Source organism: Lactobacillus sp. ESL0261, from assembly GCF_003693025.1.
In the GTDB taxonomy this organism is placed as follows: Bacteria; Bacillota; Bacilli; order Lactobacillales; family Lactobacillaceae; genus Lactobacillus; species Lactobacillus kullabergensis.
Genome location: NZ_REHN01000005.1, coordinates 1 through 57178 on the forward strand (window position 1 = coordinate 1; position 57178 = coordinate 57178).

General features: G+C 36.0%; 53 protein-coding genes, 27 tRNA genes, 1 rRNA gene, 1 pseudogene and 1 riboswitch (1 of these 83 cut by a window edge). Of the genes and pseudogenes, 74 read left to right on the plus strand and 8 right to left on the minus strand.

What is annotated here, in order from left to right; all coding sequences use genetic code 11:
- Window positions 1–8: 8 nt before the first annotated feature.
- The 37 genes from rrf (at window position 9) to F5ESL0261_RS02585 (ending at window position 14054) form a co-directional block, all read left to right on the plus strand.
- Window positions 9–125: ribosomal RNA gene (rrf, locus tag F5ESL0261_RS02405) — 5S ribosomal RNA — on the plus strand.
- Window positions 126–129: 4 nt separating this feature from the next.
- Window positions 130–202: transfer RNA gene (locus F5ESL0261_RS02410), tRNA-Val, on the plus strand.
- Between the two features lie 4 nt (window positions 203–206).
- Window positions 207–279 (plus strand) — tRNA-Lys (locus F5ESL0261_RS02415).
- A 12-nt stretch (window positions 280–291) separates the two neighbouring features.
- A tRNA-Leu gene (locus tag F5ESL0261_RS02420) sits at window positions 292–373 on the plus strand.
- Between the two features lie 32 nt (window positions 374–405).
- Window positions 406–478, plus strand: a tRNA-Thr gene (locus F5ESL0261_RS02425).
- Window positions 479–489: 11 nt separating this feature from the next.
- Window positions 490–561, plus strand: a tRNA-Gly gene (locus F5ESL0261_RS02430).
- A gap of 10 nt (window positions 562–571) precedes the next feature.
- A tRNA-Leu gene (locus F5ESL0261_RS02435) sits at window positions 572–657 on the plus strand.
- A gap of 9 nt (window positions 658–666) precedes the next feature.
- A tRNA-Arg gene (locus F5ESL0261_RS02440) sits at window positions 667–740 on the plus strand.
- A gap of 6 nt (window positions 741–746) precedes the next feature.
- Window positions 747–820 (plus strand) — tRNA-Pro (locus tag F5ESL0261_RS02445).
- 30 nt (window positions 821–850) lie between these two features.
- Window positions 851–924 (plus strand) — tRNA-Met (locus F5ESL0261_RS02450).
- A gap of 13 nt (window positions 925–937) precedes the next feature.
- Window positions 938–1011, plus strand: a tRNA-Ile gene (locus tag F5ESL0261_RS02455).
- Window positions 1012–1050: 39 nt separating this feature from the next.
- Window positions 1051–1124, plus strand: a tRNA-Met gene (locus tag F5ESL0261_RS02460).
- Between the two features lie 3 nt (window positions 1125–1127).
- Window positions 1128–1201: transfer RNA gene (locus F5ESL0261_RS02465), tRNA-Asp, on the plus strand.
- Between the two features lie 6 nt (window positions 1202–1207).
- Window positions 1208–1280, plus strand: a tRNA-Phe gene (locus F5ESL0261_RS02470).
- A gap of 11 nt (window positions 1281–1291) precedes the next feature.
- A tRNA-Gly gene (locus F5ESL0261_RS02475) sits at window positions 1292–1362 on the plus strand.
- 5 nt (window positions 1363–1367) lie between these two features.
- Window positions 1368–1441: transfer RNA gene (locus F5ESL0261_RS02480), tRNA-Ile, on the plus strand.
- Window positions 1442–1445: 4 nt separating this feature from the next.
- A tRNA-Ser gene (locus F5ESL0261_RS02485) sits at window positions 1446–1535 on the plus strand.
- A gap of 356 nt (window positions 1536–1891) precedes the next feature.
- Window positions 1892–1963 (plus strand) — tRNA-Glu (locus F5ESL0261_RS02490).
- A gap of 26 nt (window positions 1964–1989) precedes the next feature.
- Window positions 1990–2076: transfer RNA gene (locus tag F5ESL0261_RS02495), tRNA-Ser, on the plus strand.
- A 10-nt stretch (window positions 2077–2086) separates the two neighbouring features.
- Window positions 2087–2160, plus strand: a tRNA-Met gene (locus tag F5ESL0261_RS02500).
- Window positions 2161–2163: 3 nt separating this feature from the next.
- Window positions 2164–2237, plus strand: a tRNA-Asp gene (locus F5ESL0261_RS02505).
- A gap of 6 nt (window positions 2238–2243) precedes the next feature.
- Window positions 2244–2316 (plus strand) — tRNA-Phe (locus tag F5ESL0261_RS02510).
- 7 nt (window positions 2317–2323) lie between these two features.
- Window positions 2324–2405 (plus strand) — tRNA-Tyr (locus tag F5ESL0261_RS02515).
- Window positions 2406–2409: 4 nt separating this feature from the next.
- Window positions 2410–2480 (plus strand) — tRNA-Trp (locus tag F5ESL0261_RS02520).
- A gap of 12 nt (window positions 2481–2492) precedes the next feature.
- A tRNA-His gene (locus F5ESL0261_RS02525) sits at window positions 2493–2565 on the plus strand.
- A gap of 7 nt (window positions 2566–2572) precedes the next feature.
- A tRNA-Gln gene (locus tag F5ESL0261_RS02530) sits at window positions 2573–2644 on the plus strand.
- 23 nt (window positions 2645–2667) lie between these two features.
- Window positions 2668–2738, plus strand: a tRNA-Cys gene (locus F5ESL0261_RS02535).
- Between the two features lie 44 nt (window positions 2739–2782).
- A tRNA-Leu gene (locus F5ESL0261_RS02540) sits at window positions 2783–2867 on the plus strand.
- Window positions 2868–2977: 110 nt separating this feature from the next.
- Window positions 2978–4150, plus strand: a complete 1173-nt coding sequence (locus F5ESL0261_RS02545) for a glycosyltransferase family 4 protein (protein ID WP_045927669.1) — start codon at window positions 2978–2980, stop codon at window positions 4148–4150.
- Window positions 4143–5186, plus strand: a complete 1044-nt coding sequence (locus tag F5ESL0261_RS02550; RefSeq protein ID WP_122052047.1) for a glycosyltransferase family 4 protein — start codon at window positions 4143–4145, stop codon at window positions 5184–5186. The genes F5ESL0261_RS02545 and F5ESL0261_RS02550 overlap by 8 nt, the downstream gene beginning before the upstream one ends.
- Complete coding sequence (locus F5ESL0261_RS02555; RefSeq protein WP_122052048.1) at window positions 5186–6211, plus strand: lysylphosphatidylglycerol synthase transmembrane domain-containing protein; 1026 nt, start codon at window positions 5186–5188, stop codon at window positions 6209–6211. Before F5ESL0261_RS02550 ends, F5ESL0261_RS02555 begins: the two co-directional genes overlap by 1 nt.
- Window positions 6212–6280: 69 nt before the next feature.
- On the plus strand, window positions 6281–8341 hold the full coding sequence (locus tag F5ESL0261_RS02560) for an LTA synthase family protein (RefSeq protein WP_122052049.1): 2061 nt from the start codon (window positions 6281–6283) through the stop codon (window positions 8339–8341).
- A gap of 68 nt (window positions 8342–8409) precedes the next feature.
- Window positions 8410–8643, plus strand: coding sequence for a preprotein translocase subunit SecG (secG, locus tag F5ESL0261_RS02565; protein WP_034977075.1), 234 nt, complete (start codon window positions 8410–8412; stop codon window positions 8641–8643).
- Between the two features lie 72 nt (window positions 8644–8715).
- Entirely contained in the window at window positions 8716–11040 is a 2325-nt protein-coding gene (rnr, locus tag F5ESL0261_RS02570; RefSeq protein ID WP_122052050.1) for a ribonuclease R, read from the plus strand.
- A 9-nt stretch (window positions 11041–11049) separates the two neighbouring features.
- Window positions 11050–11508: an SsrA-binding protein SmpB gene (smpB, locus tag F5ESL0261_RS02575; RefSeq protein ID WP_045927674.1), complete on the plus strand. Its 459-nt coding sequence runs from the start codon at window positions 11050–11052 to the stop codon at window positions 11506–11508.
- A 447-nt stretch (window positions 11509–11955) separates the two neighbouring features.
- On the plus strand, window positions 11956–12612 hold the full coding sequence (locus tag F5ESL0261_RS02580; RefSeq protein WP_045927675.1) for a nitroreductase: 657 nt from the start codon (window positions 11956–11958) through the stop codon (window positions 12610–12612).
- A 95-nt stretch (window positions 12613–12707) separates the two neighbouring features.
- Window positions 12708–14054 (plus strand): hemolysin family protein, encoded by a 1347-nt coding sequence (locus F5ESL0261_RS02585; protein ID WP_122052051.1) that lies wholly within the window; start codon window positions 12708–12710, stop codon window positions 14052–14054.
- 36 nt (window positions 14055–14090) lie between these two features.
- Here the strand turns inward: F5ESL0261_RS02585 and hpt are convergent, their stop codons facing one another.
- A complete protein-coding gene (gene hpt, locus F5ESL0261_RS02590; protein WP_122052052.1) occupies window positions 14091–14660 on the minus strand; it encodes a hypoxanthine phosphoribosyltransferase in 570 nt (189 codons plus the stop codon).
- Between the two features lie 241 nt (window positions 14661–14901).
- On the opposite strand from hpt, the gene F5ESL0261_RS02595 reads away from it, so the two are divergent.
- Entirely contained in the window at window positions 14902–15984 is a 1083-nt protein-coding gene (locus tag F5ESL0261_RS02595) for a M42 family metallopeptidase (protein ID WP_122052053.1), read from the plus strand.
- Window positions 15985–16050: 66 nt separating this feature from the next.
- Window positions 16051–16140: riboswitch (TPP riboswitch) on the plus strand.
- A 42-nt stretch (window positions 16141–16182) separates the two neighbouring features.
- Window positions 16183–16761 (plus strand): ECF transporter S component, encoded by a 579-nt coding sequence (locus F5ESL0261_RS02600; protein ID WP_122052054.1) that lies wholly within the window; start codon window positions 16183–16185, stop codon window positions 16759–16761.
- A gap of 92 nt (window positions 16762–16853) precedes the next feature.
- On the opposite strand, the gene udk is transcribed toward F5ESL0261_RS02600, so the two are convergent.
- Window positions 16854–17495: a uridine kinase gene (gene udk / locus F5ESL0261_RS02605; protein WP_122052055.1), complete on the minus strand. Its 642-nt coding sequence runs from the start codon at window positions 17493–17495 to the stop codon at window positions 16854–16856.
- A gap of 288 nt (window positions 17496–17783) precedes the next feature.
- Between udk and F5ESL0261_RS02610 the strand changes: the two genes are divergently transcribed.
- From F5ESL0261_RS02610 to F5ESL0261_RS02670, 12 genes are all read left to right on the plus strand, one after another.
- The gene (locus tag F5ESL0261_RS02610) at window positions 17784–18500 is read left to right on the plus strand and encodes a GntR family transcriptional regulator (RefSeq protein ID WP_122052056.1); all 717 of its coding nucleotides are present in this window, start codon (window positions 17784–17786) and stop codon (window positions 18498–18500) included.
- A gap of 2 nt (window positions 18501–18502) precedes the next feature.
- Complete coding sequence (locus F5ESL0261_RS02615) at window positions 18503–19192, plus strand: GntR family transcriptional regulator (protein WP_233560887.1); 690 nt, start codon at window positions 18503–18505, stop codon at window positions 19190–19192.
- Between the two features lie 14 nt (window positions 19193–19206).
- Window positions 19207–19677, plus strand: a complete 471-nt coding sequence (locus tag F5ESL0261_RS02620) for a PTS sugar transporter subunit IIB (protein ID WP_122052058.1) — start codon at window positions 19207–19209, stop codon at window positions 19675–19677.
- Between the two features lie 13 nt (window positions 19678–19690).
- Window positions 19691–20521: a PTS sugar transporter subunit IIC gene (locus tag F5ESL0261_RS02625; RefSeq protein WP_045927682.1), complete on the plus strand. Its 831-nt coding sequence runs from the start codon at window positions 19691–19693 to the stop codon at window positions 20519–20521.
- Window positions 20502–21326: a PTS system mannose/fructose/sorbose family transporter subunit IID gene (locus F5ESL0261_RS02630; RefSeq protein WP_046331716.1), complete on the plus strand. Its 825-nt coding sequence runs from the start codon at window positions 20502–20504 to the stop codon at window positions 21324–21326. Before F5ESL0261_RS02625 ends, F5ESL0261_RS02630 begins: the two co-directional genes overlap by 20 nt.
- Before the next feature lie 15 nt (window positions 21327–21341).
- Window positions 21342–22409 (plus strand): SIS domain-containing protein, encoded by a 1068-nt coding sequence (locus F5ESL0261_RS02635; RefSeq protein WP_122052059.1) that lies wholly within the window; start codon window positions 21342–21344, stop codon window positions 22407–22409.
- Between the two features lie 27 nt (window positions 22410–22436).
- The gene (locus F5ESL0261_RS02640) at window positions 22437–23432 is read left to right on the plus strand and encodes an SIS domain-containing protein (RefSeq protein ID WP_122052060.1); all 996 of its coding nucleotides are present in this window, start codon (window positions 22437–22439) and stop codon (window positions 23430–23432) included.
- 15 nt (window positions 23433–23447) lie between these two features.
- Window positions 23448–23861: a PTS sugar transporter subunit IIA gene (locus F5ESL0261_RS02645; protein WP_122052061.1), complete on the plus strand. Its 414-nt coding sequence runs from the start codon at window positions 23448–23450 to the stop codon at window positions 23859–23861.
- A 424-nt stretch (window positions 23862–24285) separates the two neighbouring features.
- Window positions 24286–24513 (plus strand): hypothetical protein, encoded by a 228-nt coding sequence (locus tag F5ESL0261_RS02655; protein ID WP_109585978.1) that lies wholly within the window; start codon window positions 24286–24288, stop codon window positions 24511–24513.
- 254 nt (window positions 24514–24767) lie between these two features.
- Window positions 24768–25103: a PTS sugar transporter subunit IIB gene (locus F5ESL0261_RS02660; protein ID WP_122052062.1), complete on the plus strand. Its 336-nt coding sequence runs from the start codon at window positions 24768–24770 to the stop codon at window positions 25101–25103.
- 10 nt (window positions 25104–25113) lie between these two features.
- Window positions 25114–25488, plus strand: a complete 375-nt coding sequence (locus tag F5ESL0261_RS02665; protein WP_122052063.1) for a PTS lactose/cellobiose transporter subunit IIA — start codon at window positions 25114–25116, stop codon at window positions 25486–25488.
- Between the two features lie 192 nt (window positions 25489–25680).
- Complete coding sequence (locus F5ESL0261_RS02670; RefSeq protein WP_122052064.1) at window positions 25681–26622, plus strand: aldo/keto reductase; 942 nt, start codon at window positions 25681–25683, stop codon at window positions 26620–26622.
- A 164-nt stretch (window positions 26623–26786) separates the two neighbouring features.
- On the opposite strand, the gene F5ESL0261_RS02675 is transcribed toward F5ESL0261_RS02670, so the two are convergent.
- Entirely contained in the window at window positions 26787–28232 is a 1446-nt protein-coding gene (locus F5ESL0261_RS02675) for a 6-phospho-beta-glucosidase (protein WP_122052065.1), read from the minus strand.
- A 303-nt stretch (window positions 28233–28535) separates the two neighbouring features.
- On the opposite strand from F5ESL0261_RS02675, the pseudogene F5ESL0261_RS02680 reads away from it, so the two are divergent.
- The 5 genes and pseudogenes from F5ESL0261_RS02680 to F5ESL0261_RS02700 form a co-directional block, all read left to right on the plus strand.
- Window positions 28536–29291: pseudogene (locus F5ESL0261_RS02680) on the plus strand (PTS transporter subunit EIIC); the annotation flags it as partial.
- Window positions 29292–29442: 151 nt separating this feature from the next.
- Entirely contained in the window at window positions 29443–29913 is a 471-nt protein-coding gene (locus tag F5ESL0261_RS02685) for a DNA starvation/stationary phase protection protein (RefSeq protein WP_045927693.1), read from the plus strand.
- 114 nt (window positions 29914–30027) lie between these two features.
- A complete protein-coding gene (gene rpiA, locus F5ESL0261_RS02690; RefSeq protein WP_109585982.1) occupies window positions 30028–30720 on the plus strand; it encodes a ribose-5-phosphate isomerase RpiA in 693 nt (230 codons plus the stop codon).
- A gap of 113 nt (window positions 30721–30833) precedes the next feature.
- On the plus strand, window positions 30834–31757 hold the full coding sequence (locus tag F5ESL0261_RS02695) for a nucleoside hydrolase (protein WP_109585983.1): 924 nt from the start codon (window positions 30834–30836) through the stop codon (window positions 31755–31757).
- A gap of 8 nt (window positions 31758–31765) precedes the next feature.
- The gene (locus F5ESL0261_RS02700) at window positions 31766–32491 is read left to right on the plus strand and encodes a GntR family transcriptional regulator (protein WP_045927696.1); all 726 of its coding nucleotides are present in this window, start codon (window positions 31766–31768) and stop codon (window positions 32489–32491) included.
- 53 nt (window positions 32492–32544) lie between these two features.
- On the opposite strand, the gene F5ESL0261_RS02705 is transcribed toward F5ESL0261_RS02700, so the two are convergent.
- Together F5ESL0261_RS02705 and F5ESL0261_RS02710 are read right to left on the minus strand one after the other, a co-directional pair.
- Window positions 32545–32916 carry a bacteriocin immunity protein gene (locus F5ESL0261_RS02705; protein ID WP_045927697.1) on the minus strand — a complete coding sequence of 124 codons (372 nt, stop codon included), beginning with the start codon at window positions 32914–32916 and terminating at the stop codon, window positions 32545–32547.
- 4 nt (window positions 32917–32920) lie between these two features.
- Window positions 32921–33685: a DeoR/GlpR family DNA-binding transcription regulator gene (locus tag F5ESL0261_RS02710; protein ID WP_109585986.1), complete on the minus strand. Its 765-nt coding sequence runs from the start codon at window positions 33683–33685 to the stop codon at window positions 32921–32923.
- 287 nt (window positions 33686–33972) lie between these two features.
- Between F5ESL0261_RS02710 and F5ESL0261_RS02715 the strand changes: the two genes are divergently transcribed.
- Both F5ESL0261_RS02715 and F5ESL0261_RS02720 read left to right on the plus strand, forming a co-directional pair.
- A complete protein-coding gene (locus tag F5ESL0261_RS02715; protein WP_122052067.1) occupies window positions 33973–36375 on the plus strand; it encodes a phosphoketolase family protein in 2403 nt (800 codons plus the stop codon).
- Between the two features lie 249 nt (window positions 36376–36624).
- Window positions 36625–39294 carry a calcium-translocating P-type ATPase, PMCA-type gene (locus F5ESL0261_RS02720; RefSeq protein WP_122052068.1) on the plus strand — a complete coding sequence of 890 codons (2670 nt, stop codon included), beginning with the start codon at window positions 36625–36627 and terminating at the stop codon, window positions 39292–39294.
- A 59-nt stretch (window positions 39295–39353) separates the two neighbouring features.
- On the opposite strand, the gene F5ESL0261_RS02725 is transcribed toward F5ESL0261_RS02720, so the two are convergent.
- The gene (locus F5ESL0261_RS02725; RefSeq protein ID WP_122052069.1) at window positions 39354–39803 is read right to left on the minus strand and encodes a GAF domain-containing protein; all 450 of its coding nucleotides are present in this window, start codon (window positions 39801–39803) and stop codon (window positions 39354–39356) included.
- Window positions 39804–40134: 331 nt separating this feature from the next.
- Here F5ESL0261_RS02725 and F5ESL0261_RS02730 point away from each other — a divergent pair, with 331 nt between their 5' ends.
- The 13 genes from F5ESL0261_RS02730 (at window position 40135) to F5ESL0261_RS02790 (ending at window position 52228) form a co-directional block, all read left to right on the plus strand.
- Window positions 40135–40872 (plus strand): amino acid ABC transporter ATP-binding protein, encoded by a 738-nt coding sequence (locus F5ESL0261_RS02730; RefSeq protein WP_109585990.1) that lies wholly within the window; start codon window positions 40135–40137, stop codon window positions 40870–40872.
- Between the two features lie 11 nt (window positions 40873–40883).
- Entirely contained in the window at window positions 40884–41699 is an 816-nt protein-coding gene (locus tag F5ESL0261_RS02735; RefSeq protein ID WP_122052070.1) for a glutamate ABC transporter substrate-binding protein, read from the plus strand.
- Window positions 41696–42334, plus strand: coding sequence for an amino acid ABC transporter permease (locus tag F5ESL0261_RS02740; RefSeq protein ID WP_122052071.1), 639 nt, complete (start codon window positions 41696–41698; stop codon window positions 42332–42334). The genes F5ESL0261_RS02735 and F5ESL0261_RS02740 overlap by 4 nt, the downstream gene beginning before the upstream one ends.
- 16 nt (window positions 42335–42350) lie before the next feature.
- Complete coding sequence (locus tag F5ESL0261_RS02745; protein WP_122052072.1) at window positions 42351–43004, plus strand: amino acid ABC transporter permease; 654 nt, start codon at window positions 42351–42353, stop codon at window positions 43002–43004.
- 234 nt (window positions 43005–43238) lie between these two features.
- Complete coding sequence (locus tag F5ESL0261_RS02750) at window positions 43239–44216, plus strand: SIS domain-containing protein (RefSeq protein ID WP_034977179.1); 978 nt, start codon at window positions 43239–43241, stop codon at window positions 44214–44216.
- Window positions 44217–44230: 14 nt separating this feature from the next.
- Complete coding sequence (locus F5ESL0261_RS02755; RefSeq protein ID WP_122052073.1) at window positions 44231–45046, plus strand: PfkB family carbohydrate kinase; 816 nt, start codon at window positions 44231–44233, stop codon at window positions 45044–45046.
- Window positions 45047–45061: 15 nt separating this feature from the next.
- Window positions 45062–46681, plus strand: coding sequence for a peptide ABC transporter substrate-binding protein (locus tag F5ESL0261_RS02760; RefSeq protein ID WP_045927705.1), 1620 nt, complete (start codon window positions 45062–45064; stop codon window positions 46679–46681).
- 77 nt (window positions 46682–46758) lie between these two features.
- A complete protein-coding gene (locus F5ESL0261_RS02765) occupies window positions 46759–47691 on the plus strand; it encodes an ABC transporter permease (RefSeq protein ID WP_122052074.1) in 933 nt (310 codons plus the stop codon).
- Between the two features lie 2 nt (window positions 47692–47693).
- Window positions 47694–48602, plus strand: coding sequence for an ABC transporter permease (locus F5ESL0261_RS02770; protein WP_034977189.1), 909 nt, complete (start codon window positions 47694–47696; stop codon window positions 48600–48602).
- Between the two features lie 5 nt (window positions 48603–48607).
- Window positions 48608–49675, plus strand: coding sequence for an ABC transporter ATP-binding protein (locus tag F5ESL0261_RS02775; RefSeq protein ID WP_305019190.1), 1068 nt, complete (start codon window positions 48608–48610; stop codon window positions 49673–49675).
- Between the two features lie 3 nt (window positions 49676–49678).
- Window positions 49679–50581 (plus strand): ATP-binding cassette domain-containing protein, encoded by a 903-nt coding sequence (locus F5ESL0261_RS02780; RefSeq protein ID WP_122052076.1) that lies wholly within the window; start codon window positions 49679–49681, stop codon window positions 50579–50581.
- 62 nt (window positions 50582–50643) lie between these two features.
- A complete protein-coding gene (locus tag F5ESL0261_RS02785; RefSeq protein WP_122052077.1) occupies window positions 50644–51177 on the plus strand; it encodes a ClbS/DfsB family four-helix bundle protein in 534 nt (177 codons plus the stop codon).
- 292 nt (window positions 51178–51469) lie between these two features.
- Window positions 51470–52228, plus strand: coding sequence for a GntR family transcriptional regulator (locus F5ESL0261_RS02790; RefSeq protein WP_122052078.1), 759 nt, complete (start codon window positions 51470–51472; stop codon window positions 52226–52228).
- A 66-nt stretch (window positions 52229–52294) separates the two neighbouring features.
- Here the strand turns inward: F5ESL0261_RS02790 and F5ESL0261_RS02795 are convergent, their stop codons facing one another.
- Window positions 52295–52879: a TetR/AcrR family transcriptional regulator gene (locus F5ESL0261_RS02795; RefSeq protein ID WP_109585997.1), complete on the minus strand. Its 585-nt coding sequence runs from the start codon at window positions 52877–52879 to the stop codon at window positions 52295–52297.
- Between the two features lie 327 nt (window positions 52880–53206).
- Complete coding sequence (locus F5ESL0261_RS02800) at window positions 53207–53947, minus strand: CPBP family intramembrane glutamic endopeptidase (RefSeq protein WP_122052079.1); 741 nt, start codon at window positions 53945–53947, stop codon at window positions 53207–53209.
- Between the two features lie 289 nt (window positions 53948–54236).
- Here F5ESL0261_RS02800 and F5ESL0261_RS02805 point away from each other — a divergent pair, with 289 nt between their 5' ends.
- From F5ESL0261_RS02805 to F5ESL0261_RS02815, 3 genes are all read left to right on the plus strand, one after another.
- Window positions 54237–55085, plus strand: coding sequence for an aldo/keto reductase (locus tag F5ESL0261_RS02805; protein ID WP_122052080.1), 849 nt, complete (start codon window positions 54237–54239; stop codon window positions 55083–55085).
- A gap of 444 nt (window positions 55086–55529) precedes the next feature.
- Complete coding sequence (locus tag F5ESL0261_RS02810) at window positions 55530–56678, plus strand: CDP-glycerol glycerophosphotransferase family protein (protein WP_122052081.1); 1149 nt, start codon at window positions 55530–55532, stop codon at window positions 56676–56678.
- A protein-coding gene (locus tag F5ESL0261_RS02815) for an oligosaccharide flippase family protein (protein WP_122052082.1) crosses the window boundary here: on the plus strand, window positions 56675–57178 show its 5' portion. It continues 927 nt past the right edge of the window; the window shows 504 of its 1431 coding nt (coding positions 1–504); the start codon lies at window positions 56675–56677; its stop codon lies off the right edge, out of view. The genes F5ESL0261_RS02810 and F5ESL0261_RS02815 overlap by 4 nt, the downstream gene beginning before the upstream one ends.

Genomic DNA, 57178 nt, shown 5'->3' on the forward strand with positions numbered 1-57178 from the left:
AGAAAAAGTACGGTGGCAAGAGCAAGAAGGAAACACCTGTAACCATGCCGAACACAGCAGTTAAGCTTCTTCACGCCGAGAGTAGTTGGTGGGAGACTGCCTGCGAGGGTAGGACGCTGCCGTGCTTATGGAGGATTAGCTCAGCTGGGAGAGCATCTGCCTTACAAGCAGGAGGTCACAGGTTCGAGCCCTGTATCCTCCATCTCGAGTCGTTAGCTCAGTTGGTAGAGCATCTGACTTTTAATCAGAGGGTCGACGGTTCAAGCCCGTCACGACTCATGGCCCCATTTTGCGGGTGTGGCGGAATTGGCAGACGCGCTAGATTTAGGTTCTAGTGTTTTCGGACGTGTGGGTTCAAGTCCCACCACCCGTATTCGCCAGTAATATATACCATATTTACATTTTGCCGATTTAGCTCAGTTGGTAGAGCATCTGTCTTGTAAACAGGGGGTCGTACGTTCAAATCGTATAATCGGCATCACATATCGTGCGGAAGTAGTTCAGTGGTAGAACATCACCTTGCCATGGTGGGGGTCGCGGGTTCGAATCCCGTCTTCCGCTTTCATTACTTGCCGGGGTGGCGGAATTGGCAGACGCACGGGACTTAAAATCCCGCGGTTGGTTTCAACCGTACCGGTTCGACTCCGGTCCTCGGCATTTAGTGATGCGCCCTTAGCGCAACTGGATAGAGTGTCTGACTACGAATCAGAAGGTTGAAGGTTCAAATCCTTCAGGGCGCATAATTACGGGAAGTGGCTCAGTTTGGTAGAGCACCTGGTTTGGGACCAGGGGGTCGCAGGTTCGAATCCTGTCTTCCCGATTGTAATCTTTATAAAATGATTGCATTGTTGGCGGTGTAGCTCAGCTGGCTAGAGCGTCCGGTTCATACCCGGGAGGTCGAGGGTTCGATCCCCCCCGCCGCTATTTCCCAGAGCTTGGACCTTTAGCTCAGTTGGTTAGAGCAGACGGCTCATAACCGTCCTGTCGTAGGTTCGAGTCCTACAAGGTCCATAAAGTATGGAGTTTGTTTGTACTTTTATATTTTAAAATCGCGGGATGGAGCAGTCTGGTAGCTCGTCGGGCTCATAACCCGAAGGCCGGTGGTTCAAATCCACCTCCCGCAATATGGTCCATTGGAGCAGTGGTTTATCTCGTCTCCCTGTCACGGAGAAGATCATCAGTTCAAATCTGATATGGACCGTAGGATGGCTCGGTAGCTCAGTCGGTAGAGCAAAGGATTGAAGCTCCTTGTGTCGGCGGTTCGATTCCGTCCCGCGCCATTTATATTAGTGCGGGTATGGTTTAGTGGTAAAACGAAAGCCTTCCAAGCTTTAGTCGCGAGTCCGATTCTCGTTACCCGCTTTTTGGGGCCTATAGCTCAGCTGGTTAGAGCGCACGCCTGATAAGCGTGAGGTCGATGGTTCAAGTCCATTTAGGCCCATTGTGGAGACTTACTCAAGTGGCTGAAGAGGCGCCCTTGCTAAGGGTGTAGATCGGGTTATTCTGGTGCGAGAGTTCGAATCTCTCAGTCTCCGCTGATATAATTAAGAAGACCGTAGATTTTGTTCTAACGGTCTTTTTAATTACTAGATATGGGCTTTAATCAGTTGTTAAATCTTTAAAGGAGTTGTAATTCAGCCTTTTTTGACAATATGTTATAACAATATTGGTATTGCCATAAGTAAAAATTTTAATTGGCGATCCTACGAAAAAAAGTTTAACTTTTTACACAAAACTCTTGCATGATGAATCATAATCCTGTATTATTAATAACGTTGTGATTCAGCAACTTAAAAGGATTTATCGAATCAACTAAATAAAAAATGGTTGACTTTTGGCAATAAGTTCGGTATTATAATTAAGCGTCTTATGGCGTAAGAACGATAAATATGACCCGTTGGTCAAGTGGTTAAGACATCGCCCTTTCACGGCGGTAACATGGGTTCAAATCCCGTACGGGTCATTACCATTCTTGGTATATTTACATTTGGAGGATTACCCAAGTGGCTTAAGGGGACGGTTTTGAAAACCGTTAGACGGTCTTGCCGTGCGTGGGTTCAAATCCCACATCCTCCTTTAATAAAATCGCGGGATGGAGCAGTCTGGTAGCTCGTCGGGCTCATAACCCGAAGGCCGGTGGTTCAAATCCACCTCCCGCAATATGGTCCATTGGAGCAGTGGTTTATCTCGTCTCCCTGTCACGGAGAAGATCATCAGTTCAAATCTGATATGGACCGTAGGATGGCTCGGTAGCTCAGTCGGTAGAGCAAAGGATTGAAGCTCCTTGTGTCGGCGGTTCGATTCCGTCCCGCGCCATCAGCCTGGAGGAGTAGCGAAGTGGCTAAACGCGGCGGTCTGTAAAACCGCTCTCTCTGAGTTCGGCGGTTCGAATCCACCCTCCTCCATAATAGGGATATCGTATAAAGGTAGTACATCGGTCTCCAAAACCGCTAGTGTGGGTTCAATTCCTACTATCCCTGTTTACATTCATGGCGGAATTGGTGAAGGGGTTAACACACCGGTTTGTGGATCCGGCATACATGGGTTCGAATCCCATATTCCGCCCTAGCATTGGGATATAGCCAAGCGGTAAGGCACTAGACTTTGACTCTATTATGCGCTGGTTCGAATCCAGCTATCCCAATCTATTTATTAATAAAATTCGATGGCGGTGTAGCCAAGTGGTAAGGCAGAGGTCTGCAAAACCTTAATCGTCGGTTCAAATCCGATCCCCGCCTTTATCGGTTCACTCATTGAACTGTTAATTAAAACATATTATTATGGCGGTGTGGCGGAATTGGCAGACGCGCCAGACTCAAAATCTGGTGTCCGTTTAGGACGTATCGGTTCGACCCCGATCACCGCTATTTACTGAGCAGCTCTCGTGTGAGAGCTGCTTTTGTATTGTTAATTTTTTCTATAAAAATTGCACAAGTTATGTGTAATCTTTATAATACCTTTTATGGAGGTATTTAAGATGAATATAGGTATCTTTACCGATTCATATTTTCCACAATTAAGTGGTGTTGCAACATCAATTAAAACCTTAAAGGATGCTCTTGAGGAGCAGGGTCATAATGTTTTTATTTTTACTACTACCGATCCTCATATAAAAAAAGGGACAGTTGAGGCTAACATATTCCGTTTCAGCAGCGTTCCCTTTATTTCGTTTACTGATAGACGTGTTGCGTTTAGAGGTTTTTTTGAAGCTACAAAAGTTGCTCGTGAAGTTAAATTGGATATTGTTCATACCCAAACCGAATTTGCTTTGGGTATGATAGGGAAGTACGTTGCCCACCAATTGAAAATTCCGGCAATTCATACTTACCATACTATGTATGAAGATTACCTACACTACGTTTTAAATGGACATTTGCTTAGACCATATCATGTTAAGCAATTTACTAATGCCTACTTAAAAAATATGGATGGCGTTATAGCTCCCAGTAAGCGTGTAGAAGCACTTTTAAAGCGTTATAGAGTAAACATACCTATGAGAGTTATTCCAACTGGAGTGGACATAAATAGCTTAAATAAGCTTGAGACAGTTGACGTTCGCAAAGAGTTAGATATACCAGACGATGTACCAGTATTGTTAACTTTGAGCAGAGTTGCGGAAGAAAAGAAAATTGACCGCATTCTGAATGCAATGCCAGAAATTATTGATGAGTTTCCAAAAACACGTCTAGTAATTGCTGGCGATGGACCAGATATGGAAGTTTTGCAAGAACAGGTTGAAAGATTAACATTGGAAGATAGTGTAATATTTACTGGGGATATACCTCATGATGATGTTGGTTCATACTATAAAATGGCTGATTTGTTTGTTTCGGCCAGTGATACGGAAACTCAAGGTCTGACATATATTGAAGCCCTGGCTTCAGGCACAAGATGCGTCGTTTATGATACAGACTATACTGAGCATGTTTTTGATGATGAAGAATTTGGCAAAGTCTTTAATGGTCCTGGCGAAATGTTAAATGAAATATTATTCTACTTAAGAAAAGGAAGAAAACAAATCCCACATGATAAATTAGCTGCAAAAATGGATCAAATCTCTGCTCAAAAATTTGCCAGTTCAGTTTATCAATTTTATCAAGACACAATTTCAAATTATCAAAAGGATCTCAAAGAGGAGACAAATGATTAGAATTAATATGTTTTCACAAGCTGCCTCAGTAAAAGGACAGGGAGTCGGTTCTGCTTATACGGAGCTGATAAGATTACTTAGAACACACTTGGTTGATAAGTTTTATGTCACTAACAACAAGTATGGCAAAAGTGATCTGACACATTATCATACGGTAAATCCAACTTATTTTGCTAACAGCTTTTCACCAGCACGTGGACGCAAAATTGGTTATGTTCACTTTTTGCCGGAAACGCTTGAAGGATCAGTTAAATTGCCATCATTGGCAAAAAATATTTTTTATAAGTATGTAATTGATTTTTATAAACGGATGGATGAGATCGTAGTTGTTAATCCGATTTTTATTGATAAGTTAGTTAAATATGGTATTAAGCGTGAAAATGTGAAGTATATTCCCAACTTTGTATCGAAGAATGAGTTTTATTCAGAAAGTCAGGAAAAAAAGAATTCATTTAGGCATCAATTAGGTATACCACTTAATAAATTTGTGGTTTTCGGTGATGGTCAAGTACAAGCTCGTAAAGGTGTTGATGACTTTGCCAAATTGGCCGAAGCAAATCCTGAGATGCAATTTATTTGGGCCGGAGGCTTTTCTTTTGGCAAAATAACTGATGGTTATGATCATTTTAAAAAATTGGTCGAAAATCCGCCACATAATCTTAAATTTACGGGAATCATTGATCGACAGAAATTAGTTGACTACCTCAATATTGCAGATCTTTTTGTTTTGCCGTCTTATGATGAGCTGTTTCCTATGTCTGTTTTAGAGGCCTTTAGCTGTGGTACGCCAGTTTTGTTGCGCGATCTCGATTTATATCAGGCAATAATTAGTGGTTACTACCTGAAGGGCAGCAATTTTACTGAAATGAATCAGCAATTACAAGCAACTGCTCACGATACTGCAATTTTAAATAAATATAGCAAGTTATCCGATGAAGCCAGTGAAAAATATTCTGAAGATAATTTAGCCCACATATGGGATGATTTTTATCACAAACAGTATGAAATTGGTCGTGAGCTGGGACAAATTCGCTAATGAATAAAAAACACTTGTGGGGCGTTGCCATAGTTATTGTAATAAGTGGCATAGTCTTATATGTTGACTTAAGATCAACTCCAATTGCGCAATTGGAGCAAGCAGCTCGCAATATTAATTTGATTGGATTAGTTGCTGTTTTTAGTTTGATGCTTCTTTCTTATGTTTTTGAAGCTAGCATTTTGGCAGTTCTTACCAAACGCAAAAATGAACCTAAACGTTCAAAATGGTCTTTTTTTAGAATTCCCTTGATTCAAGCGCTTTTCAATGCCATCACTCCTATGTCAACTGGTGGACAGCCTTCGCAATTGGCTGCTATGGTTCAAATGGGAATAGAAGGCGGTCGGGCAACATCCTTACTACTAATGAAGTTTATTATTTATCAAATTGTAGTTTTTTTAGCTTACGTCACTACAATTATTACTGGCTTTCATATGGTTGCAACCAAGTTTGCGGGTTTAGCTATTTTCATTGCAATCGGCTTTTTAATTCATGTTAGTTCTATTGCTTTTTTGCTGGCAATTTTGTTTGCCTATAATTGGACTAAAAATGCTGCCAATTGGATAATGAACTTACTGGCGAAATTTATTAATCAAGAGCGGGTCGCTATATGGCGCAAAAACACGCTTGACAAAATTGAAACATTTTATGAAGAAAGCCAAAAGCTAAAAAGAGAAAAAAAGAAATTGCTAGTGTGTGTAGTACTCACTGTATTACAACTGTTATGTTTTTATTCAATCCCCTATATGACGCTGGTAGCATTAAATGTTTCTGCTGATTGGACAAGCGTAACTCAAATGAACATTATGATTATCATGTTCATGGCAATCATACCAATTCCTGGAGCTTCAGGTGGGGCAGAATATAGCTTTCAAACTTTATTTTCCACCTTTATTTCTTCTAATGGTACCTTAATCGTAGGGATGTTCTTGTGGCGTTTTGTCACGTATTTTTTCGGCATGATTTTAGGAATCTTTGGTTGGATTTTTAAACCGCAAAAATTGCTAAGCCCACAAAATGATTAATTTTTATTAAAATACCTGCGCATAATTGCACTTAAGGGTAAGATATAGGCTTAGTGAGAGGAGAATAGGATGACACGTATTAAGTCTTTTCTACAATGGCTAACCCAAACCAAACTAGGCTTTTTTACTATTGTTTTAGTGACTTTCTGGTTGAAAACATACGTAATTTATCTAACAAAATTTAATCTAGGTGCTGAAGGTGCAATGCAGAATTTTCTGTTATTTTTAAATCCTTTGCCTTCAGGACTACTTTTGCTGGGAATTGGTCTTTTCTTTAAGGGCAGAAAGTCCTATTGGATTGTGATTGCAATTGATTTTGTGCTCAGTTTGTGGTTATTTGCCAATATCCTTTATTATCGCGAGTTTTCAAATTTTTTATCTTTGTCTATAATTAAAACTTCCGGCTCAACTGCTGATAATTTAGGCAAAAGTATTGTAGGAATAACTCGAGTTACGGATTTTTTAGCCTTTATTGACATTGTTCTTGTCATTCTTTTAATGGTTGCCAAAGTCGTTAAATATGATTTACGTCCATTAAAGTTAAGATTTAATCTTTTGCTTGAAGGTATTGCAGTTCTTCTCATTGGCGTTAATTTGTTGATGGCTCAAAAAGACCGCTCAGGTCTGTTAACTAGAACTTTTGACAACAGTTATATTGTAAAATATTTGGGTATGAATGAATATGCGGTATATGATGCTTTTAAAACAGCTCAAACAAGCGAACAAATGGCAAAGGCTAACGTATCTGACTTGCAATCTGTTAAAAAGTACTTAAAGGTTAACTACGTTAAACCGAATAGCACATATACAGGTGTTGCAAAAGGCAAAAATGTGTTGGTTATACATCTTGAGAGCTTTCAGCAGTTTCTAATAGGGTATAAATGGCACGGCAAGGAAGTCACTCCTAATCTAAATAAGCTTTATCATTCTAAAAACACTCTTAGTTTTGCCAATTTTTATAATCAAGTAGGTCAAGGCAAAACTTCGGATGCCGAAATGATGCTGGAAAATTCTCTTTTTGGTTTACAATCAGGTTCAGCAATGTCTAGTTATGGCACTTCAAATACGTTTGAAAGCGCTCCTGCAATATTAAAACAACAGGGTGGATATACTACTGCCGTTATGCACGGTGGAGCCGGGTCTTTTTGGAATCGTAATAATGCCTACAAGCAATTTGGCTATGAGTACTTTATGCCGCTTTCTTATTATCAAAATAAACCTAAGTATTACATAGGTTATGGCTTAAAAGACAAAATTTTTTTCTCGCAATCAATTAAGTATATTGAACGCTTGCCGCAACCTTTTTATCTTAAATTAATTACTGTAACTAATCATTATCCCTATGATTTGGATAAGAAAAATCAATCAATTGACAAAACTGACACTGGTGATGAAACGGTCGATGGTTATGTCCAAACGGCTCATTATTTAGATCAAGCCGTAGGGCAATTAATGCGGTGGATGAAAAAAACTGGTTTAGATAAAAATACATTACTCGTTTTTTATGGTGATCATTATGGTATTTCTGGCAACCACCATAAGGCAAGTGCAGAACTTCTTAATCAGGATGAATTTACTAATTTTGATAACCTGAAATTCCAACGGGTTCCGCTAATGTTTCATATGAAGGGGTTAAAAGGCGGCATAAAAAAAACTTATGGTGGCGAAATTGACGTGTTGCCAACATTGTTAAATTTGCTTGGAATTAGGAACAAGGGCACTATACAGTTTGGTCATGATTTATTAAGTAAAAAGGCACCACAAATTGTTGCCCAGCGTAATGGTGACTTTATAACACCGTTATATGCTAAAGTAGGCAGTACATATTATGATACTAAAACTGGTGAGGAAATAATTCAGCCGGACAAAAAATTAAAAACTGAGTTGGTAGCAATTTCAAACAAGGTAACAACACAGCTTTCATTGTCTGATCGTGTTATAGCAGGTAACCTTTTACGTTTTTATCATCCAAAATGGTTTAAAAAGGTTAAACCGCAAGATTATGATTATAATGAACAAAAAGCATTAAAGAATTTGTATGCAAAGAATAAAACTTCTTTATGGTATAAAAATCACCAAAAAACAACGCAAAATAAATTTAAAACCGATGCACCTGAACTCGAAAAATAATACTCGAAATTAAATCTATTTTGTGCTAAAATTTACCAGTAACGTATCTGTATATTGGAGGCAGCGCATTGTACAATTTATTTATGACGCTACTAATTATTGTTTCAATCTTAATCGTTATTGCGACAATGATGCAGCCGCAAAAGCAGCAAGATGCATTGAATGCACTCTCTGGCGGTGCAGTTTTTAGTGGTCAAACGAAGAAACGTGGTTTTGAAGCATTTATGGAAAAAGTAACATCCGTTTTACTGGTGCTCTTTTTCGCTTTTGCTATTGTATTAGCTTATTTGTCTTCAAAATAACTAATGGTTCCTCCCGATCAAGTGATGGGAGGACTTTTTTTATCTTTTTACTAACGAAATGGAGTTAAGTGCATGGCACAAAACGAGAATATCTTAGCCAATGTTTTAGAGATTTTTCGTCACAATCCTAAAAAACAATATCAAGTTGAACAAATTGACCGTATGTTGCGCCGAGACAGACTTGGCAGTTTTTCAGATATGGTCAAAGCATTATCCTATTTGGAACAGGAAAAGAAAATAATCACCGATGGCAATGGCCGATACCAATTAGCTGAAGAAAATACCGAAGTTGAAGGCACTTTTAAGGCAAACAGCAAGGGTTTTGGTTTCGTCAAACTCGAAGACGAAGATGCTGATGATATTTTTATTGCTCGTGATTATACAGCATATGCCGTAGACGGTGATCGTGTTAAAGTCAAAATAACTGCTGGTGGTAATCCTTGGAATGGCAAAGGGCCCGAAGGACAAGTAGAAGAAATTCTCGAACGTGGTACAAAAACACTTGTCGGTGAATTTCATTCAATGACTGATGCTCAAATAAAAACCAGTCATTTTATTGGTTATGTTCTCAGCTCCAATAAAAAACTGGCGAACTATTGCGTTTATATTAGTCAGGACAGTTTGCGTCCGCAAAGACAAGATATTGTCAAAGTATCGCTTGCTAACTATCCTGACAAAGATAATCCAGATTCGATGACTGGTGTTGTTACCAATATTATTGGTAACAAAAATTTACCAGGCGTCGATATTATGGCCATTGTTTCTGAGCATGATGTTCGTACAGAATGGTCTGAAGATGCTCTTAAGCAGTCTAATGCCATTCCTGATCACGTGACTGAGGCAGAAATGGCGGATAGAGAGGACATTAGGGACCAGCCCGCAGTTACCATTGATGGGGATGATTCTAAAGACTTCGATGATGCCGTGGTTTTATGGAAACTTCCTAACGGTAACTATCATTTAGGGGTTCATATTGCTGATGTAGCGCATTATGTGACGGAAAATTCTCCTTTGGACAAAGAAGCTTTTACCAGGGGTAATAGTACATATCTTGTTGACCGTGTTATTCCAATGTTGCCGTTTAGATTATCTAATGGCATCTGTTCTTTAAATGAGGGGCAAGATCGTCTTGTTTTGTCTTGCGAAATGGAAATTTCTCCGGAAGGAAAAAGAGTTAATTATCGTATTCATCCCTCTGTTATGCGATCACACGGCAGAATGACTTATAACAATGTCAACAAGGTTCTGGATCCAGAAAATCATGAAGACCTTGAGGACAAATACGTTAAGTTGGCACCCATGTTGCAAGATATGGCCGAACTGCATAATGTGTTATACCAGCAAAGGCATCAGCGTGGTGCAATAGATTTTGAGGAACCTGAAGCAAAAATTATTGTTGATGATCAAGGTAAACCCACAGATATCGTGTTACACGATCGTGGTATAGCTGAAAAAATGATCGAATCATTCATGCTTATAGCAAATGAAACTGTTGCCGAAGACTTTTATCGCAAACACGTTCCATTTCTGTATCGTGTACATGAAACTCCAGATGGTGAGCGTATTAAAGGCTTCTTTGAATTTTGTAGTGCTTTTGGATTGCATATTACTGCTGATCCCAATCACGTTAAACCAATTGACTTGCAAAAAGTCGTGGCTAAAACAACTGATACACCTGAAGAAGCAGTAGTTCAAATGATGATGCTTCGTAGCTTAAAGCAGGCACATTATTCAGAAGAACCACTAGGGCATTTTGGTCTTGCTGCTAAATACTACACTCATTTTACTTCACCAATTAGACGGTATTCCGATTTAATGGTGCATAGAATGATTCATGCATATAGTGAAAATGGTATTAACCAAAAAGTACAGGATCATTTTGCCAGCTATCTACCTGAAGTTGCAGATCAAACTTCAACACAGGAACGTGTATCTGTTGATACTGAAAGAGAAGTAAACGACTTAAAGATGACAGAATATATGGCGGATAAAGTTGGAGAACACTTTGATGCTGTTGTTTCTTCTGTGACTAGTTTTGGCATGTTTATCCAGTTGCCCAATACAGTTGAAGGGTTAATTCATATTTCAAATTTGACGGATGATTTCTACAGTTATAATGAAAAAAGCATGACACTGACTGGACGCGGTACTCATAAACAATATCATGTCGGGATGCCCCTTAAAGTAACCCTTACTAATGCCAACGTTGAACAACATCAGCTTGATTTTGAAATCTATGATCCTAATGCTCCTAAGAAGTCTCATAACAATCGCGGTGCTAAAAACGAAAGACATGGTAATCGGGGCTTTCGCAACGATCACGCACATAAGGGTCACTATCGTAACAATTTTCAAAAAAATGGTAATCATCCACATTTAAGTAGATACAAACATTAGGTTAGAAAATTGAAAAAAGAAAAAAATGAAAATTTAATTGCTCAAAATAAAAAAGCACATCATGATTATTTCATTAAAGAAACATATGAAGCAGGTATTGCTTTAACAGGTACCGAGATTAAATCAGTGAGAGCACGACGTATTAATTTACGTGATGGCTATGTACAAATTATTAACGGTTCTGCTTTTCTAGAAAATGTCCACATCAGTGAATATAAGCAAGGCAATCGGTATAACCATGAACCACTTCGCTCAAGGAGGTTGCTTTTACATAAAAAGGAACTGGCACGACTTGCTAAGGACCAGTCTGCACGCGGGATTGCAATTATACCTTTGAAAGTTTATCTAAAACATGGTTTTGCCAAAGTCCTCATTGGTGTCGGTCAAGGAAAGAAAAAATATGACAAGCGTGAGGCAATTAAGAAACGGGATCAAGAACGAGAAATACGCAGACAATATAAAATATAAATGGACGGTTTAATTTGTTTTATAGTTAAACTGTTTTTTAATTTTATATTTGTTTAAAGCTTAACAAATTGCAAATAACTATTGTAAAAATCTCTGTATATAAATTACTAAACTTGATTTAACAGTAAAAGCAAAAAAAATAATTTTGTGAATTATACACAAAGTTTTAAATAAATTAATCTTTTTTTATAAATTTTTTTGTTATCTTTGCCAAATACCTTTGCAATATTGCGTAGAATTTATTAATATTATTAATGTGTATATGACTGATTTTATTAGATAGTAATGCTTAAATTTGTAACTTTAATAGAAGTGTAAACAAGTGAGTATTGAAAGAATAGAATATTTTTGATTATTTCTGCCTGTATTTGAAATTCTAGAGAAATTTGTTTTTAAAAAGTAGGGTGTTTCATTAAGCTCTCTTTATATGTAAGGATTTGAATCGGAATGGAATTTAATAAAGTTTATAACCATGAACGAGTAACTCGCAAGTTTACTAGTAGAAAAGTTAACGAAAAATTACTTGCTAAGATTATTCAAAGGGCACAGTTATCCCCATCATTACTTAACTCACAGCCTTGGAAGGTTTATATGTTAACTGGTGATGCGCTTGCTGGTCTAAAAAAAGAAGTGAAAACTCAAATAGATAATAATGTTGAGCCTCACGAAGATTTTGTCAAAATGTTGTCACTTAATTGGGATTCATATCCTAGTCAAAATATGGCTGCTGTTGGGGCTTCCCAACCGTATTTTTTTAAGAACAAAATGGAACTTTTCTCGGAATCAAACAATGAAATGTTCAACGCCCAGGATATCGCGTTCTTGACGATTCCCAGAACCTCTCCAGCTTGGTCAGTTTACGACTTAGGGATTTTTTCACAAAGTATTATGCTGCTTGCGCTCAATGAGGGATTATCAATTATGCCAGCGCACTCAATGGTATCTTATCCTGAGCTGGTACGTAAGTATTGTAAAATCCCAGAAGATGAACTTGTGGGTATGGCAATTGGGTTAGGATACCAGGATAATGCGGCAGAAGTTAATGATCCCAAATTTTATCCTGATCGTTTACCGTTTAAAAAAATATATAAATTAGTTAAATAGATAAGTAATTTAATTAAAATAAAGCGCTATTAATGATAGAATGTTTAATGAGGAAATTTAATTTAAACGATAAACTAATAAAGGTGATATAAATTTTGAGTACGGCCCAAATAGTTACTAATTTAATAGCAACTTTAGTTATTTTTGTTTTTGCAGCTTTCTTTGTGGCTGCAGAATTTGCTTTGGTTCAAACTAGGCCCAGCCAGCTTGAAGATATGCTGTCCAATAAAATTGGCAACCATCGCAAAGTTAAGCGCGCTCTGCATATGACTCATAATTTAAATGAGTACCTCTCCACGACACAGGTCGGGACTACTTTAGTTGGAGTAGTCTTGGGCTGGTTTTCAGCTGATACTTTAGCTGCAATATTTGAAAGAATGTTTAATTTAGTTGATCTTAACCATTCTTTCATTCGCTCTATCAGCGCAATATTAGGCGTTATTCTTTTAACTTATTTGGAAGTTGTGGTTACAGAAATTGTGCCCAAAAATATTGCAATTGACATGCCCGTAAAGATTTTGCTAAAAATTGTGACACCTTTGCAGTTATTTCATACTTTGGTTTACCCTTTCGTTTGGTTACTTAATGCTAGTTCAAATGGTTTACTGAAAATGTTAGGTTTTGAGCCAGCTGATGAGGAAAATCAGGTTTATTCTCAATCAGAAATCATTAAATTATCACGTAAAGCTGTTCATGGGGGTTCACTTGATAAAAACGATCTGACCTATATGAAACGTGCTTTTGAACTGAATGACAAAATAGCTAAAGACATTATGACTGATAGAACACGGCTAGTAGTTATTAATTCAACTGAAACAATTAAGCAAGCTCTTAAAATGTATTTAGATGAAGGTTCAAGCCGAATTCCAGTTGTGCGCGATAACAATAAAGATGATGTTGTTGGCTATATCTATGCTTTTGATGTTATTCAGCAGAGTCAGATTGACGAAAATGTGCCAGTTACGCGTATTATTCGAACGATGATTACTGTACCTGAATCGATGCCAATTCAAGATATTCTCCAATTAATGATTAAAAAGCATACCCCAATTGTCCTTGTTGTGGATGAATATGGTGGTACCAGCGGAATAGTTACAGATAAGGATATTTACGAAGAATTATTTGGTACTGTCAAAGATGAAATTGATGATGTTTCTGATGATTATATAATTAGAGACGAGCAAGGTAATATTCATGTATCCGGCAAAACCACTTTATATGATTTTGCCCGCTACTTTAAAAAGGATTTAAAAAGCTTCCAAGACAGTGACATTATTACAATTGGTGGCTACATGATGGAACATTATCCAGATTTGAAAAAAGGTGAAAAAGTTGAGTTAGAAGGATTTGAATTCAAACTTGACGATATAGAGCAGGGATTTATGCGCTGGTTTATTGTTAAAGCTGTCGACCATGAAAAAGAATCACCTAAAGCAGAGTAGACAGTTAAAAGGAGTTGTCAGTTAGACAACTCCTTTTTATTTATTATTAACTAATTTAATAATTTCAGGTTTTAATACACCAATATATCTTAAATTACGGTAAAAATTCATAAAATCAAGTCCGTAGCCAACTACAAACTCATTTCCGACTTTTGAACCATAATACTCAATATCAACATCTACTTTGCGATTTGCCTCTTTGTTAAGTAAAACGCAGCATTTAACGCTTTTAGCACCACGTTTTTTAAGCAATTCTTTCATAAAATCCAGAGTCAATCCAGTATCAACGATATCTTCAACAATTAACACATCACGATCTTTAACATCTGTGGCTAAATCAGAAACAAGCTTAACTTTGCCGGAAGACTCCATTTCGTTACCATAACTGGAAACGTCCAGGAAATCAATTTCTGCTTTAACATCCATTTCTCTTACTAAATCGGTTAAAAAGAAGATGGCACCTTTAAGAGCCCCTACAATTAAAGGCTTTTTACCAGCATAATCTGTAGTAAGCTGCTTTCCTAACTTGACACACATCTGATGAATGTCATCTTCACTAAACAATTTATGATCAATAATATTATTAATATTGTCGTTTTTTGGCATTTATCTACCCTTCATTTAAAACAAATAAAATTTCTAATATTTTCGATTATATCATTTTTTGGCTAGAAAAACAGATTATTTTGAAGCAATTTAAGTATTTAGGGACTAAATTACGTACAAAAAGCATATATATTAGTAAAAGCAGTAGGATTATTTATCATCTTATTTATTTTTTAAAAGCCTGTAACTCAAGTTTTTGGTAGAATTAATAGATAAGATATTTTAAGTGGAAGGTAAAAAGATGGATAAACAACAAGAAATTAAAATGCTCAAAGCTTTTTCCGATGCTAATTCTACTTCAGGTTTTGAAGAAGAATTTGTTAAATTGTTTACTGAAACTGTGCATGACTTTGCTAATGTCAAAGTTGATGGCATGCTCAACGTTTATGCAGCTAAGAAAGAAAATGAAAAAGATCAACCGGTAATTCAATTAGATGCTCATTCCGACTCTGTTGGTTTTATTACGCAGGCTGTTCGGCCTAATGGAATGATTAAATTTGTACCATTGGGTGGCTGGGTCAAATACAATATTCCTGCTTTACGCGTCAAAATAAAAAATCGTGCAGGTGAGTATGTGCCCGGAGTAGTTGCAACCAAACCCCCGCACTTTATGACTGCAGCCGAAAAAAATAATGTACCGGACGTAGCCGATATGTCAATTGACGTTGGTTCCAGTTCTCGAGCTGAAACTATAAATGATTATCAAATTGATACTGGTTGTCCAATTTTTGTTGATGTCAAATGTGAATACAATGAAAAAAGCGGTCTATTCTTCGGTAAGGACTTTGATGACCGTTTTGGCGCAGCTGCTATGGCAGATGTTCTTGACAATTTAAAGGGCGAACAATGCGATTTTAACGTTGTTGCTGCACTTTCAAGCCAGGAAGAAGTGGGTTTGCGAGGTGCATATGTCACAGCTAGAGCTGTAAAGCCGGATTTAGCTATAGTCTTGGAATCTTGTCCAGCGGATGATACTTTTACCCCAGAGTGGTTATCGCAGACAGGGTTAAAACGAGGACCAATGCTGCGTGACATGGATACATCCTTTTTACCTAATCCTAAATTTCAGCAATATGCCTGTGATTTAGCAGATAAAAATCATATTCCGTATACTCGGTCGGTTCGTACCGGTGGCGGACAGGATGGAGCTGCAATTTATTATGAAAACGGAGCACCAACTATTGTAATTGGCATTCCAGTGCGCTATGAACATTCGCCATATTGTTTTAGTGCTTATTCCGATTTTAAAGCTTCCGTAGATCTGACGCTAGCTATTATTCGTGATCTTACAAAAGAGAAATTAGCAAGTTTTAGTCAGTTTTAAAAATACTTGTTCTTTTGAATAGAGCAGAAAAACTAGTTAAAATGTGATATACTAGTAAAAATGAATATCAGTCACTAGGGGTGCCAAATAGCTGAGAAATACCCTCTGAACCTGAACGGGACAATACCTGCGTTAGGGAAGTGTTAAATTTAGTTACTAAAGATGCTCCTAATGACTTATAAAGTTAGGAGTATTTTTATGTTTACAAGGTCTTCAAAATGGAATGTGAAGTCAATTATTTTAATTGCACTGATTGGTATCATTATGGGTGTTATTTATACCTATGGTTTTAACTGGGCTTTTAATTTAGTTAAGATGCTTTTGGTACCCACAGGTTTTGCGCCAGTAACAGACACTGTTTTTTCTGGTTTATGGCTTATGGCGGGACCACTGGCAATGTATTTTGTTCCTACGCCTGGTTCTGGGACAATAGGTGAACTGCTGGCATCAATTGTTGAAATGGCTATTGGTGGGCAGTGGGGAGCCACTACTATTCTTTCAGGTGTCATTCAGGGTGCGACTAATGAAATTGGCTTTTTTCCTAAAAAAGAGCGTTACCAAAAGTTTACCTGGAAAAGCGTATTAACCGGTGCATTCTTTGCATCATTTGGCTGTTTTATTCCATCATATATTTTATATGGTTGGAGTAAATTCAGTATGCAGGTTCAAATAGTGATGTTCATTACTAACATCATTTCTGCGTTAGTTTTTGATGGCGTTTTAGTTAAACTGATCACAAATTTGTTCGATAATGCGTTAAAACCTAAAGTTGATTAAATACGCAAAAAGGAGTAATGCCAGTAATGCATTTTGTACTTGAGCCCCAAAAGTTGGACAACTTTTGGGGCTCAAGTACGTTTACTCCTTTTTTATTGCTCTTTTTTACTTAAAATAGAATGAACTTTAGTAGTCAGCATATCAATTGCCACATCATTTTTGCCACCTTCCGGAACAATAATGTCAGCATAACGCTTAGTAGGTTCTATAAATTGATGATACATTGGCTTAACCGTGCTCAGATACTGATCAATGACAGAGTCAATTGAGCGCCCTCGTTCACTTAAATCTCGCTCTAAACGTCTAATAAAGCGAATATCATCGTCCGTATCAACATATACTTTAATGTCCATTAAATCACGGATTTCTTTATTAGCTAAAACTAAAATTCCCTCGAGAATAATGATATCAGCAGGTTCTTTATGAATGGTTTTTTTGCTGCGAGTATGCTCCTTGAAATCATAAACAGGCATCTCAATAGCTTTGTATGCTAACAAATCGCGCAGTTGCTTTTCTAATAAGGGTACATCAAAGGCATCGGGATGATCATAATTGATCTTCATTCGTGTATCCATAGGGATGCCAGTATTATCTTTATAATAAGAATCCTGTGTCATAATCAGGACATGTTCATCTTCCTGCATTTGAGCAACTATTTTTTGTGCAATGGTAGTTTTTCCACTACCTGAACCACCAGTAATACCAATCACGACAGGCTTTTCAAGTCTCGACATTGTGCCACTCCCTTTTAATCCTTAAATATTTTACTTTACTTTGCCTTTAATTACCAACGGTTAGGGTATATTTCACTTTAAAAATGCTCTGAAAAAGTTGGAAACTAAAACTAAACAAAAAAATATTGACAAGAGCTGTGGAAGCGATTACTATAAATCTGGTATCAAATATTTAAAAGATATATTTTTAAAGCAAAAATTTTAGGTATTAAATGTCTTAAACAAAAGGTGATTTGCAAAAAAAGAAGCAATTAAATAAAATAATGATACCAGAATGAAGAAGACATCATGGAATTCAAAGAAAGAACTGCTGCGGTTCAAGTTCAAGAGTATTTAGAATTTTTAATTCACTTTAAAAAAGTGAAAGAATTACCCTCACAACGCGAAATTTCGGAGAAATTGCAAGTTAGTCGCAATGCAGTGAAACATGCATTGGATGGGCTCAAAAATGAGGGACAAGTACTGGTAAAAGAACGGACTGGAATAATTTCTAACAATAAAATTGACATTAATATGCTGGGAATGGAGTCAATGACTACTGAATTTAAAAATAAGACAGTTAGCATCAAGCATCTGGCAACAACTATCGAAACAATGCCCAAGAGGTTAGATCATTTTTTTAATTCAAAAGGGTCAGTTATCAAAATTGAGCGGGTTCGGTTTGTTAAAGATATCGCCCTAACATACGAAATAACGTATTTTAGTCAGAAGAATTTTAGCAAAATGGCAAAGATTGATTTTACTAATAAATCACTTTATGAGGTTCTGGAGAAGGAGTATCATGTGAGGCCAAATTATGGTAAAGAAAGTATCTCTTGTTTTTTGGCCGATAAGAAAATAAGCAGTCTGTTGAAAGTCAAACAAGGTACTCCTCTTTATCAAGTAAACAGTTTCAATTATCAAGACGATGACTTACCAATTGAGAGTACAATTCAATATTTAGTAGGAAATAAATTTAAATATCATTTTAATGCTAATAATATTTATGATTATCAAGAGGAATAGTTTTGCTTTTTAAAGAAGTATATGCCGATTTGGATAAAAGAATTATTAATGGTGGGTATCCACCAGGTAGCACTTTACCCAATGAGGTTGAATTACAAAAAAGATATGATGTCAGTAGAACAACAATTAGAAAGGCTGTTAATCAATTAGTAGCTGAAAATAAGGTTGTCCGTAAAAAAGGAAGTGGTTTATTTGTTGCTCCAATAATTTCTAAACAAAATATTTTGGAAATGACTGGTATTATCAAGCCTTTATACTTGGAGTCAGCAGACAAAATAAAATTTAAAGAAACTTATTTAAGACTGGTTGGTTCATATTATGCTGCAGTTTTTAATGTGAGCTCACAGGAGTTATTATATGATATTTCCTTTACAGCTGAAATTAAGAATGAAATTACCTGTGAGCATTTACTTCTGCTCCTCGATAACTTTCCGGGTTTTGATCCTAATTGTCTAAAAGTAATGTCAATAATTGAAGCAGTCAATACTGGTATTCATAAACCGGATGATGTATATCAAGACTTTCAATTAATTAAAGCAACCGAAGAAATTAGTAAACAATTTCATATTCAGGAAAAAGATCCAGTATTTAAAATTATGAACCTATTCTCAACTAGAGAAGGCAAAATTGTAGCCGTGGAGTACAGACTGCAAGATGCTTTAAAAACAAGGTACTCAATAGATTTTAGTTAATGGAGGAATGAAAAGTGATTAAACTAGTGCGAGTTGACCATCGGTTGGTGCATGGACAAGTAGCTGTTTCCTGGTTTAATAGTTTAGACGTTAATACGATATTTGTAGTAAATGATGATGTTGCCCATGATGATTTTCGTAAATCGGCCATCAGATTGGCAAAACCGGAAAAGTCTAAACTGGTAATGAAGTCTGTAGCAGACAGTATTAAAGCAATTAATTCTGGGGTAACGGATAAATATAAAATGTTAATCGTAGTGGAATCGGTTGCTGATGCTGTTGAACTTATTAAGGGAACTGGTGACAAAATAACCGGCCTTAATCTTGGTGGCACTAAGCCCAGAGAAGGAACAGAAAACTACTCTAAAACAATTAATTTAACTGCAGAAGAAGCCAGTGAATTAGCTCAATTGCAACAAAAGGGAGTGGATGTCTGGATTCAGCAGGTGCCAAATGATGAAAGACAAGAATTTCGTAAAAAATGATTGGAGGTAAATAATGAATGTATATTTAACCGCAATTATTTTGGCTTTAATTGCGATGATGGGTAATGGCGAATATTTTGTAGGTTCATCAATGCTGTCAAGGCCACTTGTAACCTGTACGTTAACTGGCTTGGTGTTGGGTAACCTGCATCAGGGCATTATTATGGGGGCAACTTTAGAGTTAGCCTTTGTTGGTTCATTTTCTATTGGTGCGGCAATTCCCCCAGAAATAATTTCCGGTAGTGTTTTGGGAACTGCTTTCGCCATCGGAGCGGGCAAGAGTACTGCGGTTGCTTTAACCTTGGGGATTCCAATTGCATCCCTGGTTTTAGTAATCAAAAATTTGTGCTTTATTTTCATATTACCGTTCTTCGTTCACCGCGCTGATAAATATGCTGAAGAAGCTGATGGTAGTGGTGTAAGTCGGATGAACGTACTGGGCGGCTTTTTCTCAGTTAACCTGCCAATAGGTTTAGTAGTTGGTATTTCCTATGTCCTAGGCAGCCCGGTAATTAAAGCAATTTTAGCAGTCATTCCCCAATTTATTATTAATGGCTTGGGAATTGCCACAGGGCTTCTGCCAGCATATGGTTTTGCTCTGCTGCTTAAGATGATGGTCAACAAGAATAATGTCACTTTCTTTATTATTGGTTTTGCCCTGGCAGTCTATCTCAAAGTATCAGTAACTGGGGTAGCTATTTTCGGCGCATGTTTGGCCCTTATTTTAACCGGCTATTCCGCTTTTAAAGGTCAACCGTTAGTAAATACTGCTGCTAATTCTAATAACACAAGTGAAAAAGATGCAGATGATGGAGGCATAGATTATGAAGATGAAGAATTCTAAGTTACTCACCAGAAAAGATTTAATGAAAACATTCTGGCGGTCGTTTACGATGGAATGGGCTTGGAATTATGAACGCCAAATGAACCTTGGCTATGCCTACTCTATGGTTCCGGCTTTACGAAAGATCTATGGTAAAAACAAGGAAAAATTAAAGGACGCTTATAAGCGGCACCTTGAGTTTTATAATGTTACGCCATGGCTAAGTACTTTTCCTTTAGGTATTTCAATCGCAATGGAAGAGCAAAACGAACTTGATCCAGATTTTGATGCTGCCTCAATCAATAACATTAAAGTTGCTTTAATGGGACCTTTGAGTGGTATTGGTGATTCATTCTTTTGGGGTACGTTAAGGGTTATTGCAACAGGAATTGGTACTTCTCTGGCAATGCAAGGTAATATTTTAGGACCAATTTTGTTCTTGTTGATCTTTAATATTCCGGCCATTATCACTAGATACTACGGTTTGTTTATTGGCTACAATATCGGTTCCTCCTTTATCGATAAAGTGCAAAAGACAGGTTTAATGGATAAGTTAACCTATGGCGCTTCAGTTTTAGGACTTGCTGTTGTCGGGGCTATGGTTGCGACCATGGTAACGTTAAAAATGCCTTTGAAGATTGGCAGTGGTGCTGAAGCAACCACCGTCCAAAAAATTTGTGATGGCATTGTTCCTGGTATTTTGCCACTATTGTTTACATTCTTTATTTTCTGGCTTGATAAAAAAGGTTGGAAATCACAATATATTTTGTTGCTAATAGCAGCAATCGGAATATTTGGTGCCTGGTCAGGACTGTTGGGTCAATAATTTAAGGAGACTCTTGTGAAAAGTATAGAAGATTATGTCCACTTAGAACCAAAATATTATGAAGCAGTTTTGCAAAATTATGAGGACTTGTTTGCTAAGCAGATAGGTCAAATAAATAATAATATTACTAATGTTGTTATTTATGCAACTGGTTCCAGTTCTAATGCCGCATATGGTGCATTGCCATTTATGAGCAATATTTTAAAAATGTCGGTAAAAATTGAAGAACCGTCTTTAGCTGAAAATTACTTGCTTCATGTTAGTCAAAATTCTTTTTGTATTGCGATATCTCAAGGAGGTCACAGCTATTCTGTAGTAAAAATTATTCAGCGATTACAAGATGCCGGTAATACAGTCTTTGCTTTAACTAGTGAGCTTGATAGTCCAGTTGGCCAGGTTTGTCATCACGTTTTAGATATGGGAATGCCTATTGAAGAAATGCCTTATGTCAGTGCTGGCTACAGCGTAGAAATTTTAGATTTAATGTTGCTAGCAATGTTAATTGCACAAAAAACAGGCAAACTTTCGTCTGTAGAATTTACAAAACTTTTGGCTGAAATAAAAAGTATAGTCCTTAAAATGCCTGAAGTAATTAATAGTGCAAGCAACTGGGTTGAAAATAACATTAGTAATTTTGCCACTGCGAAAAGATTAGTTTTTATTGGCTACGGTGCAACTTATGGTGTTAGCCGTGAAGGTGAAACTAAAACAACTGAAGCGGTCAGAATTAATTCGTGGGGAAAAGAACTGGAAGAATACATGCACGGTCCTTATCTGGGATTGAACGCGGATGACTTTATCATTTGTTTAGACCCGATGGGAAAGCTTCACGATAGAATGGATCTTTTAAAGCGGTTCTTAAATAAGCATGTTAAAAATGTATATACAATTTATCCTGGTAAAGATCAAAGTGAAGCGGCTAACGACCTCAGTCTAGGTATCACAACAAACGAGCTTTTAACTTCTTTATTTATGACTGTACCGATTCACTTGCTGGCCTATAAGTTATCACAAGTGAAGAAGATAGATTTGCAACATTCTGCATACCCAGATTTTGATCAGATAACAGCTTCAAAAATATAGAATAATTTTAAAAAAAGAGGAAGAAAAATGCGTAAGTTTAATAAACAAAAATTAATTGATAGTATGACTGGTGCTCTTAAACTACGGAGCCAAATTAACGATGTGATTGATCCACTATTTAAAAAAGGCATAACCAATATTTGCTGGTTAGGAATCGGTGGTACCTATGCTTCGGGGATGCAGGCTAATATCCACATGAAGGAAAAAAGCGGTTTAGAAACTTTTTATCAAAATGCTGCTGAATATAATGTAACTGGAAATAAACGTATTACCGATAAGACGTTAGTGGTGATTTCCTCAGTTACTGGAAATACTAAAGAAATGGTTGATGCAGTAAAAAAATTAAACCAAGTTGGTGCAATAATTTTAGGTTTTATGGATGACCCGCACGCTAAATTAGCTTCAATGCTAACTTATTGTATTTCTTATCCTGAAAATGAGCAGTTAAAATTCTTTATGGTCGGAGACCGCTTAATGTATTTGAATGGCGAATTTCCAGATTATGATGAATTTTATCAAGAAATGGATCAACATTTTGCAAAAGACATTGCTGACATTGAAGAAAATGCAGATAAATTTGCTCAAGAGTTTGCTGAAAAGCATCATGACGATGAAATTCACTATTTTGTTGGTGCCGGCAACCAATGGGGTGCAACTTACTCATATGCAATGTGCTATTGGGAAGAACAACACTGGATTAGGACTCGCGCAGTGGAAGCTGCAGAATTTTTCCATGGAATGTTTGAAATTGTTGATCGTGATACTCCAGTTACCGTCTATGTCGGTGAAGACAGTCAACGGCCATTAAGTGAACGTGTTGCCAAATTTTTACCTGAAATCTGCGGTAATTATACAATTATAGACTCTAAAGATTATGATCTGCCGGGTTTTTCTGAAAAATATCGTGGCACCTTGTCGCCGTTTGTCTTCCATGCTATTAATAACAGAATTGATGTTCATATTGAGCATATTAACCGTCACCCGATGGATATACGCCGTTATTACCGCTGCTTAGATTATTAGTTTTAGTGTGATTATATGGTTGGAGTAATTATTTGTACACATGGTAATTCAGCACCTGAATTATTAAAGTCAGCAGAAATGATTTGTGGTAAACAAGAAAACTGTCATACCGTGAGTTTCACAGAAGGCGAATCTTTAGAACAATTAAAGGCAGAAATAAGTGGGAAAATTAGCGATCTTAAAGGAACAGTTTTTTGTTTAACAGATCTAAAGGGAGGAACTCCTTTTAATACGCTGGTCAGCTTGCTTAAGAGTAATCCTGAAATAGAAATTATTACAGGTGTTAATATTCCAATGCTGCTGGAACTATTCATCAATCGCAGTCAGTTAGAAACGCACAAGCTGCTTTCTGCTACTTTAGAGGCAGGTAAAACTGGAGTTTATCACTACCAAGATATTGATCCTGGAACAGCAGATGAAGAATTCTAAATAAAAGAGTATAGCAGAGATGCTATACTTTTTTTATTAAAAGACTTATAATAGGAAAAACCAAAATGAAAGGGCTTTTTTAATATCGAAGAAGGCGGTTGAAATGAGAAGCTTTTTCAATGGTATAGTATTTCAGAAAATAATAGGCATAGTTTTAATTGTATTGGCTGTCTTTGAAATAATTAGCAGTTACAAATATGCTAAGAAAATTTTGCAGAATGGTACAAATAACGGGTTCTCGCTTTTTGCAATTATTTTTGCTTTTATTTTTGGGATAATACTATTAGTTGGCGGATTTATTTGTGTGTTTTATCATTTTTAAATTTAAAGTTAAAAAAATATGATAAAATTTCCCCACCTTAATTTAAAAAGGTGGTAAAATTAATTTATAATATAGTAAGTTAATTTAAAAGAGGGTGTTAAAATGACAAACTTTTTAACAAGTGCAGCTTTTTTAATGATCGTTGCTGTGATTATGATGGCCTTAGGGTCTTATCAAATAGTTAATAGTGTCGTTTATATCCGTGGAATTTTGCATAAAGGTACCAATAATGGATTTATGCCACTTGCAATGTGGACATCTTTAATTATTGGTTTGGCTTTGCTAATTATTGGTATTGCTGGAATTGTTATGACTTTTAGAGGATTTTAATTGATTTTTTAAAAGACCATAGGCAATTATTATGTAAATTTTTAAAAGATACATTTAGACTATATTATATTAATATTCGTGGTAAGCAAAGTAGTGCATAACCACGAATATTTATTTTTAATTAGAAAAAATTAGATGTAATTATAAATTTCGAATAATGTAAAAATTAATGGATATATTAGTAAGCGCTATTTTAAACGTGCTATAATAGAGGATATTAATATTAGGATACATTTTAGGAGGAAAGTATTATTATGGCAGAACAAACTATTATGCTTAACTGCAGTGCTGGAATGAGTACATCTTTGTTAGTTACTAAGATGCAGCAAGCTGCGAAGGATCAGGGTATTGACGCACATATTTTTGCGTGTCCAGCTTCAGAAGCCTCACAACACATTGAACAAGATCATCCCGACTGTGTGTTGCTTGGACCTCAAATTCGTTATATGGAAGATGACTTTAAGAATAAAGTCAAAGGTCAAGGAAAAGAAGGTAAGGACATTCCTCTGGGAGTTATTGATATGCGTGCTTATGGCATGATGGATGGTAAAAAGGTTTTACAACAAGCAGAAGACTTAATTAACGGATAAGGGGATTACGATGTCTGAAAAGGAAACACCTGAACAAAAAGAACAAGAAACTTTAGAAGCAGCCATGGGACTTATTGCCAATGGTGGTAACGCTAAAAGCCTTGCATTTGAAGCTATTCGTCTTGCGAAAAAGGGTGACATTGCAGGTGCACGTGCTAAATTGAAAGAATCGGATCAATCTTTGAACGAAGCACATAATTCTCAAACAGGGATGTTAACAAAAGAAGCTCAAGGAGATCATACAAAGGTTACCCTTCTGGTAGTCCATTCACAAGATCATTTGATGAATGCAATAACCTTTAGGGATTTGGCTGGAGAAATGGTAGATCTCTATGAAAAACTTTTTAAAGCAGATGCATTAAAGAAAGAAAATGAAAATAAGTAATTAAAAACTAATGACTGTGGTATCTCAATCAGTTTAATATTGGTGATTTTTTATAAATTCCATAGCTAAAAACATTGAATTGTCTTAATTGATTTAGCTTTAATGAAATATGGCCTGCTTTTTTCTTATATGTATAAATTACAAAGCTATTGCCTTGAGCCTCTCAAGTCATTTATTTAGGAGAGAATCAACATGAAACAAATAAAAATTGGTAAAAGTGACGTTTATACTACTCCGTTAGGTTTAGGAACTAACAAAGTTGGTGGACATAACTTATTTCAGAATTTAGATGAACAAGATGGCTATGATCTTTTAAGAGAAGCTTTAAAACAAGGAATTAATTTTTTTGATACTGCTTATGTATATGGTCTTGGAAGATCTGAAGAAATTATTGGTGATGTAGTGCATGACTATGATCGTTCAAAAGTAATAATTGCTACTAAGGCTGCCCAAGATAAGTCTCATGATATGGCTATCAATAATAGTCCTGAATTTATCAAGAGTGCAGTCGATGAAGTCTTATTAAGATTGAAAACAGATTATATTGATATTTTTTATATTCATTTTCCGGACAAGGATACGCCAAAAGATCAGGTAATTGAAACTTTAGACGAAATACGAAAAGCAGGCAAAATAAGAGCAATCGGCGTTTCCAATTTTTCTTTAGCTCAGATTAAAGAAGCAAATAAAAATGGCAAAGTTGATATTGTTGAAGACCAGTTCAGCCTAGTTCACCAAGCTCCAGTTAAAGAGGAATTAAAGTATTTACAAGAAAATAATATTTCCTTTGTACCTTTCTTCCCATTAGCATCAGGACTTTTAACAGGAAAATACTATCTAAAAGACTGGGAAAAGTTTAAAAATAGTGATGGTGGACAATTATTGGGAGATTTCAGTGAAGAGCAGTATGAAGATGCTATGAAAGGGATTGATGGAATACGAAAAATTGCTGCTAATCATCAAGCGACAGTTACACAAACCGTATTAGCATGGTATATGGCGAATCCTGCAATTAGCGTTGTTATTCCTGGTGCGCGTAACGCTGATCAAGTTAAAAGTAACGCGGCCGCTATGAAAGTTGATTTAACTTCAGACGAATATCAAAAAATAGATCAATTATTTAGTAACTTTTAAAAAATAGTAACGAAGTTAATTTAACAGTATAGTTATGCTTTTATTACTATTTGTTACTTTTAAGGGCTTTTCAGGGTCTATGATAAAAATTTGAATACTTAAAAAATAAGCGATTCCTGCTAATTGGCTGAATCGCTTATTTTATGATTTTTTTAAATATTATTTTAATCTAAATCAAGACCATTTGAACTAATAACTTTTTTATACCAATCAAATGAATCTTTGCGTGATCTTTTCAAAGTACCTTTACCAGCATCATTTTTGTCAACATAGATAAAGCCATACCTTTTATCCATTTGCCCTGTTCCAGCAGATACCAGGTCAATTGGCCCCCAGGGTAGGTAGCCCATTAGGTCAACTCCGTCAATTTCAACTGCTTTTTCCATTTCAGAAATGTGCTTTCTTAAGTAATCTACTCTGTAATCATCGTGAATAGAACCATCTTTTTCAACTTTGTCGTAAGCACCCAGGCCATTTTCAACGATGAATAAAGGTTTATGATAACGATCAGTTAAGTGGTTTAAAGCAATTCTTAAGCCAGCTGGATCAATTTCCCAGCCCCAATCACTTTTTTCCAAAGTTGGATTAGCAGCTTTTGCTTTAGATAAGTCACTTAATTCATCAGCTTTTACATTTTGGGCTGACACTGTTGTTGTTTGATAGTAACTAAAGCCGACATAGTCCACTGTACCTTCCTTGAGTACAATTCTGTCTTCATCAGTAATATCAGGACGATAGCCGTTTCGTTCAATATATGCTTCAACTTCTTTCGGATATTCACCAAAGACATGAATGTCTGAAAACCAGTCGCGCCGTTGCTCAAACTTGTCCGCTAAAAGCATATCAGCAGATGAAGGAGTCAAAGGCCTTACTGGAGAATAGTTAATCATACAGCCAATTTGAAAATCTGGATTAATCTTATGTCCAACTTTAACAGCTAAGGCAGAGGCAACCAGTTCATAATGAGCTGCTTGATACATTGCAGCTTCTTTTTCTTTGTCAGTCATTTTCTTGAGAATAATTCCCGAGTTTGTAGCCATTAAAAAGTCATCATTGTATGCAGACTGGTTATCGATCTCATTAAATGTCATCCAATATTTTACTTTACTTTGATACCGTTTGAAGCAAACTGTGGCAAAGCGAACAAAGAAATCAATTACTTTGCGGTTAGTAAAGCCGTGGTATTTCTTAACTAAATTAAATGGTATTTCAAAGTGAGATAAAGTAATTACTGGCTCAATGCCGTAGTGATGGCAAGTATCGAACAAGTCATCATAAAATTTTAAACCGGCTTCGTTTGGCTGTTCATCGTCACCATTAGGAAAAATTCTAGTCCAGGCAATGGAGGTTCTGAAGGCTTTAAAACCCATTTCTGCCATTAATTTTATATCTTCTTTATAGTGATGATAAAAGTCTATTGCACTATGGTTAGGGTAATTTTTGCCTGCAACAATTCCGTCAGTAATTTCGCGTGGCTTAGAAGCAGAACCTACTGTCATGACGTCAGCAACTGACATTCCTTTGCCATCTTCGTTCCAAGCACCTTCTAACTGATGAGCAGCAACTGCTCCTCCCCATAAAAATCCATCTGGCATTTTTGCTGAATACATTTTTATCTCCTTTTTTCTCTGATGATTGCATTAACAAATATATTTTATACTTATTGTTACTTTACCAGCAAGCTTCTCTAAAAAGCTATTATTATTTTTAATAAATAATAGCTAATATATAATTGTCAGTATTATATAGTATATTTTTGAGATAGAAAGGGGTGTTTAGATAATTTTGTGTAAATGTCTATTAAAAAAAATCTCTTCCTCGTATGATTGTCTTGTAAAACATAAAATCAACGAAAGAGAGATTCCCTCATGGATAATTCTACCAAACAATTAATGTCTGCACTAGCTCAAACTGGAGTTGCCAATTCGTTTAGTGCTTTGATTCCTGCTTTTTGTGTCGCTCTGGTTGTAGCAGCTATTAATGGTGCTTTGGTTTTAGCGGGAACCGACATGTTCAATTTGTTATATGTTCCTTTGTCGTTTATTAGTAAAATTGCTGATACTTGGTGGGGCTTTTTGGTAATAATGTTTTTGCTGCACCTTCTTTGGTGGTTTGGCATTCACGGAGCAACAATCTCGAGTTCATTTTATTATCCAATCGTTTTAGCTAATATGGCTGCTAACGTGAATGGTGCTCATCGGTTCTTTGCCGGTGATCCAACTGATGCATTCATAAATGTTGGTGGTTCTGGTGCAATGCTTGGTGTAGCTATTTGGCTGGTTTTACGTGCTCGCTCTGCTCAGCTCAAGGAGTTGGGGAAAGTTGAAATCGTACCAGCCTTTTTTAATATCAACGAGCCCTTAATATTTGGTTTGCCTATTGTTTATAACATTGATCTTTTTATTCCTTTTGTTTGTGCACCGCTTGCAGCTGGTATTGTCGCGTATGTAGGAATAGAATCTCGTTTGGTCCCTGTGATCAGATTTCAGCAACCTTGGCCCACACCGGTTGGATTGAGTGGTTTTATTGCCACTGTAAGCTGGCAGGGAGCAGTACTTTCAATAACTTGTGCAATAGTAGCTTTTCTAGTTTGGTATCCGTTTATTAAGCACTATGACAACAAACTTTTAAAACAAGAAAAGAAGCATCAAAAATCAGAAACTGCATAAAAGATAATTGCTTTAACAAAATCTGTCTGGTAAAGGCAGATTTTTTATTATAGTAGGACTAAAAAATGCTAAACAATATTTTAGTATTAATAGCGCTTACTCGCTATAATAAAAGTGTAACAATATTATTTAATTTTGGAGGCACTTTTATATGAAATATCCAAAGACTAAAGAAGTTTTAAATCAATTGGTCGCTGATTTGACACAATTACATATGGTAGTTCACCAACATCACTGGTACATGCGTGGTAATCGCTTTTTGAAATTACACCCATACTTAGACAAGGTAATGGATGAACTAGCTGACCAACTGGATGAAGTGTCTGAACGTTTAATTACCCTTGATGGTTCTCCAGTTTCAACCTTAAGTGAAATAGCAGCTAAAACTAAGATTCCTGATGAAAAGGGCAATTGGGATGAAACAATTGATGAGCGCTATGCAAAAATTATTGCTGATTACCATTACCTTGATCAGCTCTATGAAGAAGGCATTAAAGTCAGTGATGAAGAAGGAGATTACTCAACCAATGATTTGTTGACCGGTTTTCACACTGATGTAGAAAAGAGAATTTGGATGATGTCAGGCGAAATTAACAAAGCTCCTGAAATTGATCCGGAATAATTAATTGAAGTGTAAAAGCAGTCTTGACTGCTTTTTTGTATCTTCTTTTTATCTTACTTTTGCTATAATTAATTTAAATTGACAATAATAATATAGTTTTAGAAAGCATGAATTATGGATAAAGAAGAGCAGGATAAGTTAAAAAAACAGGCTGCCGTAGAAGCTGCTGAATTAGTCAAATCAGGAATGAAACTGGGAGTAGGCACTGGTTCGACAGTAGCATTTTTAATTGATGAATTAGGCAGAAGAAAAAAAGAAGAAGGACTTGACCTTGATGCTGTGGTAACGACTTCGAGCAGAAGCAAGAAGCAAATGGAAAGCTACGGTTTTCATGTTGATGACTTGAATGCAGTAGACCAACTGGATTTGACCATCGATGGTGCAGACAGATTAGCAGCTAATTTTGATGGTATTAAAGGTGGCGGTGGCGCTTTGACCATGGAAAAAAACGTTGCAGTTAATTCTCGCAAAATAATTTGGATTGTAGATGAATCTAAAGTGGTTGACCGACTGAGTGGCTTCGCTTTGCCTGTTGAAGTTTTACCTATTTCGTGTGAACAAAATTTTAAACTTTTTCAAGCTGAAGGGTTGCAGCCACAGTGGCGCATGGCAGGTAATGAACGCTTTGTAACTCATTATGGTAATTATATTATCGATTTGAATATTGATCCTATTCCTGTTCCTAGTGGTTTGGCCGATTATTTGGATCATACCGTAGGGGTGGTCGAACATGGGCTTTTTCTGGGAATGTGCGATGAAGCCATTATCGCTCATTCAAATGGTGAGATAGAAGATCGTAAAAAGTAAATTTATGAGTTGACCCAAGTTTGTCTATGCGGTTAACTCTTTTTATTTTTACAGCAACGAGCAGCTAAATTTGGTATTATTGTTTTATAACCATTTTTAAAAAGAGGATACTTATGTTGAAAAAACCATTGATAATTAGTACAGATCCCGGAATTGACGATGTTGTAGCAATCACCGTTGCTCTTTTTGCTCCAGAATTTGATGTTAAATTGATAGCAGCGACTTGGGGCAATGTACCATTGAAAAATACTTTGGACAATGCTTTAAAATTGGAAACATTTTTAAAAACCAATGTCCCCGTTGTAAGTGGTGCTGACAGACCTTTACTGCGGGATCAAATTGATGCCTCAGATGTTCACGGAAAGAGTGGACTGGCTGGTTTTGACTTTCCAGCACCTGACTACAACTTATTAAAACCAGGTATTGCTGCAGAGGCAATTCATGAAGTTGTTGCTGGCAGTGCTGAAAAAGTAACGTTAATGCAAATTGGACCAGCAACAGATTTTGCACTTTACTTTAGACAATTTCCAGAAGATTTGCCTAAAATTGAGCAACTGGTAATTATGGGTGGTGCAATCGGTCGTGGCAATTGGGGACCTTATGCAGAATATAATGTTGCGGGCGATCCTGAAGCAGCACAGATTGTTTTTTCAAGTGGCATAAAGATTTTATTAGCACCACTTGAATTAGGACATCAAGCATATGTGACTCCAGATGTTTTGGATCAAATTAAGCAATCGGGCAGAACGGGAGATATGCTCTATCATATTATGAGCAATTTACATGATCATACTGAAACCAATGGCCGTGAAGTTTACGATGCACTGGCGGCTGGTATGTTGGTAAAGCCTGAAATGTTTGCTTTTAAGCCAGCTTATGTCATAGTAGATACCAAAAGTCCAAGTGCGTATGGTGCTTCTTTGATTGATTTTAATAACTTTTTTAATAAACAGGCAAATGTTCAAGTTGGTGTAAAAGTTGACCGAGATCAATTTTCAGAGTGGTTAGTTTCTTCCATCAGGAATATAAATAGTTGAGGTAGATAATGGCAGATTTCGTTTATCGTACTGTGATGCGTGATATCAAACAAAATATTCTAGATAACAAATATGAGGGGATGCGCCTTCCAGACGAGCGTAGTCTAGCTGAACACTATCAAGTAAGTCGTTCCTCAATGAAAAGGGCGATGGAGCTGCTTTCTCAACAAGGTATTGTCTTTAAAAAAAGAGGCAGCGGAACATTTATTAACCCTTTGTATTTAAAAAATCAATCTTTGTTTCGGTATGAAGGGTCTAACTTAGGTTTGACTGATAGTTTGAAGGTTCCTGGTAAAAAGCAGGGAATCAAATTGCTTTCTTTTAACGTGATCAAGACTCCGAAAGGGATAGCACAAGACTTATTCCTTAAAGAGAATGACTTTGTTTATGAGTTTAAAAGGCTGCGTTTTTTAGATGAACAACCTTTTTTAATAGAAACTGGGTATGTGCCTATTAAAATTGTTCCTGAACTCAAACCAGAACACTTGAAAAAATCACTTTTTAATTACCTAGAAGATTCGCAAAATAAAGTCGTTACCAAAGCGTTTTTGAATATTACGGTTGAGCCTTCAAATGATGAAGACCAATCTCGACTCAATTTAAAAAAGATTGAACCAGTGGGAGTGATGGAAGGTATCTTCTTTTTGGATGATGGAACTCCATTTGAAGTTTCTACGATGCGAATTCATTATCAATATATGAAATTCAATACATTTGTTAATTTGAACAAATGAAAAAGCAGGCTTAAGCCTGCTTTTTTGGGATACATTCTATTTAAAAAAGAAAATCAAACATTTTTGAATTGTTGCATATCAGTGATCCGTCCAGTATAAACAAAATTTAAGTTAATGTTTTTAGTTTTTTCACTTAAATCATGTAAAAGTTTTTGCTGCAAGGTCGTTAAATGCAAATGCTGAAGTGCGACACAAGCTTCAATATACAATACTAATTTACCAGTATAATCTAATGGGTGATCTTGACTGTCAAACTTACGCATTACCATACCAATAGCATCACGAATTTGCTTATATTTATTAATATTCAATTCATTATATATATTAGAGTAGAAACTCCTATAAAACTGATCTAAATCTTTATAAACTTCTTCGATTAGTTGTTGCCGTTTTGTTAAAAACAAACTACCAAAAAAGTTCCACATAACCTCACTTCCTTAGTACTGAAATAATTTGCGTTTTGGGCGAAAAACTATTCTGAAATTTTTCGGACAAAGGCAAATCGGTAATTAGAACGTCAACCTTTGTTAATGGAATTGACATGTAAGGAGAAGTATTCTGATTATCAAATTTGTATTTTTCTGCGACCACAACCACTTGTTTTGCTCTGGAACAGGCTACTTTGATTAATTCTGAATCACTCATTTTTGCTGAATAAATACCATCGCTTCTAATATTAGACGTGCCAACAAAAGCTGTGTTAAAACTTAGACGATGCAAAAGTTCAAGTGAATCAACAGAGTAATTAAACCTGTCTTCCTTGTCCATAGTGCCTCCGAGAAGTCTCACACTGGGTAATTTAGATTGCATCAACGCTAAAGAGTTGTCGATTGAATTAGTAACGATTTGCAAGTCAGCACCACAAATTAATTCACATAATTTCTTTAAAGTGGTTGATGGACCGATAAAGTCACACTGGTTAGGATGGATAAATCTCTGAGCCATTTTTGCCATTTTAGTTTTAACTGGTGAATCTATTTGACTTCTCATGAGGAAATTGGGTACATCACTACGGTCTATCGCAACTAATCCACCATGAACGCGAATTGCTTGTCCAGTTGCAGTTAAGCGAACTACATCTCGTCTAGCTGTATCAAAAGAAATTTTGAAATAATCAGCTAACTTGCGAGTACTCAAATGATTTTCTTTATTAAGCATTTGCTTAATTTGTCGCAGTCGTTCTTCTTGTGTCATTTTACCTCTCCTATGCCTAATTTAGCACTAGAATAAATATTGTTTAATCACTTTTTCAGTGTTTAATTTGAAAAATAAGTGTTTATCAGTATTTGAACATAAATATGCTGATCTGTAAATAGAAAATGGCATAATAATAGTATTACTTATCTACTTGGCAATAATTAAACGCTTATTTTTTATAAATTGGAACGAACCAATTTTCAAAATGGTTGAACTTTACCAAAAACTTGCTATAATATGTTTATAAAATGAATTTTAGCAAATATTAAAAAGGGAGAATAAAAATGGCAGCTGATTACGACTCTAAAGAATTTCTCAAAAGTGTTGATGCTCACTGGCGTGCAGCAAATTATCTATCTGTAGGTCAACTTTTCTTAATGAGTAATCCGTTATTAAAACATGATCTCAAAGCAAGTGAAGTTAAACCTAAGCCAATTGGTCACTGGGGCACTATTTCACCGCAAAACTTTATTTATGCTCATTTAAACAGAGTTATCAAAAAGTATGGTTTGAACATGTTCTATATTGAAGGCTCAGGTCATGGTGGTCAGGTTATGGTATCTAATTCATACCTTGATGGTTCATATAGTGAGCTTTACCCTGAAATTCAACAAGATGAAAAAGGAATGGCTAAGCTCTTTAAGCGTTTCAGTTTCCCAGGTGGTTCTGCTTCACACGCTGCACCTGAAACTCCTGGTTCAATGCACGAAGGTGGAGAACTAGGTTACTCACTTTCCCATGGTACAGGTGCAATTCTAGACAATCCTGACGTAATTGCAGCGGTTGAAATTGGTGATGGTGAGGCAGAAACAGGACCACTTGCAGCTAGCTGGTTTAGCGATAAATTTATCAATCCTATTAAGGACGGGGCAGTTTTACCAATCTTGCAAATTAATGGTTTCAAGATTTCAAATCCAACGATTGTTTCCAGAATGTCGGACGAAGAATTGACCAAGTACTTTGAAGGCATGGGCTGGCATCCTTATATTATTTCTGCATATAATGGCGGTGAATTTGATGGCTATAAAGAGCACATGCAGATTCATGCAGAAATGGCTAAATTGATGGATACTGTCATTGAAGAAATTAAGGCTATTCAAAAGAATGCTCGTGAGAATAATGATGAAACTTTGCCGCATTGGCCAATGATCATTTTCCGTGTACCAAAGGGCTGGACAGGTCCAAAGAAGGATCTTGATGGTAATCCAATTGAAAACTCATTTAGGGCACACCAGATTCCAATTCCAGTTGCTCAAGATGACATGGAACATAAAGACATGCTGGTTGATTGGCTTAAGAGTTATAAACCGGAAGAGTTATTCGATAAAAATGGCGTTCCAACTGAAATTGTCACGGCTGATAATGTTACTGGCGATAGCAGAATGGCCATGAATCCAATCACTAATGCAGGTGGAGAGAAAGCTAAGCGTCTTAGTTTGCCTGATTACCGTAAGTATGCCTTAAAATTTAATCAACCAGGTTCTATTGAAGCTGAAGACATGACGGAATGGGCTAAATATTTAAACGAAATTGCAGAACTCAATCCCAATAACTTCCGTGGCTTTGGCCCTGATGAAACTAAGTCAAACCGTTTATTCAAGTTTATTGATGAGCAAAAACGGCAATGGGAAAGCTCCGTTCATACACCTAATGATGAAAACCTGGCACCAAGTGGTCGTTTGATTGATTCACAATTGTCTGAGCACCAAGACGAAGGCTGGCTTGAGGGGTATGTTTTGTCTGGTCGTCACGGTTTCTTTGCTACTTATGAGTCATTTGGTCGTGTTGTAGATTCAATGCTGACTCAACACATGAAATGGTTAAGAAAAGCTAAGGAACAATATTGGCGTAAGGATTATCCATCATTAAACTTTATTGCAACTTCAACTGTCTTCCAACAAGATCATAATGGTTATACTCACCAAGACCCAGGTGTCTTGACTCACATGTATGAAAAGAATCGTCCAGATTTAGTTCATGAGTATTTACCAGCTGATACCAACTCTTTACTGGCAGTTTCGCAAAAAGCTTTTAGCGATCGTGAATGTATCAACATTTTGGTTACCTCAAAGCAGGAAAGACCTCAGTGGTTCTCAATTGATGAAGCAACTCGTATTGCCAACCACGGCTTATCGTACATTGATTGGGCATCAACTGACCAAAATGCTAAGCCTGATGTTGTATTTGCCTCAACTGAAACGGAACCGACAATGGAATCTCTTGCTGCAATTGACATTTTGCATAAGAATTTCCCTGATCTCAAGATTCGTTATATTAACGTAATTGACGTTATGAAATTGATGAATACTAAGGATAACCCAGAAGCAATTTCTGATGAAGAATTTGCTGAATTATTCCCAAGCGATGTGCCAGTAATCTTTGCATGGCATGGTTATAAGGCAATGATGCAATCCATTTGGTTTGGTCGCAAGCGCGGCAATGTTCATATTCATTGTTATGAAGAAGAAGGAGATATTACTACTCCGTTTGATATGCGGGTGGTTAACGAACTTGATAGATTCCATTTGGCAAAAGATGCCATTTTAAGTGTTCCTCGTTATGCTGAAAAGAGTGCGGGTTTTGTAGCAGAGATGGACAGATTGCTTGCAAAACACCACCAATACATTCGTGATAATGGTAAAGATATGCCTGAAGTTACTGAATGGAAATGGACAGGTCTCAAGTAAATATTGTTAGTTAAAAACATAGTTTCTTAATAAAAGAAGCTATGTTTTTGCTTTTTATTCGGTTAATTTAATTAGCCTTATCCTTGTTAAAAACAATAATTTTATTTATAATAAGAATCATCATAAGGGAGTAACAGCAATTACTTGCGATAAGCCCAACACCCGGAGAAATACTTCTGGACTTATCTTAAATAGTGAGACTTGTGTGTGTTGTACATATAAGTCTCTTTTTGTTATTAGGAGGTAACAATGCCCCAAAATTTTTACAATCAAAAGATTGAAGATGTAGCTCAAGAGTTAGAAACATCATCAAGTCAAGGATTAAGCGTAAACCAAATAGAAGAATTGCGTACAAAATATGGCACTAATAGTTTGACCAGCAAAAAGAAAATCAGCATTTGGCAACGTTTTTTAGCCCAGTTTAAGGATTTTATGATCATTGTTTTGATAGTTGCAGCATTGCTTTCAGGCTTTGTGGCTCAAGAATGGACAGATGCGGCTATTATTATGATTGTGGTCATTTTGAACGCAGTATTAGGCGTTTTTCAAGAAACACGCTCTGAAGAAGCAATTAATGCTTTAAAGAAAATGGCTACTCCTAACGCCCATGTTCGGCGTGATGGTCAAATTGTGGAAATACCGAGTACAGAACTAGTACCTGGGGATGTGGTCTTGCTTGAAGCAGGCGATGTTGTACCAGCTGATTTGCGGTTGACTCTTACTAAAAGTCTCAAAATCGAAGAATCAGCTTTGACTGGTGAGTCCGTTCCAGTTGATAAAACTAGTGATCCTGTTAATGAAGAAAAAGTAGCATTAGCCGACCAGGATAACATGGCATTTGCTAATACTAATGTTACTTATGGTCGCGGTGAAGGCATTGTCACTGAAACAGGTATGAATACTGAAGTCGGAAAGATTGCAACAATGCTTAACAACACTGATGAAACGGATACGCCATTAAAGCGTAATCTAAATCAGCTTGGTAAAACGCTAACTATTATGATCCTGCTGATCTGTGCTGTGGTCTTTGTTGTAGGCTTTTTTACTAAAAAGGGAACAGAACCTACGGATAAATTAGCAATCGATATGTTCTTGGTGGCAGTTTCACTTGCTGTTGCTGCAATTCCGGAAGGGTTGCCTGCAATTGTGACTATTATTTTGGCTCTTGGTACTCAGGTAATGGCTAAGCACAATTCGATTGTGCGTAAGTTACCAGCAGTGGAAACGTTGGGAGCAACGGATATCATCTGTTCTGATAAAACCGGTACCTTAACCCAAAATAAAATGACAGTTGAACAGGTTTATTATGATAATAAGATTCATCAATCTTCAAATAGCATTAATCATGATAATCATGCTTTAATGGCAATGGTTTTAGCTAATGATTCAAAACTTGATGATAACAATCAATTGTTGGGCGACCCAACTGAAACTGCTTTAATTCAGTATGCTCTTGACCAAAAAATTGATGTGCATAATTTACTTGTAAATCATAAGAGGCTACAGGAAGTGCCATTTGATTCGGGCCGTAAATTAATGAGCACTGTCAATGAAGATAACGGACAATATTTTGTAACGGTTAAAGGGGCACCGGATCAACTGCTCAAACGGGTAACACGAATTGAACTTGATGGTAAAGTCAGTGAGATTACTGAGAAGCAAAAAAATGAAATTATGCTTTCAAATCAGAATATGGCTAAAAATGCTTTGCGAGTTTTGGGGTTAGCCTATAAACCAGTTGAACAATTATATGATGATCCTACAACTGATAACGTTGAGCAGGACTTGATTTTTGCTGGCTTGGTGGGGATGATAGACCCAGAGCGTCCTGAAGCAAAAGAGGCTATTAAAGAAGCTCACAGTGCCGGTATTAGAACAGTTATGATTACAGGTGACTTTCAAGTCACTGCTCAGGCAATTGCAGAAAGACTGGGCATTTTGAAGCCTGGCCAAGATGAGCGGGTAGTTACCGGTGCACAGCTGGATGAATTTAGTGATGAATATCTGGAAAAGCATGTAGCTGATTTTGATGTTTATGCCAGGGTTTCTCCAGAACACAAAGTTCGTATCGTTAAGGCCTGGCAAGCCCAAGGCAAAATTGTGGCTATGACAGGGGACGGAGTTAACGACGCACCTAGTTTAAAGCAAGCTGATATTGGAATTGGTATGGGCATCACTGGTACAGAAGTGTCAAAAGGTGCCAGTGATATGGTTTTAGCAGACGACAACTTTGCTACTATCGTTGAAGCTGTTAAACAAGGACGTAAGGTCTTTAGCAATATTCAAAAAGCCATTCTTTACCTCATGAGTTGTAATGTCGGGGAAGTTTTAACAGTATTTATGATGACCATGCTGGGTTGGGATATTTTAGCTCCAGTGCAATTGCTGTGGATTAACTTGGTGACAGATACCTTACCAGCTATTGCTCTGGGACTTGAACCTGTTGAAAAAGGCATTATGAAACGGACACCACGGGGTAAAAAATCAAACTTCTTCAGTGGTGGCGTTGCCAGTTCAATTGTTTATCAAGGAATACTAGAAGGTATCATTGTTTTAACCACTTATCAACTAGGCTTAAATTTTGGTCCTCATATGGGTAATGCCAACCTGCAACATGCTGATGCTTTGACAATGGCTTTTCTCACTTTAGGCTTAATTCAACTGTTTCATGCTTTTAATTCTAAGTATATTCATCAATCAATTTTTTCTAAAAGGACATTTGCTAATAAATGGTTTAATTGGGCGATATTAATTTCTGCTGTAGTCATGGCGGCAGTTGAACTACCTTTTATGACTAAGTTCTTTGATGTCACAGAATTGAATTCCACACAATGGTTGATAGTCTTAGGTGCCGGAATCTGTATGATCGTGATAGTTGAAATTGTAAAAGCATTTCAACGTCTAGCAGGCAAAAAGTAGAAAGCTATACATAATAAAAAGCTCCAAAATCTTAATTTAGGTTGCGGAGCTTTTTTAGTTTATTTTGAAACAAGATCAGCTATTTTTTGTAAATATTCAGCATCAATTTGATCAAATCTAGCAAAATCATTGCTGTCAAGATCAAGAACAGCAAGAAGTTTCTTATTGTCAATAATAGGAATAACAATTTCTGAATTGGTATCAGCGTCGCAGGCAATATGACCACTAAACTCGTGAACATTAGGAACAATTTGAATTTGACCTGTTTGTGCAGCTTTTCCACAGACGCCTTTTCCTAATTGGATATGCATACAGGCCACAGGACCCTGAAATGGTCCTAAAATGAGCTCTTGCTCCTGAAAACGATAAAATCCGGCATAACTTACTTCGGGTAAACCATTAAATAGTAGTGCACTAATGTTACTCATATTGGCAATTAAATCATGTTCACCTTGCAGAAGACTACCAGCCTGTTTTAAAAGTAATTTATAAGTTTTTTCTTTATCCATAAGTTTTCTCCTTAATTAAAGTGTATGCTAGTCAAACTATTTTTGGAAGAAAAAATGCAAATAAGAGTATATTTTTCACAGATAATTTTAATTATAAATGGCATTTTTTGACATTAATTTATTATTAATGAACATACAAAAGCCCTTTTTATTACTATACTTTCCCGTCGTAACGCTAACTATGTGACTTTCAAGTCAATGTGAATTAAGCAGATCTTTCTATAAATTTTTATTAAAAACACTGTATTACTTTTAAAATTCTTAACGGTTATAGTAAAATAGATTCTACAACTTATTATTTCATGCATTGATTATGAAAGGGGCGATGACAATGTCGATGATAGAGTTCCATGACGTGCAAAAATTTTATGGCCATTTTCATGCACTGCACGACATTAATTTAGAGATTGATGAAGGCGAAACGGTGGTTCTGATTGGACCATCTGGTTCAGGTAAGAGTACTTTAGTACGGACCGTAAACGGGCTTGAATCAATTCAGAAAGGTAAGTTAGTAGTTAACGGTCACGATCTTTCAGATCCAAAGACCAACCTCAACATCTTACGGAGTGATGTTGGGATGGTTTTCCAGCACTTTAATTTATACAAAAATAAAGATGTACTGGAAAATATCATGCTGGCTCCCAGAATAGTAAGCCACATGCCTGAAGAAGAAAATAAAAAACAGGCGTTAGATTTACTTGATATGGTTGGGCTACGCAAATGGGCACATAATATGCCTTCACAAATTTCTGGTGGTCAAAAGCAGCGTGTTGCTATTGCCAGAACATTGGCAATGAGACCAAAACTAATTTTATATGATGAACCAACTTCTGCTCTTGATCCGGAAATGATTGATGATGTTTTACAAGTTATGAAGAAAGTTACCACTGAAAGTGGTATGACTTCATTAATTGTTACTCACGAAATGGGCTTTGCTAAAGAGGTGGCAAATAGAGTTATCTTTATGGATCAAGGTCGAATTGTTGAGGATGATGATAGCGAAAGCTTCTTTAAGCAGCCTAAGACGGAGCGGGCACAACAATTTTTGAGTAAAATTATTTCTCACTAAGGAGGCCAATTATGAAAAAGAAATTTTGGCTGTTTCCTTTATTAGCATGTATTTTGATGTTAACCGGTTGTGGTAAAAGTCTTAGTGATCAATCTGTTTTAAATAATGCCAAACAAGCAAATACTATTGTTTGGGGTGTTAAAGGTGATGTTAAACTTTTTGGCTTAATTGATGTTAAGGATGGTCAGCAAAAGGGTTTTGATGTTGATATGGCAAAACATATCACAAAGCATATATTAGGACCTCAAGGAAAAGCTGAGTTTGTAACAACAACATCTCAATCCAGAATTCCACTTTTAAAGAACGGAAATGTGGATGCCGTTATAGCCACAATGTCAATCACGCCCGAGCGTAAAAAGATTATTTCTTTTTCAAAGTCATACTTTGATGCGGGTCAGTCACTTTTAGTTCCTAAAGATTCTTCAATTAAGAGTACAAAGGACCTTAATGGCAAGACAGTTATCGGTGTTGTCGGTGCCAACTCGGTTGAAAACATTAAAAAGGTGGCTCCAAGAGCAAAAGTGATTGAATTGCAAGACTATGCTCAGGCAATGAACGCTTTAAAATCACATCAGGGGGATGCATTAACTACTGATAACGGAATTTTATTTGGGTTAGCAGTTCAAAATCCAGGCTACGAAGTTCGTGGTGGCACTTTTACTGTTGAACCTTACGGTGTTGCGGTTAATAAGGGACAAACCTCATTTACTGAAGCTGTAGACAAGGCAGTTCTTGAGATGCAGCATGATGGTGAATATAATCGCTTAATTAAAAAGTGGTTTGGCGATGTTCCAGGATTTAAGTATAAGGAGCTGTATCGCCGATGATTAATATTTTTTCAAAATTCAGCAGCCAGCTGTTTGTTGGCTTGGGCTGGACAATACTATCTAGTGTAATTGCTTTATTTTTCAGTTTAATAATTGGCACAATATTTGCAATTATGGAAGTTGTTCCAAGTAAAGTAATGCGTGTAATTGGGCATGCTTATGTGGAAATAATGCGTAACATTCCTTTGCTTGTAATCACTATGTTTTTCTACTTGGTAATTCCGATGTATGTTGTCAAAATCAACGGTTTTACAGCTGGTACAATCGGCTTAACTCTGTATACTTCTGCTTTTATTGCCGAGACAATTCGTTCAGGAATTCAATCAGTTTCCGGCGGTCAAATGGAAGGTGCGAGATCAACTGGTATGACCTACTGGCAGGCAATGCGTTATATAATTTTGCCTCAAGCATTCAAGATAGTAATACCACCTTTAGGAAACCAATTTGTTAACTTGGTCAAAAATTCTTCAGTTCTAGCCTTTGTGGCAGGATTTGATTTAATGTACCAAGCAAATTCAATTGCATCAACAACTTTTGACACTATTAACAGTTATTTAGTTGTAGGTGTTTTATATCTGATTGTTACTCTGCCTATTAGTTATTATATGCGGCATCTGGAAAAGAAATTAGGTTAAAAGGAGGTACTAGAAAATGCAAAATTGGGTTAACGCCTTTTCGTGGCTTAATGTACGCTTTTTGTTAATGGGCCTCTGGGTAACTATTTACATCTCCGTAATTTCAGTCATTCTAAGCTTTATTATTGGTTCCATTTTAGGCATAATCAGGTATTCTAAAATTAAATATGTTTCAGCAATTGTAGGTTTCGTTATTGATATTATTCGTAACATTCCTTTGCTGCTAATTATCTTTTTTACTTATTTTGGACTACCAAACTTTGGCTTAAGGCCGGAAACAATACCGGCGGCGATTATTGCAATGACAGTATTTGAATCCTGCATGATTGCAGAAATTGTGCGTTCAGGTATTCAGTCTGTTTCTATCGGTCAGATGGAGGGTGCAAGATCAACTGGTATGTCGTTTGTTCAGGCTTTATGGCATGTTGTTTTGCCTCAAGCTTATAAAAACATGATTCCAACAATTATTAGTCAGTTTGTTTCTCTAATTAAGGACACATCTTTGGCAACAATCATAGTTGTTCCGGAAATGATGCAGCACGCACAAGTTATTTATGGTCAAAATGCAAATTACATTTTGCCGATGTTTGCTGCTTTAGCTGTTTTGTATTTTGCTGTGTGCTTTACATTGTCAATTATCGGCAGTGCAATAGGCAGGCATTTGTCTTAAAATAAGAATTTGATTAGTAATTATTAAAAAGCAATTCACGAGTTTGTGAATTGCTTTTTTTGTTTGCTCTGATACACAGGCAATTGGTTCATACCATTTCACAAACTTTTTTATTTGATTTTACTAGTCAATTATTTTTATTAAATAATTTTAAGAAAAATGCTTGACATATTAAAAATTAGCTATTATCTTATAATATAACATCATATAACAAGAATGATTGAGAGGTTAAAAATGAAAAAAGAATATCAACAAGAAATTAAGAATGCTCTTGCCGCTGCAGAAAAGATTGATGGCATTAATCATGTCTATTTTGTAGCTTGTGGAGGATCGATGGCTTTTATGCAACCAGCTGAATATATTTTCAACCGCGAATGTGATATTCCAGCCACAATTTTACCAGCACGGGAATTTACAACACGTAATCCTCATGATTTGGGCAATCATAGTTTAGTAGTTTCTTGTTCACATTCAGGTAGTACGCCAGAAACAAATGAGGCAGTTAATTTTGCCAAGAGTAAAGGTGCTCTAACAGTAGGTATTACCTATACAGCAGGTTCTGACTTAGAAAAGAATTCCGATTTCACTTTGCACTACAGTTGGGGCAAAGGTACCGATGCTTCTGATTTAAATAATGGGGTTTTGTATGGTTTCATATTTAGTCTATTGAAGTCCATAACTGGTGATAACAAATTTGAAAAAGGCCTGAAAGCTTTGGATAGCTTAGAAACTATGGCTGACAGGGTAAGAAAACAATTTGGAGAAACTGCAAAGAAATGGACCAGTGAATTAAAACGCGAAAAATTAATTTATGCTGTAGGATCAGGTATTAATACTGGAGAAACATATTCATTTTCAGCTTGTTGGCTTCAGGAAATGCAATGGATTCATAGTGGATATATCAATTCTGCTGAATATTTCCACGGTCCTTTTGAAGTAACAGATTTTGATGTGCCATTTATCATTTGCAAAGGATTAGGCGTTACCAGAAAAATGGATCAACGTGTAATCGATTTTGCTAAAAAGCATAGTCAAAAAGTTTATGTGATTGACGACGCTGACTTTGATATGCATGAAGTAGATGACGACTTTAAAGAATACTATTCTCAGATTCTTTCGGGAGTTGCTTTCCGTCAATTAGCCGAAGGATTTGCTTATGAAAGAGGACACTCACTAGATGTCCGTCGTTATATGGGACATCTGGATTATTAAAAAGGCTGTAAATCATGAAAATAATTGCAGTTGGTGACAATGTAGCTGATACATACATCAAGCAAAAGATATTTTTTCCAGGCGGAAATTGTGTCAATGTAGCAGTTGATGCCAAAAAAGCCGGAGCTGATGTTTCAGCTTATCTGGGAATGTTTGGAGATGACGATCGAGCACAGCATATTAAAGAATCTTTAACAGAAGAAAATGTAGAACTTATTAATTGTCGTAAGGTCTATGCTCCCACAGCACAGCCTCGAGTTATTCTCACAGATGAAGGTGATAGAACTTTTGCTCCTGGTCCTAAAAATTCAGTAATGCATTTGTTATCCTTAAGGCTTACCCCAACAGATTTTGCGGAAATAAAAAAATTTGATGTTGTTCATGTTGGAATTGATTCGGGAATTGAAAATTATCTTGATGAATTACATCATATTACTAAAGTATCATTTGATTTTTCAGATTCTCGCAATGAAAGTTATTTTAAACGTGTTTTACCGTTTGTAGATTATGCTTTCTTTTCAGGTTCAGAGATGTCTGATGAACAAGTGGAAGAATTTGCTAAAAAATATTTAACTTTGGGACCGGAAGTCATAGTCATCACAAGAGGTGCAAATTCTGCATTCTTGTTAACTTCACAGAAATCCTATTATCAAAAACCACAAAAAGTAAAAGTCGTTGACACTATGGGTGCAGGTGACAGCTTTATTGCTGGTTTTCTAGTTTCTTACTTAAATAAAAACAATCTGCAAGAAGCTGCTTTAGCAGCTAGTAAAAATGCTGCAGCTACTTGCCAACTATCTGGTGGTTTTGGTCATCAGAAATCTTTTTAGAAAAGAGTGATATTTATGAAAAAAAGTGCATTGTTTGCAACTGCAATTGCATGTGTAGGCTTGTTAATAACAGGATGCCAGAAAAATTCCAGTTCTGGTACAAAAAATCAAGATAAAATTACTGTTGTTCAAAATGCAACGGTTGACTCTCTTGACCCGATTTTAGCGTATCAAAACACATCTTCAACAGTTGTAGCTAACACAACCGAAGGCTTGTACACTATTGATGCCCACGATAAGCCCCAATTGGCATTGGCCTCTAAAGTTAAAACGAGTAATCATGGACTCACCAAGACTTTTACTATTCGTAAAAACGCCAACTGGTCAAATGGTGATCCTGTAACAGCAAATGATTTTGTTTTTGCCTGGCGGCGGTTGTCTGATCCCAAAATTGCTTCAGCCTTTAACTTCCAACCAGGTGCGGCTGGCATTAAAAATGCTAATGACATTGTAGCTGGCAAGAAGCCGGTCAAGTCATTGGGCGTTAAGGCTACAGGTCCTAAAACTCTAGTAGTGCAATTGGATCATGTTGTACCTTACATGAACAAGTTGCTGGCATTCAGTGATTTTGCTCCTGTCAATCAGAAATACTTCCAAAAAACTGGTAAAAAATTTGCACAAGATTCCAGTCATTTAATTTATTCTGGTCCATACCAAATCAAGGATTGGAAATTAGGCGATAACACTATCCAGTTAGTTAAAAATCCTAAATATTGGGATGCCAAAAATGTCAAAATTAAGAATGTTAAGCTTGATATTATTACAGACCCAGAAAAGGCAGCTATTGCATTCGAAAATGGCAGTGCAGACTATGTTCACTTAAGTGGTCAGCTTGTTTCTAAATATCGAAAAGATAAGAACTTTGTCAATGATGTTGGTAATTTTACACAGTACATTATGTTTAATCTGAAAAAACCGGGATTAGATAATGCTGATCTGCGTAAGGCAATTTCTTGCAGCATTAACCGTAAAGAAATAACAACTCACATCCTAAAAGATGGTTCAATTCCTTCTCATTCTATGGTTATGAAAGATTTGGTTAAGAATCCGACAACAGGCAAAGATTTTGCAGATGAATCAACTACTAATCTTTACGAGTATTCACCAGCTCAAGCTAAAAAGTATTGGAATAAGGCAAAAAAAGCAACTAACTTGCGTTCATTTACCTTGCTTTATGATGACAGTGATCCTTCATATGCTAACGTAGCTGCGTATATCAAGGCTCAAGTTGAAAAACACCTTCCTGGCATGAAAGTGACACTGCAGCAAGTAGCAAAGAAGACTAGAACTGATAAGATGTCAAAAGCTACTTATGATGCTACTTTAACTCGTTGGGGACCAGACTATGCTGATCCAACAGCGATCTTGAGTATGTATCAATCTAAGAACGACAGCAATTACGGTCGCTGGGCAAATTCAGAATTTGATAAGTTAATGGCTCAATCTGATCAAACAACTGATCAAGCTAAGAGATACAAATTGCTTCTTAAGGCAAACAATATCCTAATTGACAGTGCTTCTTGCCCACCGCTATATCAGATTGGTGCACCAGTTTTGGAAAGATCTAATATTAAAGATTTACCGATGCATATTGCAGGTGTACCATTCTTCTTCAAATATGCTTCAATTAAATAATTTCGTTAAAAGTATTAATAGAGCTGGGATACAATCTCAGCTCTGTTTGCTTATTTAGGAAGATTGGAGGGAAAAAATTGAAAAAGTATGTCTTAAAAAGAATATTAATAGCAGTGATTACATTATTTTTGATTACTTTGATTCTTTTTATTATGGAAAAGGCAATGCCTGGTTCTCCATTTAATGATGAAAAAATGTCACATGCTCAAGTAGCGGCACTTTATCATAAATATGGTTTAGACGGTCCAGTGCCACTGCAGTTTCTTAATTACTTAAAAAATATGTTGTCTGGCGACTTCGGTGTTTCGTATACCGTTCAAGTTAATACGCCGGTTACTACAATGATTTTGCAGCATTTTACCATTTCACTCCAGATAGGTTTACAGGCTACTGTACTAGGTTCAGTTTTAGGCTTTCTGATGGGAATTTTGGCAGCAATCAAAAAAGGCACAATTTGGGATAACTTAATGACTGGCATTTCTGTTTTGGGAATAAGTCTTCCTAACTTTGTAGTAGCATTGATCGTGTCAATTATATTTTCTTATAAACTAATGGTCTTTCCAGGAACGTACCAACCAAGTCAGCCTTTTGTTTCAAGTATTCTGCCCACAATAGCATTGAGTACTTTTACTATGGCAAGTATTGAACGATATGTTAGAAATGACATGATTGATATTATGAATTCTGATTATTATCGTTTAGCGGATTCAAAAGGAATTAAAAAGTTCCAGTTGATCGGACACCATGTTATCAGAAACACTTTAATTTCAGTTATTACTGTATTAGCACCACTGATGATTGACCTAATTGCCGGGAGTATGGTAATTGAAAAAGCTTTTGCTATTCCAGGCTTGGGAACATTGTATATCAGTGCTATACAAGCTAATGACTACAATGTAGTCTTAGGTATAACTTTCTTTTATGCAGTGCTTTTTATTGGTATTATGTTAATAGTTGATATTCTTTACGGGTTAATAGATCCGCGTATTAGATTAGATGAGGGCAAATAATTATGACTAATATAGAAAATAATGATTTTGAATTTGCCCATAAATCTGAAACAGTTGACCATTATTCTGGTAAATCTTATTCATATGGGCAGTTGGTTTGGCATCGCTTTTTAAGAAATAAAGGTGCGGTGATTAGCGCAGTTGTTTTAATTATTATTGCTTTAATAGCCATTCTGGCGCCTTACCTTAGTCAATACTCACCCACTACACCGTATCCTAACCAGTCTAATTTAGCTCCTGGAGTTAATGGTCATTGGTTTGGAACAGACAACTTAGGCAGAGATATTTTTGTAAGAGTTGCTGCTGGTACTTCAGTTTCACTAAGGGTTGCTCTGGTGGCAATGGCAATTGATCTGGTTATTGGTACTAGTTATGGCCTGATTTCAGGATATTTTGGTGGCAAAATTGATTTATTCATGCAAAGAATAACAGAAATTCTTAGTACTATTCCTATGATCATTATTGTTACTTTGCTTGTTCTGGTCATGAAGCCAGGTCTAGTAAGCATAATTACTGCGATGATGATTGTCGGCTGGATTAATATGAGTAGAATAGTTCGCGCACAGGTGTTGGAACTAAAAACCAGCGAGTATGTTTTATCAGCAAAGACAATGGGAGAATCTGATATTAAAATTATTTTCTCTCAAATTTTGCCTAATACATTAGGACAAATAATTACCACATTTATGTTATCTATTCCGAACGCAATTTTTTTGGAAGCATTCTTAGCCTTTATCGGTTTAGGTGTTCCGGCACCGTTAGCTTCATTAGGAACAATGATTAATGATGGTTATACCCAGGCTATCGTTTACCCATACATGGTCATTTTCCCCGTATTGTTTTTAGCACTAATTATGCTGAGTTTTAATATTATTGCGGATGGCTTACGGGATGCTATTGAAGGAAGTTAGGTAAGATTATGACCGAAACAGTTTTAGAAATAAAAAATTTACAAGTAGCCTATCATACCGATCACGGAGAAGTGCAAGCTGTTAGAGGAATAAGTTATCAGGTAAAAAAGGGTGAAACAGTTGCTTTAGTTGGTGAATCCGGTTGTGGCAAGTCAGCTAGTGTAAAGCCAATCATGGGCGAAAAAGAAGCCAATCAAATAATTAAATCCGGTGAGATCAATTTCACTTACCAGACTGAAAATGGTCCACAAACAGTTAATTTATTAAAAATTAGTCCTAAGATTATGCAAAATCGTATTAAGGGCAAAGAAATAGCAATGGTTTTTCAAGACCCAATGACTTCTCTCGATCCAACCATGAAAATTAATAAGCAAATCGCTGAGGCAGTAAAGGCTTCTCATCCTGAGATGAACAAGGATCAAATCAACGAACGGGTGCTTAATTTAATTGAAACCGTTGGCATTCAAAACATGAAGGTTGTTCAGAACCAATATCCACATCAACTTTCTGGAGGAATGAGACAGAGAATTGTTATCGCCATTGCGTTGGCCGGGAATCCCAGTTTACTGATCTGTGATGAACCAACTACGGGTTTGGATGTTACTATTCAGGCTAAAATTTTGAACCTGATTAAAGATATACAAAAGAGCAGGAAATTATCTGTTATTTTTATCACCCATAATTTAGGGGTGGTTGCCAATATTGCAACATATGTGAACGTCATGTATGCTGGAAAAATAGTTGAGACTGGAACGAGCCGAGATATCTTTTTTGAACCTCGTCACCCATATACTTGGGGTCTGCTTGAATCAGTACCTGATATCAATGAAAAAGTTGACGAACTGCCAACAATTGCAGGCACGATTCCAGATTTAACACAACCAATTGTTGGTGATGCTTTTGCTCCAAGAAATAAGTACGCCCTAAACATTGACTTTAAAAAGCAACCACCAATGTTTAAAATTAATGATCACCATTACGCTGCAACTTGGCTCTTAGATAAGAGGGCTCCTAAAGTACCAGTTCCACCAGTTTTGCAGGAAAGAATTTCAAAAATGAAGGGGGCATCATAAGCAATGACTAAAAATATCTTAGAAGTTCATCATTTGAAGCAATATTTTCCCGTTGCAAATAAAAAAATAGTTAAGGCAGTTGATGATGTTTCCTTTAATATTGCTAATGGTGAGACTTTTGGCCTGGTAGGTGAGTCAGGAAGTGGCAAGACCACTATTGGACGCTCCATTATTCGCCTTTATTGGCCTACAGCAGGTGAGGTCATTTTTGAAGGTGAACAAATAGCAGGTCAGTTAAGTAAAAAGCAGACTGCCAAATTGCGCAAAGACATGCAAATGATTTTTCAAGATCCTATGTCTTCACTAAATCCTCGCAAAAAAGTCGGTGATATAGTTAAACTAGGCTTAGATATTCATTATCCAGAATTATCTAAGGATGAAAAACTGAAAAAGGTTATAGAAATGCTCAAAGTAGTCGGACTTGATTCATCCTTTGTTAATCGTTACCCACAAGAACTTTCAGGTGGACAAAGACAAAGAGTTGGTATTGCCAGAGTAGTTATCATGCATCCCAGACTTATTATTGCAGATGAAGCTATTTCTGCCCTAGATGTTTCAGTACAAGCTCAAGTTGTTAATCTTCTTCAAAGAATACAAAGAGAAAGTGGCAGTGCCATGCTCTTTATTGCCCATGACTTGGCAATGGTCAAACATATTTCAAGTCATATAGGAGTAATTCATTTGGGACATATTGTCGAGATTGGGCCAACAGAAGCAATTTTCGACGATCCTGTGCATCCTTATACAAAAAGTTTGTTAACCGCTATCCCCACTACTAATCCAATAGCAGAACAAAATAAAAAGTTATCAAATTATCATGCATTTAGACAACAATATGAAAATAAAGAAATGGCAGATTTAGGCAATGGTCACTATGTAATAGACGATGGGTCGTGGACTAAGTAAAACTCCTTATGATAAAATATTGATAAATAAATTTTTAATATTATCAAGAAAAGGAAAAATAGATGCCACGTCCTAAAACCAAGCAAGAATTAGTTGATGCAAGTAATTCGTCATACCAGAAGATAGTTGATTTAATCGCTAAGTTGCCAGAGGATGCTCGCACTGGCAGTTTCAATTTTGATACGAGTAAACTAAAAGAAGCTCATTGGAAGAGAGATCATAATGTACGCGATGTTTTGATCCATTTATATGAATGGCAAAAATTGTTGCTAGAGTGGGTTAAAAGCAATCAATCCGGTGAAGACAAAGAATTTTTGCCTGAAGGGTATAATTGGCGTAATTATGGTGAAATGAATCAAGAATTTTGGCAAAAGCACCAATCTACGCCACTTGCAGAAGCAGAAAAAATGCTGGCGAATAGTCATAAACAAACTATGGCTTTGCTTGATACCTATACGGAAGAGCAACTCTTTCAAAAGAATGTTTTTCCTTGGACTGGTAATAATGCATTAGGTACTTATTTCATTGCAAATACTTGCAGTCATTATGAATGGGCTTTAAAGAAGTTACGAAAATATCAAAGATCCTTGAAATAATGGCTTATTAAAACCGTTAGCGTAAAAGCTGGCGGTTTTTGTTTTTAATGAGCCACTTATTTAAATAAATCAAAAGTTTGACAATTTATTTATAAAAAATTCTGATAAAAACTTTTATAGCTAATGCTCTAAAGCAATATTTCAGGCTTTAAAATATTTCTAGAGTTTTTTAGTTAGTATAATCTACCAAACTTTTCATACAGTTATAATTTTAAATGACTGTTATACTAATCTTTGAGTTTGTTATTTTTATTTTAATTTAGTAATATTGAATAGTTAAGGAAGTGTGATAATGAATTCTGTCAAAACAATAGCTGGCGTACCACTTTACAAAAAAATCTACTTAGATATCAAACAAAAGATTCAGCAAAACATTTTGAAAACTGATGAAAAATTACCGAGTGAACAATATTTGTGTCAACAATATCAGGTTAGCAGAATAACAGTGCGTAAAGCTCTGAAATTATTGACTGATGAAGGATTAGTAGTTACTATCCAGGGGAAAGGCTCTTATGTCAATGTCAAAAAAATGAGGGGAAGATTGGAACAAATTGAAGGATTCTCTGAATTTTCTGAGTCTCGCTCTAAAACAAATAAAAAGATTATTTTAAAAAGAGAAATTTTACAAAATTCTCAAATTGCTAAGATTTTGCAACTGTCTGAGCCAGCAGATTTAGTTTATATTAAAAGAATTTCTCAAACAGGAAATGAGCCTATGGCAATTGATGAAGCCTGGCTATCAGCTGAACGCTTTCCGGAATTACTTACAAATATTCATGAAGATACCTCACTATACCAATACCTAGCAGATAAGTACCATGAAACTTTAGCAAGTTCATATCGCGAAATCAGCACTATCCTACCCAGTAGTGAACAAGCTAGATTACTGGCATTAACTAATGTAGTACCACTTTTTGATGTAAACAAGACTGTTTACAATCAGTTTGATCAGCCGCTGGAATTTTCTCATTATGTTGTAAGAGGAGATAAAATGGTTTATACTATCGCCTCCAAAAATGACAGCAATATTTATTTTAACCACAAAAAGTAATTGTATTTTAAAAACTTTTCAATATTTAAAAACGATCAGTTGAAATGAATTCATCTGGTCGTTTTATTATTTTTTAGGCTTTAAATGTTGAGAGTAGGTACGAATATTATTTTGTACAAAAGCATGTGGCTGAGTTTGAAAAACACAATTAGGAAAGGAATGCTGCATAATAGCTTGACCTAAATTGAGTAAAACTAAATTATCAATTTCAACATTTTTATCAATATCTTGAGCAATTTCTCCTGTTTTTTGCATTTGTTCAAACTTTTCAGCTAAAATTTTTCTGATTAAATCGAGAAGATTTTTAATCACTGCTTGCAATTCTGGCAAATTTTGAGATTCACGAATACCAGTTAAAAACAAAGCTAGATGTTGCTTTATAAAATTTTGATAGATGATGGAAAAATTCATAATATCCTTATCTAAATCGCCAACTAACTGATAATTTTTATTGATCATTTGAATATCATCACGATACTTAGATATCAGTTGCTGTAAAATGCCACGTTTGTCTTTAAAATGCCTGAACAAGGTACTTTCATTAACTTGAGCGACTTGAGCAATTCTTTTAGTAGTGGTTCTTTGATAACCATTGTGAATCAATAATTGTGAGAAAGCTGTTAAGATTCTCTGTTCAACATTACCACTCATTTTGGCCACCCACCTTAACTCAACTCTTTAAATATCAATAATGGCTATTTATGTCTAATTGTAACAATTATCACATTAAGTAACAAGACAAGTAATAAGTAAATTCCAACAATTTGTTAATGTTCTTATAATTACCGCAGACGTTAAGTTAAAATGATTGTATATTTCATAGTAGACAGGTAAGAAATATTGAACTGTCATATAGAACACATTAAGGACTGCAGATAAAATATTCATGTTTATAAAGTGATTTGATTACGCCTAAAATAAAAATCATAACTAGAAAAAACTCCAGTTATGACTTGAAATTAATTTGAGTATATTTGTTTACTTAGTTGCTAATAATAAAATTAAAAAGGCTAATGTATCAAATAAGAAGTGGACTAAAAAGCTGACCCAAATATTATGTGTTTTTATAAAAGCCCAGTTTAAAACTAGGCGTGTAAAAGCCAAACCTAAAATAACATAGCCTAAATTATAGTCATAAGTAGAAAGATGAAGTAAAGAAAAAATCAGGGCAGAGGCAATATTACCCCAAAATAGTGGGTGAGGCACATGGCAAGAATCAGCTAATTGGGTAACAGCTAATAAAGGCATAATTGCTAAAAATTCTTCGCCCAATATTTGGATAGCACTGCTTAAACGTTGATAGAGAAAAATTGACCAAACATGTGGCGTCTTCATAGTCAATCCTGCAGCTGCATTGCCAGAAACAGAACCAAATAATTTTTGAGAAATTGTTCCTGATAACACAGATATGAAATAGGCAAAGACAAAGAAAACAACAATCCAAAGCCATTCTTTAGCATGTGGTACATGAAATAAATGATGCCATTTTTTACCAGTAGCAATTTGTACACCGATTATTTGAATTACTAAAAAAATGGTTACAATTAATAGCTGAAAACATGCAGCTGCTAAAGAGGGATGATTTTCATCAAAGACTAAATAGTCTGGAACTTGTATACCAGGCATTATCAAACAGCAGTATGCAATTATGTTCGATAATAATATTAATAACCATTTTTTACCAGATAAATGAAATGAATTTGTTAAATTATTTGTCATTGAAATTCACCTTTTTATTTTTGATTTTATATTGCCAATCATAAAAATACAATCCCCAAGCTTGTGAAAAGCAAAACATGATATTTTTGTATAACTACTCTATGAGATTTTGATACCTTAACTTAAAGGTGAATTTACACAAATATAGACTAGTGGAACATGTGTTACAATTAATTATATCGAGATTGGAAAATCCATAAGTGGATGCTATTAAAATTTTGTTTATTTTCGCTTATATAATTATATATATATGCACAATAGTTTAGATAGAATCATAAGGAGGTTGCTTATGAAAACTGTTACTATCAATAATCAAGTTCTGCCAGCTTTAGGTATTGGTACTTGGGAAATGGGGGATGACCCAGAAGTCAGAGAAGAAGAAATAACAGCTATTCGTTCAGGACTTGATGCTGGCTTAACAGTGATTGACACGGCCGAGATGTATGGCAATGGTCATTCGGAAGAACTAGTTGGTGAGGCGATAAAGCCTTATCAAAGATCACAAATTTTTTTAATATCTAAAGTATTGCCTCAAAATGCTTCTGCACATAAAATGCGGCAAAGTTTGGCAGCTAGTCTTAAGAGGCTGCAAACTGATTATTTAGATCTGTACCTTTATCATTGGCGCGGAATGGTTCCTCTGTTAGAGACAGTTTCAGAACTGCAGTCACTGCAAGATGAAGGACTTATTCGTGCCTGGGGAGTATCAAACTTCGACATAGATGATATGGAGGAACTCTGGCAGGTGCCAAATGGTCAGAACTGCGTTGTTAATGAGGATTTGTATAATTTGGAGACTAGGGGAATTGAATTCAGTCTTTTGCCTTGGCAAAGAGAACATCATATTCCATTGATTGCATACAGTCCTCTGGGTCGAGGACCTAAAATGGGTAGCACAATGATGAAAAATGAGGCGGTCATACAAGTAGCTGAAAAACACAAGGCAAGTCCTTATCAGATTTTATTGGCTTGGGTAATGCAACAACCAGATGTTTTGGCGATACCAAAAAGTAGTAGTTCAAAGCACTTATTATCTAATCTTAGGGCGTTAGATATTGAGCTAACAAAGAAAGATTTACAAGTTTTGGAACAAGCTTATCCGAAGCCAGATCATAAAGAGCCTCTGGCAATATATTAAAAATACGGAAATGTTTCTTTACTAGTTGTGGGTATTCGAATTTTACTTGAGGCGAATACTTCTTAACTAAAAAATGTGGGAATGCTCCGAGTAATAAATTTAACTGATAGTCTCAATAGGACTTATGACAAAATATTACTGTATAGTCCCAATTTGCAGCTCTTCGACAGTCCACCAAAGGTAAAAAAGTGCCAGATAAAGTGCTAAAACTTTATTTGGTACTATATTTTCAGTGTTCATTTTTGCCCTTTCTTAAAGTTTCTAATAAATATATTTTAATTGTGGCAAATTGTGTGAGTAATGTAAATTGCTGAAAAATGGCAGCTAATATAATTATTTGTTAGTCATAATCATTAAAAAACTAAAAAATAAAGTAAAAAAGCTTGAGTTCTCTCAGGCTTTTTCTGTACTCTTATACTAGGTAAGAAATTGGGAAGTTGAATAATGAAGAGTTTTTTGTTTCGTTTATATTTGGTGGCAATGAAATTAATTGCTCGCTTTACACCAGTGCAAGATAATAAAGTGGTGATTCTTAATGGCGCAGGTAGATCAGGGTCAAATGGTTATTTGTTCGGTAAATATTTGCAAAAGAATCACCCTGAATACGAGGTTACCCTTGTAGAGCACTGGCCATCTTCACATTTATCTTTAAAAACTTGGCGCCAAATTGGTGCAGCAAAGTTTGTGTTAACTACACACCAGCCATTTAAAGTTCATGCTAGACAAATCAATATTCAGTTCTGGCATGGTATTCCCCTCAAGCGCATGGGATTTATGGCTAATAATACTAGTCTCAAAACTGATCAGCGTAATGCTAATTTATGGCAAAAAAATGCTGATGTTGTTTGCTCAAGCAGTGATTTATATGAAAGTCTAATGAGTGCCTGCTGCGCGATTGAAACTAACAAATATCGAAAAACTGGGTTTCCTCGTCTTGATGCCTTGAAAAATCCTGCTATTAGTAAAAAGAAACTATTAACTGACTTATTCAAAGCTGAAGATGAAAGCGCTCAAATTGGAATATACATGCCAACTTTTCGTTATGAAATGGATGATCGACAAATTATGACGCAAGTTGAGCAGGGTAATTTCTTTGCATTGCCTGATTTTGATGCTGTGAAGCTGAATAATTCTTTAAAAAATAACCATCAGTATTTAATAGTAAAGTTGCATCCTTATGAAATGAACCTGTTTAAACACTTGCAAAGTGACTTTTCAAATATTGCCTTTCTCAATAACGACTACTTGTATCAACTTGATATTGATTTATACGAACTTTTAGGTAATACAGACTTTTTAATTACTGATTATTCTTCGATTTATTTTGATTATTTAAACATTGACAAACCAATCATATTTATTACCAATTATTTGAGGCAATACGAAAAAAAGCGAGGACTTTTAATGGGACCTTATGAAGAAATTGTGCCTGGAGTGTGCGTGAAAACACAGCAGGAGCTTATTAAGGCACTTGTAATGCCAGATCAATTCAGTCAGAAGCGGCACTACTGGCTAAATCTAACTAATGAAGTGCAGACCGATTCAAACTGTGAAAATGTATTTAAATTGTTAAAAATAGAGGGTAAGTTGTGAAAAGAACATTTTTAAACATTCTATATAATGCGGTTTACCAAATATTTTTGGTATTAGTACCACTAATAACCGTGCCTTACCTTTCCCGAATTTTGGGCCCTAAAACATATGGTATTTATAGTAATGTGAATAATATTGTTCAGTTCTTAATGATATTCTGTACCCTGTCTGTGTCATATATTGGTATGAGGACCATTTCGCAGATTAGAGCTTTTGGCAGTGGTCAAGATTTAACCAAAGCGTTTTGGGGATTGTGGTATTTTCAGGCCATAGCTGGATTCGTCACAATAGTGATAGTGATTGCTGTTACCAGTTTTTTCCATATTAAGTACGGTCAATATTTGTTATTAATGGTGCCATATCTTATTTCAGCTCAAGTGGATATTTCCTGGTTCTTTCAGGGACTGGCCGATTTTGGCCGGGTGGTTTTAAAAAATACTGCCGTTAAGCTAGTATCTGTTATATTGATTTTATTATGGGTTAAAAATCCGGGTGATCTT

What these genes read in the sequence shown, in the direction of transcription:
- F5ESL0261_RS02595 (WP_122052053.1), top strand. Translation starts at nt 14,902, where the DNA reads ATGGATAAACAACAAGAAATTAAAATGCTCAAAGCTTTTTCCGATGCT.
- F5ESL0261_RS02645 (WP_122052061.1), top strand. Translation starts at nt 23,448, where the DNA reads ATGGTTGGAGTAATTATTTGTACACATGGTAATTCAGCACCTGAATTA.
- F5ESL0261_RS02800 (WP_122052079.1), bottom strand. Translation starts at nt 53,947, where the DNA reads ATGACAAATAATTTAACAAATTCATTTCATTTATCTGGTAAAAAATGG.
- F5ESL0261_RS02760 (WP_045927705.1), top strand. Translation starts at nt 45,062, where the DNA reads ATGAAAAAAAGTGCATTGTTTGCAACTGCAATTGCATGTGTAGGCTTG.
- F5ESL0261_RS02580 (WP_045927675.1), top strand. Translation starts at nt 11,956, where the DNA reads ATGGAATTTAATAAAGTTTATAACCATGAACGAGTAACTCGCAAGTTT.
- F5ESL0261_RS02695 (WP_109585983.1), top strand. Translation starts at nt 30,834, where the DNA reads ATGTTGAAAAAACCATTGATAATTAGTACAGATCCCGGAATTGACGAT.
- F5ESL0261_RS02720 (WP_122052068.1), top strand. Translation starts at nt 36,625, where the DNA reads ATGCCCCAAAATTTTTACAATCAAAAGATTGAAGATGTAGCTCAAGAG.
- F5ESL0261_RS02685 (WP_045927693.1), top strand. Translation starts at nt 29,443, where the DNA reads ATGAAATATCCAAAGACTAAAGAAGTTTTAAATCAATTGGTCGCTGAT.
- F5ESL0261_RS02715 (WP_122052067.1), top strand. Translation starts at nt 33,973, where the DNA reads ATGGCAGCTGATTACGACTCTAAAGAATTTCTCAAAAGTGTTGATGCT.
- F5ESL0261_RS02610 (WP_122052056.1), top strand. Translation starts at nt 17,784, where the DNA reads ATGGAATTCAAAGAAAGAACTGCTGCGGTTCAAGTTCAAGAGTATTTA.
- F5ESL0261_RS02730 (WP_109585990.1), top strand. Translation starts at nt 40,135, where the DNA reads ATGTCGATGATAGAGTTCCATGACGTGCAAAAATTTTATGGCCATTTT.
- F5ESL0261_RS02725 (WP_122052069.1), bottom strand. Translation starts at nt 39,803, where the DNA reads ATGGATAAAGAAAAAACTTATAAATTACTTTTAAAACAGGCTGGTAGT.
- F5ESL0261_RS02600 (WP_122052054.1), top strand. Translation starts at nt 16,183, where the DNA reads ATGTTTACAAGGTCTTCAAAATGGAATGTGAAGTCAATTATTTTAATT.
- udk (WP_122052055.1), bottom strand. Translation starts at nt 17,495, where the DNA reads ATGTCGAGACTTGAAAAGCCTGTCGTGATTGGTATTACTGGTGGTTCA.
- rnr (WP_122052050.1), top strand. Translation starts at nt 8,716, where the DNA reads ATGGCACAAAACGAGAATATCTTAGCCAATGTTTTAGAGATTTTTCGT.
- F5ESL0261_RS02560 (WP_122052049.1), top strand. Translation starts at nt 6,281, where the DNA reads ATGACACGTATTAAGTCTTTTCTACAATGGCTAACCCAAACCAAACTA.
- F5ESL0261_RS02630 (WP_046331716.1), top strand. Translation starts at nt 20,502, where the DNA reads ATGAAGATGAAGAATTCTAAGTTACTCACCAGAAAAGATTTAATGAAA.
- F5ESL0261_RS02790 (WP_122052078.1), top strand. Translation starts at nt 51,470, where the DNA reads ATGAATTCTGTCAAAACAATAGCTGGCGTACCACTTTACAAAAAAATC.
- rpiA (WP_109585982.1), top strand. Translation starts at nt 30,028, where the DNA reads ATGGATAAAGAAGAGCAGGATAAGTTAAAAAAACAGGCTGCCGTAGAA.
- F5ESL0261_RS02640 (WP_122052060.1), top strand. Translation starts at nt 22,437, where the DNA reads ATGCGTAAGTTTAATAAACAAAAATTAATTGATAGTATGACTGGTGCT.
- F5ESL0261_RS02625 (WP_045927682.1), top strand. Translation starts at nt 19,691, where the DNA reads ATGAATGTATATTTAACCGCAATTATTTTGGCTTTAATTGCGATGATG.
- F5ESL0261_RS02735 (WP_122052070.1), top strand. Translation starts at nt 40,884, where the DNA reads ATGAAAAAGAAATTTTGGCTGTTTCCTTTATTAGCATGTATTTTGATG.
- F5ESL0261_RS02795 (WP_109585997.1), bottom strand. Translation starts at nt 52,879, where the DNA reads ATGAGTGGTAATGTTGAACAGAGAATCTTAACAGCTTTCTCACAATTA.
- F5ESL0261_RS02755 (WP_122052073.1), top strand. Translation starts at nt 44,231, where the DNA reads ATGAAAATAATTGCAGTTGGTGACAATGTAGCTGATACATACATCAAG.
- F5ESL0261_RS02805 (WP_122052080.1), top strand. Translation starts at nt 54,237, where the DNA reads ATGAAAACTGTTACTATCAATAATCAAGTTCTGCCAGCTTTAGGTATT.
- F5ESL0261_RS02705 (WP_045927697.1), bottom strand. Translation starts at nt 32,916, where the DNA reads ATGTGGAACTTTTTTGGTAGTTTGTTTTTAACAAAACGGCAACAACTA.
- F5ESL0261_RS02770 (WP_034977189.1), top strand. Translation starts at nt 47,694, where the DNA reads ATGACTAATATAGAAAATAATGATTTTGAATTTGCCCATAAATCTGAA.
- F5ESL0261_RS02545 (WP_045927669.1), top strand. Translation starts at nt 2,978, where the DNA reads ATGAATATAGGTATCTTTACCGATTCATATTTTCCACAATTAAGTGGT.
- F5ESL0261_RS02745 (WP_122052072.1), top strand. Translation starts at nt 42,351, where the DNA reads ATGCAAAATTGGGTTAACGCCTTTTCGTGGCTTAATGTACGCTTTTTG.
- F5ESL0261_RS02670 (WP_122052064.1), top strand. Translation starts at nt 25,681, where the DNA reads ATGAAACAAATAAAAATTGGTAAAAGTGACGTTTATACTACTCCGTTA.
- F5ESL0261_RS02750 (WP_034977179.1), top strand. Translation starts at nt 43,239, where the DNA reads ATGAAAAAAGAATATCAACAAGAAATTAAGAATGCTCTTGCCGCTGCA.
- F5ESL0261_RS02665 (WP_122052063.1), top strand. Translation starts at nt 25,114, where the DNA reads ATGTCTGAAAAGGAAACACCTGAACAAAAAGAACAAGAAACTTTAGAA.
- F5ESL0261_RS02655 (WP_109585978.1), top strand. Translation starts at nt 24,286, where the DNA reads ATGACAAACTTTTTAACAAGTGCAGCTTTTTTAATGATCGTTGCTGTG.
- F5ESL0261_RS02785 (WP_122052077.1), top strand. Translation starts at nt 50,644, where the DNA reads ATGCCACGTCCTAAAACCAAGCAAGAATTAGTTGATGCAAGTAATTCG.
- F5ESL0261_RS02810 (WP_122052081.1), top strand. Translation starts at nt 55,530, where the DNA reads ATGAAGAGTTTTTTGTTTCGTTTATATTTGGTGGCAATGAAATTAATT.
- hpt (WP_122052052.1), bottom strand. Translation starts at nt 14,660, where the DNA reads ATGCCAAAAAACGACAATATTAATAATATTATTGATCATAAATTGTTT.
- F5ESL0261_RS02710 (WP_109585986.1), bottom strand. Translation starts at nt 33,685, where the DNA reads ATGACACAAGAAGAACGACTGCGACAAATTAAGCAAATGCTTAATAAA.
- F5ESL0261_RS02780 (WP_122052076.1), top strand. Translation starts at nt 49,679, where the DNA reads ATGACTAAAAATATCTTAGAAGTTCATCATTTGAAGCAATATTTTCCC.
- F5ESL0261_RS02675 (WP_122052065.1), bottom strand. Translation starts at nt 28,232, where the DNA reads ATGTATTCAGCAAAAATGCCAGATGGATTTTTATGGGGAGGAGCAGTT.
- F5ESL0261_RS02660 (WP_122052062.1), top strand. Translation starts at nt 24,768, where the DNA reads ATGGCAGAACAAACTATTATGCTTAACTGCAGTGCTGGAATGAGTACA.
- F5ESL0261_RS02700 (WP_045927696.1), top strand. Translation starts at nt 31,766, where the DNA reads ATGGCAGATTTCGTTTATCGTACTGTGATGCGTGATATCAAACAAAAT.
- F5ESL0261_RS02740 (WP_122052071.1), top strand. Translation starts at nt 41,696, where the DNA reads ATGATTAATATTTTTTCAAAATTCAGCAGCCAGCTGTTTGTTGGCTTG.
- F5ESL0261_RS02555 (WP_122052048.1), top strand. Translation starts at nt 5,186, where the DNA reads ATGAATAAAAAACACTTGTGGGGCGTTGCCATAGTTATTGTAATAAGT.
- F5ESL0261_RS02550 (WP_122052047.1), top strand. Translation starts at nt 4,143, where the DNA reads ATGATTAGAATTAATATGTTTTCACAAGCTGCCTCAGTAAAAGGACAG.